The sequence below is a fragment of the Gordonia sputi NBRC 100414 genome, from assembly GCF_000248055.1.
Taxonomy (GTDB): domain Bacteria; phylum Actinomycetota; class Actinomycetes; order Mycobacteriales; family Mycobacteriaceae; genus Gordonia; species Gordonia sputi.
Genome location: NZ_BAFC01000062.1, coordinates 1 through 57671, shown reverse-complemented (window position 1 = coordinate 57671; position 57671 = coordinate 1). Strand labels below are relative to the sequence as shown.

Here is a 57671-nt window from a genome sequence, read left to right as displayed (position 1 = left end):
TATAGAGGTGAGGTTCCACCATCTCGTATTCGTATATTTCAAAAGCTAGTTCTTCGACGTCGATGCGTTTCGCCGGATCGGCCGGATCGTAAACAATACCTAAGGCTCGGCGTGCATCCCGCATTAGATTCGATCGGAAGACAATTAGGATAAGCCCTTGCTCAACCCAGCAAGCCAGCAACGAGATGTCGTCGAAGAATTTGGACCCTTTGTCGGACGCCATACGCGTCACATGTTCTGCCAACGCACGGGGTTCGACTGTCATCGTGGCATCCTTCTGTTTCACCCTTCCGCACCTAGCTCGGCCGTCAGCTTGATCACGGCGGACCCTGCTGCAGGATGCGGTCATTGCGCAATGCCGGCGTGGTGGTCTCGTAGATCAGCCATTCGCCATCGACTCTTTTCAGCGTGAACTCGATATCTTGACCTGTAAGTGTCCTCGGCGTGCCCGTCGGCGACCCGTCACTACGTGTTTCGACGTAATCCGTGGTCAGCGTGGCGGTATCGCCAGTGATCGTGAGATCCCTTCTGTTGGTGTACTTCTCGCTGTACTGTGCCGCGTCGAGTTGCTTCCGCCGTTCGGCGAACGCCTCGTCCGATCCTCTAAGGAGTTCACGCTCGGGAGAGTCCGCGGTGAGCGTGGCCAAGATATCGCGCCGCGAGCCATGCGAGTTCGCGTGCTCGTAGCGATCTACCGCCGCGTTTACGTGTGACTCTTCCGCGGACGTGGACGTAGGCATCGAAGTCTCCTCATGTGTGCCGCACGCTGCAATCAGAAGAAGCAGAGTCATTGTGGTGACGACAACGACAGTCCGCGCCCTCCTCAGAGAACTCGGCTGACATCGAATGTGCATCGTTCAGTGCTTTCCTCGCGCTGTGGCAATTGGACCCAGTGGCGCGATAGTACGTGGGATGCTCAGCGCTCTTGGCAGCGCGATAGTGCGCGCGACGCTACCCATCCCCAGCCCGACCTCCCTCCACAACCAACACGCCAACCCGACATACGCGACACCGCGCTGCACTAATCTCAACCCATGCCAGGGGGAACCAGCGACACACGCAGCGACGAGCACCTGCTCAGCGCCCACATCAACGGCGACCTCCACGCCTTCTCCACCCTCATCCGACGCCACCAAGAACGCCTCTGGGCCGTCGCCTACCGCACCCTCAACAACCCCGACGATGCCGCCGACGCACTCCAAGACGCACTCTTCAACGCACACAGAATGGCACACTCGTACCGGGCTGACGCGCGAGTTTCCACCTGGCTGCATCGCATCGTCGTCAATGCATGTCTCGATCGGATACGACGAGATAAGTTGCGCCCCACAGTTTCTCTTCCTGACTTCGAGATTCCAGCACTGGCGGCGCGTGAAGATCGGTACGCGGCGGTCGATCTGTCGATGAGCATCGGCGACGCTCTGGCGCAGCTCCCGGAGGAGCAGAGGGCCGTCGTCGTCGCGCTCGACGTCGAAGGTCTCAGCATCGCCGAAACGGCGCAGCGGTTGGGTGTCGCTGAGGGAACGGTGAAGAGTCGTTCGTCGCGAGCGCGTCTCCGCTTGGCAAAGCTGCTCGGTCACCTCAAGGAAGACTCATGAACACGAGATTCGAGGGAACCGATCGGCTCCGGTCAACGTCGTATGTGGCAGTGGACGAGCCAGGCCGCCATGATGGCCACAACAGTCGGGGGAGCAGGACAGCGCAACGATGAACACGCCGTATCCCGAACCGCCCTATTCGGAGGATCTGCTCGCCGACCTCCACGCCGGCGCGCTACCCGACGACACCGCCGCATACATGCGCGAGCGGATCGTCAACGACCCCGCAGCCCAGAGTGTGTTGGCCGCACTCGACCGCACCAGCGAGTCGCTACGTTCTCTCTCGGAGGAGCCGAAACCCGTTCCGCCAGAGGTCGACTCGCGGATCGCCGCCACACTGTCCGCCATTCACAACGACTCACTGGCCCGCGACGCTGCGCAGCAGTCTTCAGTGGCCCCTGTAGACCTCTCCGAACGTCGACGACGTTCGTCGACCCGCGCACCACGAGTTGCAGCTCTCCTCGTCGGTGCCGCGGCTGCGATCGCGGTGCTTGTGGGAGTCGTGACAGTCGTCGCCACCAGGACCACGGACGAACCGGGCGCCGGTGTGCAGGCGCAGCCGTCGACCTCGGCGAACACGACACAACTCGACGCACCGCAGCTCGACGGCGTCGAGAAGGCCTCGGCGTTGTCCGTGCTCGGAAAGACCGGCCACGCGCCGTTCGAATCCGAGGCAGCGCTACGTCGGTGCACCGCGGCCAACGGCGTACCGGCGTCGACTCCGGTCCTCGGTTCCGGCGAGATCACGGTGGGAGGGTCGGAGCGGGTGGCAATTCTGCTCGGGACGGGGATGGCCGGTCGGTTCGACGCACTCGTCGTCGAGCAGGGCTGCGATACCGACAACCCGGCGACGGTGTCGCGCACCAGACTGGGTGGGTGAGCGCCACGGGATCAGCAGCGGGAACATCTGCCCTTAGGCTTGTGTTGAACGAGCCGACAACGCGCACCGGAGAATCAGCGGTACCGCGCGTCGCCACAAGCACGGAGGACGGATGAGCCAGACAGACAACCAGCAGATCCACGACCTGATCATCATCGGGTCCGGACCGGCCGGATACACCGCTGCCGTATACGCAGCCCGCGCCGAATTGGCACCGGTCGTCTTCGAGGGAACGCAGTTCGGTGGTGCGCTCATGACCACCACCGAGGTCGAGAACTACCCCGGCTTCCAGAACGGCATCCAGGGCCCCGCGCTCATGGACGAGATGCGCGAGCAGGCCATCCGGTTCGGGGCCGATCTCCGCATGGAAGACGTCGAGGCAGTCCGCCTGACCGGCACGATCAAAGAGGTCGACGCCGGCGGCGAGACGCATCGCGCCTATGCGGTCATCCTCGCGATGGGTGCCGCTGCCCGCTACCTCGAGATCACCGGTGAGCAGGAACTGCTGGGCAGGGGAGTCTCGGCGTGTGCCACGTGCGACGGCTTCTTCTTCAAGGACCAAGACATCGCGGTCATCGGTGGCGGCGATTCGGCGATGGAGGAGGCCACCTTCCTCACCAAGTTCGCCCGCAGCGTGAAGCTGATCCACCGCCGCGACGAGTTCCGGGCGTCGAAGATCATGCTCGAGCGCGCTCGCGCCAACGACAAGATCGAATTCGTGACGAATTCCGCCGTCACAGGTGTGCTGGGCAGCAACTCGGTGACGGGCCTCGAACTGACCGACACGCGGAACGGCGACAAGAAGAACATCGACGTCACAGGCATGTTCGTCGCCATCGGGCACGACCCGCGCAGTCAACTCGTCCGCGGTCAGATCGACCTCGACGACAAGGGCTACGTGAAGGTCTCCGGCCGCACCACCTACACGTCGGTTCCCGGCGTGTTCGCCGCAGGCGACCTCGTCGACCACACCTACCGACAGGCCATCACCGCCGCAGGCAGCGGCTGTTCGGCAGCGATCGACGCCGAGCGGTGGCTCGCCGATCAAGGCGACATCGAGCCGATGCCGATCGAAGGCGATGTGGTCGCAACGGTCGCACCCACCGTCTGACCTGCGGATTCACCTCTATTCACCACCCTGCACCACGTCCAGAGGAGGACACATCATGGGAGCAAACACCGTGGCCGTCACTGACGCCACTTTCAAAGATCAGGTACTCGAGTCCAGCGGACCGGTGCTCGTCGACTTCTGGGCGACCTGGTGCGGCCCGTGCCGCATGATCGCACCGGTCCTCGAGGAGATCGCACGCGACTACGGCGACAAGCTGACCGTCGCCAAGGTCGACGTCGATGAGAATCCCGGAGTCGCTCGTGACTACAAGATCATGTCGATCCCGACCATGATCCTGTTCCAGGACGGCAAGCCGACCAAGACCATAGTCGGCGTCAAGGGCAAGGCCGCGCTCCTGCGCGACCTCGACTCCGTCGTCGGGTCCAACGCCTGACCGACACCTCAGCAGTGACGTCGCTCACGTCTCTACGTGAGCCGACCAGGCCACCGTCGAACAGCTCACCTGGCATTCGACGGTGGCCTGTACTGCTAGTTTGGCATCACGAACTATCTGCCACGTGTCGTCTGCGGCAACCGGTAGCCTCGGGGACGCGGCACAGCGTGGATCGGTTCAACTGTGTGCATGAGTTTTGCTCATATGCCACGACCTGAGATAATTCACTTTGGTTCAATGTCGTCCGTGTCCCCTCACGGCGACATGTCCAATTGAGGAGATGAGATGCCAACGTTCCGACTGGGAGATCGTGGGTCGGCCGTAGCCGAGATTCGATCGATCCTCTCCGGACAGGGACTGCTCAGCTCCACTCCGGGCCGTCACGCGGCACCCGAGAGCGGCAAAACACCTAGCGCCGCAACACCTGGCGACATCGCACCCAGCGACACGCACGACGCGGAAGCGCCGCAGACCGGTGCGGTTATCCACAGCACCGAGGACGCCCTCTTCGACATCGACGTCGACCACGCAGTGCGCGCGTTCCAGCAGCAACGCGGACTGATCGTCGACGGCATCGTCGGCCAGGCGACGTATCGATCGCTGCGCGAGGCGTCGTATCAACTCGGCGCGCGAGTACTCCTGTACCGACTGTCGGCTCCCATGGTCGGAGACGACGTCGCCACACTCCAGAGCCGACTGCAGAACCTCGGCTACTACACCGGACTCGTCGACGGCGTCTTCGGCGAGAGCACCCACAACGCGGTATGCCTCTACCAGAGCGAGTACGGACTCTCCGCCGACGGCATCTGCGGTCCGGCGACGCTGCGCGCACTCGACCGGCTCGGTACCCGTGTGACCGGTGGGTCGCCCTACGCGATCCGCCAAGAAGAGCATGTTCGACGCTCCGGCCCCCAACTGTCCGGCAAGCGGATCGTCATCGATCCGGGAACTGCTGGGATGCACGCACTTTCGACCGGAGCGGTCGCCGAGTTGGAATCCCGCGTGCTGTGGGATCTCGCCGCTCGCCTCGAGGGCAGGATGGCCGCTGCAGGAATGGAAACCTTCCTGTCGCACGACGGTCGCGGCCACGCATCCGACGACGAGCGTGCTCGGGTGGCCAATCTCGTCGATGCCGACATGATGATCTCGCTACGATGCGGACACCACGAGACACCCGCTGCGAACGGCGTCGCGTCGTTCTACTTCGGTAACAACCGCGGGTCGTATTCGACCATCGGGCGCAACCTCGCAGACTTCATCCAACGTGAGATCGCCGCTCGCACACCGCTGACCGATTGCCGCGTCCACGAACGCACCTGGGACATCCTTCGGCTCACCAGGATGCCAGTTGTCCTCATCGACGTCGGTTACATCACCAACCCCGACGACGCCAAGGTGCTCGACGACCCGCACTATCGCAACGTGATCACCGAGGCCATCCTCGTCGCGGTCAAGCGCCTGTACCTGCTAGGCGAGAACGACCGCCCGACAGGGACCTACACGTTCGCAGATCTCCTTGCGGCCGAACGTATTTCCGGTTTCTGACCGGTAGCGGATCCAGTTACTTCTCGCGATCTCTGTCGCGGCTGGTTTCTGCGTGTCCGCGTGGGGTTGTTCGCGCGCCACTACGACTACCGGCCGGAACAGTGAGCCGCTCTCTGCCGACCAGATCGATCGCGGCCATCACGACGAGCTTCTCCAAGGCGCTCTCGACTCCGACCTTCCAGCCGAGTCCTTCGTCGAGCTCCAGGCGAAAGCGGGGGAACCTCACATGCGACGCAACCACGTCGAAGGCTGAATCCTTCAGGAGTCCGGCGTCGATCATGCATTGCCCACACAGATCCTGACCCGGGCCGTCGAGGATCTCGCGCGCGATCTCGACGACGGCCTCCTCCGACCACGTACTCAGGTCGCCGAAATCCGTTGTGTCAGAGCTCTTTCTGTCATCTGATGATTCTTCGTCACCGAGATACGCTGCGGGAGAGTCATACTCGCGCTCGAGTGCGTCGCGCGATGATCCGTGACGAGAACTGCCGTAGCGGGATCCACCGTGTCGGACGAAACCGAACGCTTCGACGGCACGGACGCCTCGTCGAATCAGATCGGTGACCACGGCATCGATAAGGAGGTCGCCCGCTTCCTCGAAACCCGGCTCGGTGCGCACAGAAGTGAGTAGCACCGCGTCGGCGCTCACCGGCGACGTCGGAAAGCTACGTGAGCGGGGGACGCGTCCGGGCGGAGCGTAGAGCGCCGCGCCAACGACAACGCCGGTCGACGAATCGATCGCGATCTGGCCGCAGGTTCCCCATTCGAGGAGGACCGACGAGATCCACGCCTCCTTGTCGAACTCGCTCTCGAAGTTCGTGAGACTCGCCGGTCCCGCCGGTGTCTCGGAGGACGACGCGGAGCCGCGCAGGGGAGAGGGATCGTCATCGGAAGCGGTGGACGCCGCGTTGGTGAACGACGGATCGACTTCCCAGAACACGCAACGACGGGTGTGCGGGGGCAATGACTCGAATGCTTCGAGATCGAGACTGGAAATCGTGAAGTTCATTGTGAATCCTCGCCTCGACGCATCGGTCGAGCGCCCACGAACGTGAAATCTGATGTCCTGCAGGGTGTTTCACTGTTCATGTGCTCGGTGTGCTGCTCGACTGTCACTGTGACGAAACTTTCGGATGCGGTGGGTCACGAATTTTCGCGGGTATCGGCGCCTCGGATCGTTGTTATCTCACCGAGTCGTCGATCGTTGCTACGTCTTCGGTTGGATCAACCCCACAATACGTTCGAGGTCGTCGACCGAGCCGAACTCGACGACGATCTTGCCCTTGCGCTTGCCGAGGCTGACGGTCACGCGGGTGTCGAGGCCGTCGGAGAGCCGCTCGGCGAGATCTTGGAGACCCGGCATCTGCATCTGTCGACGCTTCGGCGATGGGGTGGGGGTCGACGGTCCGTCGCCACGGTTGGCGAGAGTCACCGCTTCTTCGGTGGCTCGGACCGACAGTCCTTCGGCGACGATCCGCGCGGCGAGCGCTTCCTGCTGATCGCTTCCGGTCTCCAGTGACAACAGCGCGCGAGCGTGGCCGGCCGAGAGGACGCCAGCAGCGACGCGACGTTGCACGGGAATCGGGAGCTTCAGCAGGCGGATCATATTGGTGATCACCGGCCGCGAGCGTCCGAGACGGGTGGCCAGTTCCTCGTGGGTGACGTCGAACTCCTCAAGAAGCTGCTGATACGCGGCCGCTTCTTCCAGAGGGTTGAGCTGTGCGCGATGGATGTTTTCGAGGAGAGCGTCGCGCAGCATGTCGCCGTCGGGCGTCTCGCGAACGATCGATGGGATCGCCTCGAGTCCGGCTTCCTGACTCGCTCGCCAGCGCCGCTCGCCCATGACGATCTGGTAGAGCACGCCGTCGGGTGTCGGGGTGGAGAGCTTACGCACGACGATCGGCTGCATGAGCCCGAACTCTTTGATCGAGTGCACGAGTTCGGCCATCGCCTCTTCGTCGAAGACGCTGCGTGGCTGGTGCGGGTTCGGCTGGATGAGTGTGGGGGTCAGCTCGCGATAGACGGCCCCGACTTCGTCGACGGTGCCGACGGCAGACGCGTTTCCGTCAGTGCTCGACTGTGTCGCATCGGTCGGCGTCGTCGTGGAGCCCTGCGGACTTCCGTTCGTGGGGGAGGAGGGGGCGCCGTTCCCGCCCGAACTACCACCGGAGTTGCCCTTGCCGATCACCACATCGGCGGCAGCAGCGCCGAGTCGGGGAGCGCTCGACTCGTTCTCGGATGGTCCGGTCGGGATGAGGGCTGCCAGACCGCGGCCGAGTCCTCCGCGTCGTTGGGCGTCTCGTTGACTCACTGCTGTCCTCTCGAGAGGTCCGTGGTGGAGGAGAATTCGTCTTTCGCACGCATGGCGAGTTCGCGCGCGGCATCGAGGTAGCTCATTGCTCCACGTGAACCCGGGTCGTACTCGATGATCGTCATGCCGTAGCCGGGCGCCTCGGACACCTTCACGCTGCGGGGGATCACGGTGCCGAGGACCTTATCGCTGAAGTGGCGTCGTACTTCGTCGGCGACCTGGTCGGCGAGCTTGGTGCGGCCGTCGTACATCGTCAGCAGGATCGTCGAGACGTGGAGATTCGGGTTGAGGTGCGCTTGGACCAGCTCGATGTTGCGGAGGAGCTGACCGACGCCCTCGAGTGCGTAGTACTCGCACTGGATGGGGATGAGCACCTCTCGAGCGGCGACCATCGCGTTGACGGTCAGGAGACCCAGTGACGGTGGGCAGTCGATGAAGATGTAGTCGAAGCCGAACTCCGCGACCGACGCATCATTGAGCGCATTCCGGAGTCGGTTCTCTCGGGCAACCAGCGAGACCAGTTCAATCTCGGCGCCGGCCAGGTCGAGGGTCGCGGGTACGCAGTAGAGGTTCTCGTGGCTCGGACTCTGCTTGACCGCCTCTTTGAGCGTGACCTCGCCGAGGAGCAGCTCGTAGACCGACGCGATGTCGGGTGCGCGATGGTCGATGCCCAGAGCTGTGCTCGCGTTGCCCTGCGGGTCGAGGTCGACGACCAGGACGCGCAGCCCGTGCAGCGCGAGCCCCGAAGCGAGGTTCACGGCCGTGGTCGTCTTCCCGACGCCGCCTTTCTGGTTCGCCACCGTCATCACGCGCGTGTGCGGGGGGCGGGGTAACTGGCCAGCACCGCCAGGGGTCAGGACTTGACTGGCTCGGGCTGCGGCGGCGGCGATGGGAGTGTCGTCGAACTGCTCGGGCGTCGACGTGGCCGGCGGAATCGTTTCACGTGAAACATCCGGCTGTTGGTCGGTCACGCTGTGGCTCCTCTGCGATATTTCGTAAGCATCGTCGGCGTCCAAGATTGTTCCGCCCCTCTATCGTGCAGCACGCACGATCCCTCGCCCACACTCCGATGTCCTGTCCATTTTGCTCCCTCGAGCCGTCGCAAACCAACTGCAGACGTCAGCACGTCAGACCGGCGCATCCTCACCTCGTTCGACGACGTTTCGGCACACCGCGCCTGTCTCCGATCACCAAGGTCGTCGGCTGGTCGACAACAGACTCCCCGACAAATTCGACGCGGAGCCCGGCGATTCCGTTCCGTTCCGCGGCCTTTCGATCCCGTTCGATCTCCTCTGGCGCCGACGATCCCTTGAGCGCAACGAGTCGACCTCCATCGCGAATCAGGGGAGCGGACCATCGGCTGAGTCGATCTAGGGGAGCCAGCGCCCGGGAGGTCACGACGTCCGCCGGCTCGATCTCGGCGAGGACCGACTTCTCCTCTGCGCGCCCGCGGACAACACGTACGGGGAGACCAAGGGCGTCGACCGTCCGCACGAGGAAATCACTTCGACGCAGCAACGGCTCGATCAGCGTGATCGTGAGGTCGGGCCGCGCGATCGCGAGCGGGATCCTGGGCAGCCCGGCGCCACTACCGATATCGATGATCGTCTGCCCGTTGTCGATGACTTCTTGGATCACCGCGCAGTTCAGTATGTGGCGGTCCCAGAGTCTGGGGACTTCCTTCGGTCCCATGAGCCCGTGGTCGATTCCGTCGGTGGCCAGGATTCTGCAGTACTCCTGAGCTAGCGGGAGACGATCGCCGAAGATCGATGCCGCTGCCGGGGGAGGGGAGTCCGCCACAGCGGCGCGTTCCGCGGCGTCGTCGACAGCGGATCCATCACCATGCTCGCCATCGGACTCATCGTGTTTCACGTGAAACAGTGCCTTTCCCTCAGCGCGCCGTCGGCGTCATGTTTCACGTGAAACACCCGAACTACACGCATGTGATTCCTACCGGTGAAACAACAAAGTCCCGGCCGTAACCGGGACTTCGTTGCTTGTGATCTCCAGGCGCATCGACGCGGAGACCTGTTCAGTTCTTGATGACAACCACGCGGCGCTTCGGCTCCGCGCCCTCACTCTCGCTCATCACTCCGTCGACAGCAGCGACAGCGTCGTGCACGATCTTCCGCTCGAACGGAGTCATCGGATCGAGCTGTTCCCGCTCTCCCGACTCCAGCACACGCTCGGCGACCTCGCGGCCGAGTCGTGCGAGCCGTTCGCGGCGATCCGCACGCCACCGTGCGATGTCGAGCATCAGCCGGCTGCGATCGCCCGTCGCCTGCTGCACGGCAAGCCGGGTCAGTTCCTGAAGCGCATCCAGAACCTCGCCCTTACGGCCGACGAGCTTCGTCAGGTCGTCGCCTCCGTCGATGCTGACAATCGCGCGGTCACCGTCGACATCCAGATCGATATCGCCATCAAAGTCCAGCACGTCCAGCAGCTGCTCGAGGTAGTCGCCAGCGATCTCGCCTTCTTCGACGAGACGCTCCTCTTCGTCTTCCTCGTCAGCGTCGTCATCCGCGTCTTCGCTGTCAACGTCGTCCGCGTCAGCGGCCGCATCGTCGCGGGCCGCATCGGTGGCCTCGTCGTCGTTGACGTCAGACGTCGACTCGACGGTTGCCGTGTCGACGGCATCCTGGCCCGAGCCGGCCTCGAGAGTCTCGTCGTGTTTGGTCGACTCGGCGTCTGCGTGTGTTGCAGTCTCGGCTGTCATATCAGTTGCACCTCGCTGTGTGTTCATCGGTGATGTCTGTGTTGGGGGAGGGGAGAGTCTTTCGAAGAGTCGTGCCGCAGCGGCTCCGGGCTGTGTTTCTGCGCGGGCGTCATGTAGCCTCGCAACACCGCTATCCGGATCGGCGGCCGATCATCGTCGACCCTTCTTCCCACCCCTCTTGTTGCGCTGGTTGGATGATCCCTGCTTCTTCGGACCCGACCCCGAGTTGCCAGAACTCTTCGACGACGACGCTCCCGCGGGTTTGGCACCGGGCTTCGGTTTGCTTCCGACGACGTGCTGCGTCGACGACGAGCCGTCGTCGGATCCGCTGTCGGCTGTGGCGTCGACGTCTAGATCCTCGGCCGACTCAGCCGACGAATCAGCGCCATCGGCGTCCGACTTAGTGAGCGACGGGGAAGGGGACCCCGAGTTCTTACCCTTCTTCGGCCGGTCCGGCCGCGCACCCGGCTTGGGGGCATTCGCCTTGAGCTTTTCCTGCTTCGCTTGGCGCGCCGCCTCTTCTTCCTTCTCGATACGACCGAACACGATGTGCTGCTGCCCGTACGTCCAGATGTTGTTACTCATCCAGTACAGGAGGATCGCGACGGGGAAGAACGGACCGGTGACGAGGATGCCGAGCGGGAAGACGTACAGCGCCAGCATGTTCATCATGCGGGTCTGCGGGTTCTCGAGTGCGGCCTCGGGCTGACGCGCGACCGATGCGCGCGAGTTCATGTGCGTGGCGATCGACGCGATGATCATCATCGGGATGACCACGATGGCGATGTTCAGACGCGTGAAGTCGATCGGCTGACCCGGCTGCACAAAGGCCTGGAACTCGGAGACTGGCTCCGTGATGTACGACGACAGCGGCACACCGAAGAGGCGGGCGTCGAGAAAGTTCTGGACCTGTTCGGGGTTGAAAGCGTAGTTCCCGGTGTTACGCGTCTGCTCTGCGGTCATGTGCAACTGACCCATGCCGGTCGCCATGCGGTTGAACGAACGCAGCACGTGGAACAGACCGATGAACACGGGGATCTGCAGCAACATGGGCAGGCAGCCGAGCAGGGGATTGAACCCGTGCTCCTTCTGCAGCTTCTGCATCTCCTCGGTCATCTTGACCCGATCCTTGGCGTACTTCTTACGGATCGCCTGAAGCTGCGGGTTGATCTCCTGCATCTTCTTCGTCGTGCGGATCTGCTTCACGAAGGGCTTGTAGAGGATCGCGCGCAGGGTGAAGACGAGGAAGATCACCGAGAGTGCCCAGGCGATGCCGTTGCCGCCCGGGGTGTTCGGTGTGATGTGGTCGAACACCCAGTGCCAGACCCACATGATCCAGGAGACCGGCCAATAGATGAAGTTCAGCACGGGACAGTTACCCCTCACTCTTCGCGGAGACACCCACGCTGATCGTGGTGTCCTCCGTGATTACACGTCCGCGCACCGCCGGCCCGCCATCAGCGGAGCCGTCGTGCGTCGATGGAAACTCTTGGTCTTGCTGGTCCTCGGAACCCTGATCTTCGAGACCCTGATCGTCGGAACCCTGATCCGGTCGCGACATCCACGGCCAACGGAACGATTCCTCGGGAACGGGGTCGTAGCCGGGCTTGTGCCACGGACCGCATTTGAGCAGTCGGATCACCGACTGTGCACCGCCGTAGAAGAAGCCGTGGCGTGTCAGCGCCTCAACCGCGTAGCCCGAGCAGGTCGGTTCGAAACGACAGGTCGGCAAACGCAGCGGCGACACCCAGGTGCGGTACAACTCGATCAAGAAGATCACCACTCGACGTGGCAGCAGATGGCAGAACCGGATGAATGCCTGGGTCGACGACGCTGACATCACAACGCCCCGTCAGCAGATTTGGTCGAGAACGAGCGCGGAGCGTCGAGCAGCTCGGCTGCGAGTCGTCGAACTTTGGCGTGACGCAATGCCTTGCGAAGTTGGGCGGCCAACTCGACGCTCGACACCTCCGCAGCACTGGGAAGAGCGCGCACGACGACAGAGGTGTCGGTGGTCGGACACTCGTCCATGACTTCCGCGAACGCTGCCCTGATTCGGCGCGCCACGAGATGGCGGGTCACGGCATTGCCGACCGACTTACTGACGATCAACCCGAGCCAGGGTCCGCCCGACGTCGCGACGTCGATTCGACGACCCGTCTCGTCGGGCCAGCGCGTCGGCACGATAGATACCGTCAGCAGCAGATCACGCGACGATACCCGCACGCCCTTCTTGAGCGTGCGGGAGAAGTCGGATCGTGTGGAGATCCGATGGATTGACGCCATCACCGACCCAATCGCCACCGGAGTGTTCCGACGACGGGCGATACCGCCGCCGGGACTCGCGGTGTTGTGCAGATCAGGCCGAGAGCTTTGCGCGGCCCTTGCTGCGACGGGTGTTGACGATCGAACGACCCGCGCGGGTACGCATACGCAACCGGAAACCATGCACGCGTGCACGACGACGGTTGTTCGGCTGGAAAGTCCGCTTGCCCTTGGCCACGGCTGGTACTCCTTGTGTTCGTACGTGAGCACGCCGATTACACGCGCACCCACGATCTCCTGAGTGGTCTGCTTATCCAGGCGGCGGTGCCGGACTCGTGCCGGTTGGGTGACCCCGTTTCCGCCGAACGAACCGCATGCGGTCGAGCCTTCGAAAAACAGGAACGCCACCACGCAAATCCGCATACCTGGATGACCAGTCGAGACTACTGGACCCGGTGTACTCAAATCAAACGAGCGGATCCTCACCAACGTCGTGACCAGCGGTGACGAGTGCCATACCGTGCCCACGGCCTGCGTATGCGCCACCCTCGACGCCGTCCGGGACGCACTATTTGTGATCTGCCCGCGTGAATTCAAGCCTTACGTTGTCGGCTTCGCGGTGGTTCTGTTAGCGTCGTTCCCCAGTGACGGCGACCGAAACGCCACTCACATCTCCACGACGCGATCGCGGCGTCGGACCCATCCCGACTTGGTTGTACACAGCTGTGGATAAGTGTGTGGACAAGTCGGCTCCCGAACCGGCATCGTGGGTCCCCGATGGCTGATGCTGGTAATTTTCTCGGGGTGGGAAGGCCTGACCGTGACTTCTGATCGCGACTCGTTCGGCGAGGTCTGGCAACAGGTCGTCGCAGAGCTCAACGACGATTCCGCCGGCGGAGACCACGAACCTCTCACCCGGCAGCAAAAAGCCTGGCTCTCGCTGGTGCAGCCACTCACCCTCGCCGAGGGATTCGCGCTGCTCACCGTTCCGACGCCGCTGGTCCAGGAACAGATCGAGCGCACGCTTCGCGACACCATCCGCAGCGCGCTCTCACGTCACCTCGGGCAACCCGTCGACCTCGGTGTGCGGATCGCGACGCCCCCGCCGAGCACAGACACCCCCGCCGAGCAGCCATCCCAGGTCGGGGCTCCCCGCTCGTCGGCACCTGCCGGGGGAATCGGCCAAGCACCTATCTCCACATCGGGCGTCAACGTAAGTGACCTCGGCAACGGCCAATTCCCACTCGGCCAGCCTGCCCCGACAGACCACGCAGCCCCCGACTCACTGGGCACCGACTCATTCGGCGCACAGCAGTCCCCTCAACTGTCGACGCCCGCTACCAACGGAGCAGCGTCGGATTCACGAGGTGCTCCGACCAACTGGCCGTCGTACTTCGCAGAACGGCCGACCGCGGCACCCACACCCTCTGGCGCCAACCTCAACCCCAAGTACACCTTCGACACCTTCGTGATCGGAGCGTCGAATCGCTTCGCGCACGCGTCGGCCGTCGCCGTCGCCGAAGCCCCGGCGCGCGCGTACAACCCGCTGTTCATCTGGGGCGAGTCGGGGCTCGGCAAGACGCACCTGCTCCACGCCGCCGGCCACTATGCCCAACGGCTCTTCCCGGGAATGCGCGTCAAGTACGTCTCCACCGAGGAATTCACCAACGACTTCATCAACTCGCTGCGTGATGACCGTCGAGTCGCGTTCAAGCGCCGCTACCGCGACGTCGACGTGCTGCTCGTCGACGACATCCAGTTCCTCATCGGCAAAGAAGGTATCCAGGAAGAGTTCTTCCACACCTTCAACACGCTGCACAATTCGAGCAAGCAGATCGTCATTTCCTCCGACCGACCGCCGAAACAGCTTGCGACACTTGAAGATCGGCTCCGCACACGATTCGAGTGGGGCCTGATCACCGACGTTCAGCCACCCGACCTCGAGACCCGCATCGCCATTCTGCGCAAGAAGGCGCAGATGGACAGCATCGCTGTTCCCGACGACGTCCTCGAACTGATCGCGTCGAAGATCGAGCGCAACATCCGCGAGCTGGAGGGTGCGCTGATCCGCGTCACCGCGTTCGCCTCCCTGAACAACACCGACCTCGACAAGTCGCTCGCCGAGGTGGTTCTTCAAGCGCTGCTACCGAATTCGGGCACGCTGGAGGTCAGCGCGGCGTCGATCCTCGCGATCACCGCGGAGTACTTCGACATCTCGGTCGACGAACTGCGGGGGCCCGGCAAGACCAGGGCCATCGCGCAGGCGCGTCAGATCTCCATGTACCTGTGCCGAGAGCTCACCGACCTCTCACTGCCGAAGATCGGCGAAACCTTCGACCGTGACCACACCACGGTCATGTACGCCGAACGCAAGATCCGCAAGGAGATGGCCGAGCGTCGCAAGGTCTACGACCACGTCCAGGAGCTCACCGCGCGCATCAAACAGCGCGCTGTCGGCTGACCGGATCCTTCTGAACTCCTCGAGTCCCTCCGCTCCAACACGGTTGCGGAGGGAGTTGTCATTTCCGGGGCCGAAACGACAAGTCTCAACCCCAACCCAAGGGTCTCCGACGATCAGATCGAGTGGATTTTCATGTCATCTCGACGTCGCCGTCGACCGTTCCAGTGTCTCAAAGAGGCTGTGGATCGACTGTGAGTAAGGGAGGTGTTGATGTGTACAGAACGTGGACGATGCTCGAACAGAATTCGTCATGTGCACAACTCGACCAACCCACCCAGGATCCGTACACGTTCGATCCACAACCCTGTCGGTGCTCTGACATGGGATCCGTCGTGTTGTCCACAGTTTGCACAGCGCCTATGACTGTTATGGATCCCTCTCTTAAAAGAACTTCTTTTAAGAAGCCGTTGTGCACACCTTGCTCGAGCGGCGTCGTCGAGTCATCTGGATCTGACTCGCACAAACGCCCGGCGCGGCGTGGCGACTTGACCCCAACGACTCCCCGTCACGCGATCGCGCTCTAGAGTGGGAACTCCTGGCGAATACCGAGAGAAGGGCAACCACCGAGCATGAAGTTCCGTGTCGCGCGTGACGAGTTCGCCGATGCCGTCGCCTGGGTAGCGCGCAGTTTGCCGTCTCGCCCGCCCGTTCCCGTGCTCGGTTGTGTGGTCCTCCTGGCCGACGACGCCGGGCTGACCGTCTCCGGCTTCGACTACGAGGTCTCGGCACAGCAGAAGATCGGCGCCGAAGTCGCAGAACCCGGGCAGGTGCTGGTGTCCGGCCGTCTGCTGGCCGACATCACCAAAGCTCTTCCGAACAAGCCGGTCGACGTCTCGCTCGACGGATCCCGCGTCGCCATCACCTGCGGCAGCGCGAAGTTCTCGCTGCCGACCATGCCCGTCGAGGACTACCCACAGCTTCCCGACGTCCCGGCCGTGACCGGACTGATCCCGGCGCAGGTGTTCGCCGAGGCCATCTCCCAGGTCGCCGTCGCCGCCGGCCGTGATGACACACTCCCGATGCTCACCGGCGTGCGCGTCGAGATCGACGGCAAGACCGTCGTCCTGGCGGCCACCGATCGCTTCCGCCTCGCGGTACGCGAATTGGAGTGGGAGCCAGCCGATTCCGGCGCTTCGGGTGCCGTTCTCGTGCCGGCGAAGACGTTGTCCGAGAGCGCGCGGACCGCGAGCTCCGACTCCGGCGACGTGAAGCTGGCATTCGGCAGCGGTTCAGCACTCGGTGGCGAGGGGATCCTGGGCATCGTCGGCGAGACCAAGCAGACGACGACCCGTCTCCTCGACGCCGAGTTCCCGAAGTTCCGCCAGCTGTTGCCCGCGAGCCACACCGCCATCGCCACCATTGAGAGTGCACCTCTGATCGAGGCCATCAAGCGTGTAGCGCTCGTCGCCGAGCGCGGCGCGCAGGTGCGCATGGAATTCCGCGACGGATCCGTTCTGCTCACGGCAGGCGGCGACGAAGCAGGCCGCGCCGAAGAAGAGCTGCCCGTGCAGTTCTACGGCGAGCCGCTGACCATCGCCTTCAATCCGACCTACCTGCAGGACGGACTCTCGGCGATCGGCGTCGCAACCGTCGACTTCGGATTCACGACGCCGAGCCGTCCCGCGGTGCTGCGCCCGTCGACCGGCGACGAACCCATCGCCGACGAATCCGGAGCGTTCGTCGCACCCGACAGCGTTTTCACCTACCTGCTGATGCCGGTTCGCCTGCCCGGATAGCGGCTCAGGCGCCGAGTCCGAGTAACGAAACATCAAGGCAGCACTGATCTTTCACGCACACGCGAAGGGGAAGCCATGCAGCTCGGACTGATCGGCCTCGGCAAGATGGGTGCCAACATGCGCACCCGTATCGAGCGCGGCGGCCACAAGGTCGTTGGGTACGACCCGCGCCCGGAGGTCTCCGACGTCGCGTCGATGGCCGATATGGTGGCAGCGCTCGACGCACCTCGCGCGGTGTGGATCATGGTGCCTTCCGGCGAACCCACTCAGCAGTGCGTCGCAGAACTCGCAGGCCTGCTGGAGCCGGGCGACGTCGTCGTCGATGGTGGTAACTCGCGGTACACCGACGATGAGCCCCACGCAAAAACCCTGGGCGACAAGGGAATCGGTTACCTGGACTGCGGAGTCTCCGGCGGCGTGTGGGGCTTGGAGAACGGATACGGCCTGATGGTCGGTGGATCCGACGCCGACGTCGAGCGGCTTATGCCGATCTTCGACGCACTGCGGCCGCCCGGTGAGCGAGCCGACGGATTCGTTCACGCCGGACCCGTCGGCGCCGGCCACTACGCCAAGATGGTGCACAACGGCATCGAGTACGGCCTGATGCATGCCTACGGCGAGGGTTACGCACTGCTCAACGCCGAGCCGCTCATCGTCGATGTCGAGGGCACGATGCAGGCCTGGACACAGGGCACGGTGATCCGGTCGTGGCTCCTCGACCTGTTGGTCCGAGCCCTGCAGGAAGATCCTGGCCTCACCGAAATCTCCGACTACACACAGGATTCCGGTGAAGGTCGATGGACCGTCGAGGAAGCGATTCGCCACGCCGTGCCCGCCAACGTCATCTCTGCGGCGTTGTTCGCACGCTTCGCGTCGCGGGAGAAGGGCGGTTCGCCCGCGCTCAAGGCAGTGTCGGCGCTGCGTAACCAGTTCGGCGGACACTCCATGCAGAACACCGCGGGCAAGAACGTCGGCGAGACGGGAACGCCGGTTCAGAATCCGTCGAATACCGCTCCGCCCAACTGATTTCGACGTCCCGTGTTTGTTCGTGAACTACACCTGCGCGACTACCGATCGTGGCCTTCGGCCGACCTCACCCTTCGCCCCGAACCGACGATCTTCACCGGCCGCAACGGTTTTGGCAAAACCAACCTGCTCGAAGCGCTCTTCTACATCGCGACACTTCGTTCGCACCGGGTGAGCTCCGACGCGCCGCTCGTCCGGTCAGGGGCGACGTCGGCGTCAGTCGGAGCGACCGTCGAGAACGCGGGTCGTGAGCTCGCGGTCAGCCTGCAGATTGCTGCCGAAGGGTCAAACAAGGCCTGGCTCAACGGATCTCCATGTCGACGCCCGCGCGAGATCCTCGGTGTGCTGCGCGCAGTGCTGTTCGCCCCGGAAGACTTACTCCTCATCCGCGGCGATCCGAGCGATCGTCGACGTTTCATCGACGAGCTCGTCGCCCAGCGCGGACCCCGTTGGGCCGCAGCACGTTCCGACTACGACAGGGTGTTGCGGCAGCGTTCCGCGCTGCTCAAGACCGCGGGCGCGGCGCTGCGTCGAGGAGGATCCGACGCCGATTCGGTGATCAGCACCCTCGACGTGTGGGACGCTCAGCTCGCCGATCTCGGTGGCCAGGTGACGGCTGCGCGAATCGAGGTACTGCGTGATCTCGAGCCGCACTTCGTCGCGTCGTACTCGTCGATCGCTCCGCATTCGCGTCCTGCCGCGTTGAGCTATCGCGCGTCGGCGGGGCCGGAGCTGGTGCCACCGCGCGACGTCGAACCAGATTCGGAAACCATCGCGACACAACTACTCGAGCGCCTTGGGCAGACGCGCACCAAGGAGATCGAGCGCGGCGTCAGTCTTGTCGGTCCGCACCGCGACGACATCGACATTGTTCTCGGGTCCGAGGTGGCCAAGGGTTTCGCCTCGCACGGAGAATCGTGGTCGCTCGCGTTGGCGTTGCGACTCGGGTCGGTCGAGCTCGTGCGCAGCGAGGGGATCGAACCGGTCATCATGCTCGACGACGTCTTCGCTGAACTCGACGCCGCGCGACGTCGCAAACTGGTGGAGTTCACCGCCGGTGCCGAACAGCTGCTGATCACCGCTGCTGTCGCCGAGGACATCCCCGAAGGTGTCGGCGGCAGACGTATCGGAGTCAACGTTGTCGACGAGGCCGACGGCACGCGGCATTCCGAACTGATGTCCGAGGCAACTGAGAGCATGGACTCATGAGCGACACCCCCGAAGAGCAGCCAGGCACCGAGTCGCCTGGTGGCGACGCGTCGAGCGGGTATGAGCGGGCACGCCGCGCCTTGGAGGAGGCACGGGCGTCGGCGCGTGCTGCGGGCAAGTCGGTGGGTCATGGCCGGGCGTCGCCGATTCGACGTCCGCGCGGGTCGTCGAGTCGTCGACGCTGGTCGGGCGCCGGCCCGGATTCGCGGGATCCGCAGCCCTTCTCCAGGCTCGTCGGCGGCCTGGCGCGCGACCGCGGGTGGGAGCCTCAGATCGCCGAGGGCACGTTGTTCGGGCAGTGGCTGCAAATCGTCGGACCGGACATCGCCGCGCATGCCAAGCCAGAAGCGTTGCAGGACAAGGTACTTCACGTACAGGCCGAGTCGACGGCGTGGGCGACGCAGCTGCGGTATGTGCAGCGCCAGATCCTGGCGAAGATCGCCGCGGCCATCGGCGACGACATAGTGACGTCGTTACGGATCACGGGCCCCAAGGCGCCGTCGTGGCAAAAGGGCAAACGCAACGTCCCCGGTCGGGGTCCTCGCGACACCTACGGCTGAGCCAGATGAAGCCGGTCGAGGCGCGACATACACGCCGACACCGACAAACCTCGTCCGACGCCGCTCTGAGCCGATTTTTATCCCCAGACCACCGCCGATCGCGCATCTTGTGCAGAAAATCGATCTGAGCGCGCGTTAGCGGCCCCGGATGGTGCTTCCTGAGCGAATGAGGCAGTACACTGGAGACAGTTGTCCCGGCAGGGGAGATAAGCAGCCGTGACCGGCGGTCACATACGCGAGCGGGCGAAGGCCCGGCACCTCGTCGTGTGCCCGTGGTCGGCGCTGGTCACGTCACCCTGCCCAGCATGACACGACTGGAGTCCAGCCGTGAACGAGGCAGCGCACACACACCAGCGCAGTCGAGAGCAGAAGAGGAGCGGACGCACCCCGTGGCCGACACGAATGACAAGAAGAGCCGTAAGAAGCCAGGTGAGTACGGTGCCGAGTCGATCAGCATCCTCGAAGGACTCGAAGCAGTCCGCAAAAGACCAGGTATGTACATCGGCTCGACCGGTGAGCGGGGCCTGCACCACCTGATCTGGGAGGTCGTCGACAACTCCGTCGACGAGGCCATGGCCGGTTACGCCAGCAAGGTCGACGTCACGTTGCTCGAGGACGGTGGCGTCGAGGTTGTCGACGACGGTCGCGGTATCCCGACCAGCATGCACGCGACCGGCGTACCCACCGTCGAGGTCGTCATGACGCAGCTGCACGCGGGCGGCAAGTTCGACTCCGACGCGTATGCCGTGTCCGGTGGTCTGCACGGTGTCGGTATCTCCGTGGTGAATGCGCTGTCGACCAAGGTCGAGTTGGAGATCAACTACGGCGGCTACCACTGGGAGCAGACGTACAACTACGCCAAGCCCGGACCGCTGGTCCAGGGTGCGGCGACGCGCAAGACGGGCACGACTGTCCGGTTCTGGGCCGATCCGGAGATCTTCGAAACCACCACCTACAGCGCCGAGACCGTTGCGCGTCGTCTGCAGGAGATGGCCTTCCTCAACAAGGGCCTCACCATCACACTGACCGACCGGCGACCGCAGACCGCTGCGGCCGACGCAGTCGTCGAAGGTGATGAAGACACCGCTGAGAAGCCCAAGACTGCCGAGGAAGAGGCGGTGGCTCCCACCGTCACGAAGCCGCGGACGCGGACGTATCACTACCCTGATGGCCTGATCGACTACATCAAGCACCTCAACCGCACCAAGACGCCGATCCACCAGTCGGTCATCGGTTTCACGGCCAAGGGCACCGGTCACGAGGTCGAGATCGCGATGCAGTGGAACTCGGGATACTCCGAGTCGGTGCACACCTTCGCGAACACGATCAACACCCACGAGGGCGGCACCCACGAAGAGGGCTTCCGCGCGGCTCTGACCTCGACGGTCAACAAGTACGCGCTCGACAAGAAGCTCCTCAAGGAGAAGGACGGCAAACTCAGCGGCGACGATATCCGCGAGGGTTTGGCAGCCGTCATCTCCGTCAAGGTCGCCGACCCGCAGTTCGAGGGTCAGACCAAGACCAAGCTCGGCAACACCGAGGTCAAGAGCTTTGTGCAGAAGACGTGCAACGAGCACCTCGGTCACTGGTTCGAGGCCAATCCTGCCGAAGCCAAGATCATCGTCAAGAAGGCCGTCGACTCCGCGCAGGCCCGCCTCGCGGCTCGCAAGGCGCGAGAGTTGGTGCGCCGCAAGACCGCAACGGATATCGGTGGCCTGCCCGGCAAGCTTGCCGACTGTCGCAGCAACGACCCCACCAAGTGTGAGGTCTACATCGTGGAGGGCGACTCCGCCGGTGGCTCGGCCAAATCCGGCCGCGACTCGATGTACCAGGCGATCCTGCCGATCCGCGGCAAGATCATCAACGTCGAGAAGGCCCGCATCGACCGCGTCCTCAAGAACACCGAGGTCCAGTCGATCATCACCGCGTTCGGCACCGGCATCCACGACGAGTTCGATCTCGCCAAATTGCGCTATCACAAGATCGTGCTGATGGCCGACGCAGACGTTGACGGCCAGCACATTTCGACGCTGCTGCTGACGTTGCTGTTCCGCTTCATGAAGCCGCTGATCGAGAACGGTCACGTCTACCTGGCACAGCCGCCGCTCTACAAGCTCAAGTGGCAGAAGCGCGAACCCGAATTCGCTTACTCCGACCGTGAACGCGACGGACTGCTCGAGGCCGGTCGGGCCGCGGGCTGGAAGATCAACACCGACGACGGCATCCAGCGCTACAAGGGCCTCGGCGAGATGAACGCGAAGGAACTCTGGGAAACCACAATGGATCCCGCCGTTCGCGTGCTGCGCCAGGTGACCCTCGACGACGCCGCCGCGGCTGACGAACTCTTCTCCGTGTTGATGGGCGAGGATGTGGCCGCGCGCCGCAGCTTCATCGCCCGCAACGCGAAAGACGTTCGCTTCCTTGACGTCTGATCTCTCACGAATCGAAAAGGATACTGATGACTGACACCACACTCCCGCCAAACGGGGGAGCGGGCGATCGCATCGAACCGGTCGATCTCGGCCAGGAGATGCAGAACAGCTACATCGACTACGCGATGAGCGTCATCGTCGGTCGCGCACTACCCGAGGTGCGCGACGGACTGAAGCCCGTGCACCGTCGACTTCTCTACGCGTCCTACGACGCCGGGTTCCGCCCAGACCGCGGTTACGTGAAATCCGCGAAACCCGTTGCAGAGACGATGGGTAACTACCATCCCCACGGCGACAGCGCGATCTACGACGCGCTGGTGCGCCTCGCGCAGCCGTGGTCGATGCGGTACCCGCTGATCGACGGTCAGGGCAACTTCGGTTCGCGCGGCAACGATGGCGCGGCCGCCATGCGTTACACCGAGGCACGCCTCACGCCCCTCGCGATGGAGATGTTGCGCGACATCGACGAGGAGACAGTCGATTTCACGCCCAACTACGACGGCAAGACCAACGAGCCGACGGTTCTGCCCGCACGTATCCCCAACCTGTTGATCAACGGGTCGGGCGGTATCGCGGTCGGTATGGCCACCAACATCCCGCCGCACAACCTCAATGAGGTTGCCGACGCGGTCTTTTGGGCTCTGGAGAATCCCGAGGCCGACGAGGAAACCATGCTCGCGGCGTGCATGGAAGCCATCAAGGGGCCCGACTTCCCCACGGCCGCACTGATTGTCGGCAGCCAGGGCATCCGCGATGCCTACACGACAGGCCGCGGCAGCATCCGTATGCGAAGCGTCGTCGACATCGAGGAGAACAAGGGCACCACCACCCTCGTCGTCACCGAGCTGCCGTACCAGGTCAACCCCGACAACCTGATCGCGTCGATCGCCGAACAGGTCAACGAGGGAAAACTCAAGGGCATCAGTCGAATCGAGGATCAGTCCTCCGATCGCGACGGCATGCGCATCGTCGTCACCCTGCGTCGCGACGCCGTCGCCAAGGTCGTGCTGAACAACCTCTACAAGCACAGCCAGTTGCAGACCAGTTTCGGCGCCAACATGCTGTCCATCGTCGACGGCGTGCCGCGCACCCTGCGTCTCGACCAGATGATCCGCTACTACGTCGCGCACCAGATCGACGTCATCGTGCGTCGTACGCGGTACAGGTTGCGCAAGGCAGAAGAACGCGCGCACATTTTGCGCGGTCTCGTGAAAGCCCTTGACGCACTTGACGAAGTGATCGCACTGATCCGTGCGTCGGCCAACACCGACGCGGCGCGACAGGGCCTCATCGGTCTCCTCGACATCGACGAGATCCAGGCCGACGCCATTCTGGCGATGCAGTTGCGTCGTCTGTCCGCACTCGAGCGCCAGAAGATCATCGATGAGTTGGCCGAGATCGAACTCGAGATCGCCGACCTCAAGGACATCCTCGCCAAGCCCGAGCGTCAGCGCGCCATCGTGCGTGACGAGCTCAAGGTGGTCGTCGAGAAGTTCGGCGATGAGCGTCGAACAAAGATCATCGCCGCAGACGGAGACGTCACCGACGAGGATCTCATCGCGCGCGAAGACGTCGTCGTCACCATCACCGAGACCGGATATGCCAAGCGCACGAAGACCGACCTGTACCGCAGTCAGCGACGTGGCGGCAAGGGTGTGCAGGGTGCAGGCCTCAAGCAGGACGACATCGTCAAGCACTTCTTCGTGAGCTCCACCCACGACTGGATCCTGTTCTTCACCACCAAGGGTCGCGTCTACCGCGCCAAGGCGTACGAGCTTCCTGAGGCCAACCGCACCGCGCGCGGCCAGCACGTCGCCAACCTGCTGGCCTTCCAGCCGGAGGAGCGGATCGCTCAGGTCATCCAGCTCAAGACGTATCAGGATGCGCCGTATCTGGTGCTCGCCACCCGCAATGGTCTGGTGAAGAAGTCCAAGCTCGAAGACTTCGACTCCAACCGCTCTGGCGGTATCGCGGCCATCAACCTCCGCGGTGAGGACGAACTTGTCGGAGCACAGCTCTGCAGCTCCGACGACGACCTGCTGCTCGTCTCCCAGAAGGGCCAGTCGATCCGGTTCCACGCCGACGACGAGACCCTGCGACCGATGGGACGCCAGACCTCCGGCGTTCAGGGCATGCGCTTCAACGGCGACGACGAGCTGCTCTCGCTCAACGTCGTGCGTGAGGGCACCTACCTCCTGGTCGCGACGTCGGGCGGCTACGCCAAGCGCACTCCGATGGACGACTACCCGGTGCAGGGCCGCGGCGGCAAGGGAGTGCTGACCATTCAGCACGACCGCAGACGCGGCGTACTGATCGGCGCGATCATCGTCGACGACGATTCGGAGCTCTACGCGATCACCTCGGGCGGCGGTGTCATCCGCACGGCCGCCAAGCAGGTGCGCAAGGCCGGACGTCAGACAAAGGGTGTCCGTCTGATGAACCTCGATGAGGGGACAACCCTGATCGCCATCGCACGGAACGCCGATGAGCCCGACGTCGAGGCTGCTGCCGAGTAGCCCTGGGGGTTCGGCGCGCCAGTGTCGACCCCACGGCGGTCGCTTCAGCCAGTGGGAGCGGTTCAACCGTTAGTGTGGTGTGCAACGCCGGCCCGCGTCGTTGTGGCTGGGATAGCACGCGTTATGGAGTGAGGGAACACGAGTGAGCACACCGAACGACCCGGACGACAAGAAGTCGACGACCGGCCGGCCTTCGGGCCCCACCGACTCCGGTAATCCCGGGGGTCCGGCTCGGTCGTCCGGTCCGGGTCCTTCGGGTGCTCAGAACTCCGGGTCAGACGCGGTGACCCATCCCTCGATGCCATCGAAGAACCAGAGCCCGGTCGGAGCTCCCAAGCAGGGTGGCCTGGTGCCGCCCTGGCAGCGCGGTGGAGTGCCGCCGCAGGCACCCAACGGCCAGAACGGCCCGCCACCAAATGGGGGCCTGCCGCCAAACGGAAAGGGCGGCCCGCCGCCGAGTGGAAAGGGCGGCCCGCCGCCGCGCGGCATGGTGACCTCCGAACCGGCCGGGGGACAGGCACCGGTCACCAAGCTCGACAATCCCGCCCGCACGGACGGACCGTCTCGCCCGGCTGCGTCGTCGACCTCTGTGGGGGGCGGCACGGGTGCACGTACCGGCTTTGTCGAGTCACCTACGCGGACGATCGTGCGCGACCCGTCCGAGGACGAGCAACTGCCCGACCTCGACCAGATTCATCACACCGCAGAGGTTCGCCAACCCGCTGAGGTAGCTGCTGCGGCGGCTCCGCGCCCGGCACCGGCTCAGGTCGGTCATGCGACGGCGCTGCGTGCCGCCGTGCAGATCCGCCGGATCGACCCGTGGGCCACATTCAAGATCTCCGCCGTGCTCGCTGTCGTCGGATTCTTCATCTGGATGATCGCCGTGGCCGTGCTGTACCTGATCCTCGACGGCATGGGCGTCTGGGACCAGATCAACAGTTCGTTCGGCACCCTTGTCACCGCCGACGGGTCGTCGAGCGAGGGCGACGTCATCGGTGCAGGCACGATCTTCGGCTACGCCGTGCTGCTCGGCGCGATCAACGCGATCCTGCTGACCGCCATCGCCACCATCGGCGCGTACATCTACAACCTGTGCGCCGACCTCGTCGGCGGCGCCGAGGTAACGCTGGGGGATCTGGACTAGCCGACCCCGCTGGTGGGGCTGACCGCCGCTGGTGGAGTTGGCTCGCGCTGGTCGAGCTGGCCCCGCTGGTCGGGCTGAGCCCCGCTGGTCGGGCTGACCCCCCGCTGGTCGAGCTGAGCCCCGTTGGTCGAGCTTGTCGAGACCACTCCGGCAGGCCGCACTCGGTGGTCGTGCCGACTCCCGCTGATCGTGCCGACTCCCGTTGGTCGAGCTTGTCGAGACCACTCCGGCAGGCCGCACCCGCTGGTCGTGCCGACCCCCGCTGGTCGAGCTTGTCGAGACCACCCTGACCAGCCGTTTTGGTTGTTGACGACCTCGTCGGGTAACCTCAATCCTCGGTTCACGGGCCTATAGCTCAGGCGGTTAGAGCGCTTCGCTGATAACGAAGAGGTCGGAGGTTCAAGTCCTCCTAGGCCCACTGCGAGTGGTTGTTCGTCAGCCCGTTTCGCAACCCGTCGGTCGTATTTTCGACGCCCGGCACGGGGCCTTAGCTCAGTTGGTAGAGCGCTGCCTTTGCAAGGCAGATGTCAGGAGTTCGAATCTCCTAGGCTCCACAAGCATGTACTTCTCGGCCCTGGGACGCGCACCGCGCGGCGTCTGATTCCAGTTCGTATCGCCCTCGGAGCCGTTTCAGGTGCCCGGCGTTGTCCCGCGGAGTTTCTCGGGGAAGAGTCCACCTCCCGCGCAGAAACTAGGGGAAAGAACCTTTCCGCGGGTCCTGTACCTTTCCTCGAGTTGTTGCTAGGGGAAGGGTACGAGACACGGGGAAAGTCCCGCGGAGGCGCTGAAACTGGGGGAAGAAGTCCGCCAGCCGCGCAGAAACTGAGGGAAGAGTACGCCTGCCGCGCAGTTTCTCGGGGAAGAGTCCACCCGGCGTGCAGTTTCTCGCGGAAGAGTCCGCCCGCCGCGCAGAAACTAGCGGAGAGAACCTTCCCCTAGTTTTGTACCTTCCGCGTTCGTACATTCCCGCGGACTGTCGTCGACGACCAGCTTGGGCCGTACGCCGCCGGGTGGCAGCGTCGAGCAGAGACCACCCAAACCCCCGCCGCCAGCCGCACCCAAACGAACCGCGGCAGGCACACTCGGGCCCCAACACGCCGACCAACACCTCGATCTCACAACGCGTGCCGTTGCACCGCCACAACGCGTGTCGTTGCACCGCCGCGACGGCGGACTGCTGCGTACTCTCTCCACATGCACATCGAGGAAGTCTTCTCCGGGGTCGCTGTGGCGTTCGAGGCGATCGGTGCGTTGACGATGGTCCTCGGGTTCATCATGTCGCTGATACTGGCCGGTCGAGCGCTCCGACGCGGTGAGGGCGGCCAAACCGCCTATTCGACGCTGCGCAACACCCTCGGCGCGGCGATCCTGCTTGGCCTCGAGGTGCTCGTGGCAGCAGACCTGATCCGCACGATCACATCCAAGCCGTCGATCGAGGACGCGTTGATCCTCGGAATCATCGTTCTGATCCGGACCGTGCTGTCGATGTCGATTCAGATCGAGATCGAGGGCGTCGTTCCATGGAGGCGTGCATTGCTGACCAGTGGTGCTTCCGTGGCCGGCAGAGAGATAGCGCGCGACGCGGCCGCACAGGCCGCCGCGTCGCGCACCGCCAACGACTGACTACAGCCGCAGCGACTACAGCCGCGCTGCCGCGTACTGCGCGGCCTGGACGTTCATGCCGTTCACGGCGTACAGCACGTGCAGCCCGTTCGGCTGGCCGACCGGAGCGCCGTCGCATACGACGTCGCCTGCGATGCAGTAGGTGACGGTCTTGGGCTTGTACCGCGGTCCGACGTTCATCTCAGGTGCACCGACGTCGCGGATCCACCGGTCCGACGGCGGAGCGAACAGGACGACGGCCTTCACATGCGGTTCCACCTCGGCCGGCATGGCCTTGGGAGCCTGCGACGCGTACTCGGCGTAGCGCGCGGGAACGGCAATCCCGCTGTTTGCTGCGTATGCCGCGACCGCGCCGCCCTGTGAGTAGCCGCCGAGGACGATTCCTGTCTTCGGGCACCGGGCCGCAGTTGCCCTGATGTGATCCTGCGCATCCGTGATGCCGTCGACCACATTGCGTACAAACGCCACACGGTTGTTGAAGTTGTTGCTGGCGGGGTAGTTGACGCCGTAGACAGCTACCGACTTGCCCGGCAGTTGCGACCTCAGCGCCTGCGCAAACGACAATCCCGTAAGCCCGACGGGCGGCGCGGTTTCAGCCGTTCCGCGAGCGAACACAACCTCGACATCGGGACACGACGCCGCAGCTGCATGTGGCGCTGCGGCGAGAACACCGCCGGCAGCGACGACGAGCGAACCCGTCAGGAGCGCTATCCGACGTACGGCACTGTTCAGGGGGGAGATGCGACGGTCACGCCCGGAACGCGAGCGTGGAAAAGAGAGCTTCGGCATGGAGATCCTTTGCGGAGTCGTGCGCCGGCAGACGTCGATCAGAGCCGACTGTGGACGAGAGTACTCACGGTATTCGTCCAATGTGGCGGCTCGGATGGGCCGGAGTGCACACCTATTCAACGATCGCTGAATCAATAGCAGCATCTGACCAGAAGACAACCGGTCAGGAGACGACCCCGTCAGAAGACGAAGATGAACAGATACACCAGAAGTGCGACGACGGCGACGGCAACCCACGTCCAGCCAAGACGGATCGCCACGGTCGCGAACGGCGCGCCGTACTGGCGTCGCGAGCGGATCTCATCGCGCGCGCGGTAGCCGAGGTAGATGCCGATCGGCGACGTGATGCCCAGTAGCGACAACACGAATGCCCAGATCGCCGTACGGTTCATCGTCTTTGTTGACGACGATGCCGGTGCTGCAGTCCGAGGCGGGGCCACGGGCTCCTCCTGGTCTTCGACGCGGGAACCGATGCCTTTGCGGTTCGACGGTTCATTCACGGCTGAGTATGCCTGCGTTGCTGATGCCTCGTCCGGGCCGACCGGTCGAGCGTCGCGCGAGGGAGTGCTCGCAGGGACGTCGCGCTGAGGCGGGACGAACACACGTTCTCCGGCTCGTGCGTACTCGCTTGTGCCGGAAGAACTTTCGGTCGGCGGCGGCGTCGTGCCAGCTCGTCCACTCGGATCACCGGCGCGTGGGGGAGGGCCGCCCGGCGCGCCGATCGCGGCTCTGCGTCCCGGGGGCGGTGGCACGGGCGCGCCCTGCCGCTGCGGTGGCGCGGACCCCTGTCCCGACGGTCTTCCCGCTGTCTGTCCGGTTCCTGGAGCGGGCTGCGCGCCGGGTGCGGGCGGGCGTTGCGGCGGGGCGCCGACCTGCCATCCCGGACGTGGACCGGTGTTCGGCGGAAGCGGCCGGCCGCCCTGTGAGGGTGCCGGGCCGGCCCCGGTTGCGGGGCGTGGGGGCGGCGGCCTGTTCCCGGTGAAGGTGGGATTGGCGACGCGCGGGCCGGGACCTGTGCCGGGTTGATCGCTGGGAGCGCTGCGCGGGACAGGACCACCGTCGCGGGGCGCGGGACTACCGTCGCGGGGCGCGGGACCACCGTCGCGGGGCGCGGGACCACCGTCGCGGGGCGCGGGACCACCGTCGCGGGGCGCGGGACTACCGTCGCGACGCGCTGGATCGACGCTCCGCGGTGCAAGTCCGCTGTCACGCGGGACGTAGCCGCTATCCCGCTGCGCAGGCCCGACGCTGCGCGAACCAGGCCCGACGTCGCGAGGCGCGGGCCCGACGTCCCGCGGCGCAAGCCCGCCGTCGCGCGGCGCAAGCCCGCCGTCGCGCGGAGCAGGGCCGCCGCTGCGTTCGTCGGTGCGGACAGACCAGCCCGACGACGGTCCGTTCGCGCGCTCCCACGGCGCGGGAGCAGGCGATACTGCGTCCCGGGCAGGCGTGGGACGCGACGTGGAGCCAGTCACCGGCTGCGATGGCCTGTCCGAGGCATCGTCGCTAGAGAGGGGAGCAGACCACCCCGATGCTCGGTTCACGCCCGCCTCGCTGTCGGCGTCGTCGGCTCGGGTGTCGTCGGAGTTCACGGGTCCAAATTACCTGCACCGGTGTCCCGAGACCGCATGGACCGTCGACTCGGCGACCTTGCGGTCGGGCTACTCGGCGTCGGAACCAGCGCTGATAGTGGGCGGCAGTTCGTCGATCCGAGGAACCGTTGCCGAGATCGGTGGGGGCTCCTGCCGACTCCGACGAAGTACGACGATGACGGCCGCCGCCACGGCCGATACCAGCGCGAGTCCCCCTGCGATGGCGAGCACCTGCTTCTTCTGCATGTGCACAGCGTGCCAGTTCGCTGCGGGCGGATGCCACTTCTGACACCTACCGGCGCTGAGGTGGTTGTATGGAGGGCGTGAGTATTGAAACGCAGACCGCGACCATCCACACCAACCGCGGTGACATCGTTGTCGACCTGTTCGGAAATCACGCACCCAAGACTGTTGCCAACTTCACCGGCCTCGCCGATGGCAGCAAGGAGTACAGCGAGCCCAACGCTTCCGGAGGCAACTCCGGACCGTTCTTCGACGGCTCGGTGTTCCACCGCGTCATCGAGGACTTCATGATCCAGGGCGGCGATCCGACGGGCACCGGCCGCGGTGGCCCCGGATACCGCTTCGAGGATGAGTTCCACCCGGAGCTCTCCTTCGACCGTCCGTACCTCCTTGCGATGGCAAACGCCGGACCGGGAACCAACGGATCGCAGTTCTTCATCACCGTCGGCCCGACGCCGCACCTCAACCGTCGCCACACCATCTTCGGTGAGGTGACCGATCCCGCATCGCAGCAGGTTGTCGACGCGATTGCGACGACGTCCACCGATCGCTCTGACCGTCCGCTCGACCCGGTCGTCATCGAGAAGATCGAGATCAACTGAACACACCGCAGCAACCGGCGCGCGCGTCGCAGGTCTGCTACCGGCACCCCGACCGCTCGACCCTGCTCTCCTGCAGCAGGTGCGGGCGGTCGGCGTGTCCGGAGTGCCTTACGCCTTCGGCCGTCGGGCAACACTGCGTCGAATGTCGCGGCGACGACGGATCGCGGCGCGCGGCATCGAGCGTCGGAACCGCACAAATGTCGACGCCGAGGGTCTCTCGCAACACCCCGATCGGCACCTATGCGCTGATCGCCGTCAACGTGGTGATCTTCGCGCTCTGCGTGATCCAGGCGAAGTCGTTCGACGCCGGGCTCGCGCCTCTCTTCCAGCACGGCGACCTCGTGAGAGCCGACGTCGCCAACGGCGAGTACTGGCGCCTGCTCACCGCAGGTTTTCTCCACTTCACCGTGATGCACATCGCGCTGAACATGATCTCGCTCTACATCCTCGGCCGCGACCTCGAGACCGCGCTCGGCCACAGTCGCTTTCTGATGGTCTACTTCATCGCGCTGTTCGGCGGCAGCGCCGCGGTGATGCTGTTCGAAGCGGGCAACGTTCGCAGCGCCGGGGCATCCGGAGCGATCTACGGATTGATGGGCGCGATGCTCGTCATCGTGGTCAAAGCGAGAATTTCCCCGACCGGAGTCATCACGATCATCGTGATCAACCTGGTCTTCTCGGTGACGATGCCCGGGATCTCGCTTGCCGCCCACGTTGGCGGCCTGGTGTTCGGCGCCGCGGCGACAGCCGCTGTCATTTACCTCCCGGCAACGCTTCTGCCCGACGAGTCGCGCACGCAGCGCAACGCCTCACGCGTGGGGTGGATAGCGCTGGTCGTGCTGCTCATCGTCGCCATCGCGCTCGGCGTTATCGCCGGCAGCTCGAGGTCAGGCCTGCTCTGAGGTCGGGTCTGCCTTGAAGTCGGGCCTGCTCTGAGCGAGTCTCGGCAACACCGGTAATCAACGAGTCAGCAAGTTGTCCACAGGAGTTACTCACAGTGGGGATGAATTACACACATGTAATTCGCACCCCCGCGAGGTAGCTCGAGGGGTGATCGTGATGGGTCAGCCGTCGACGTCGAAGCCGGCCTGCCGCAGCTGTTCGGCGACGTCAGCGGGTGTGGCGCCGAGATCCCAGCGGCCGAAGACGTAGAGCTTGGTGTCGAGTCGTAGGCCATCGGACTGGCCATCGGACTGGCCGGTGGGAGCGGCGTCGTCGGGGATCACGTCGATCTCGAGTTGCCCGCTGCGACGTCCGATGCGGCGGATGTTGAGCACCTTGATCTGATCGATCTGCGCGGGCGTGCAGTCGCGCGTGCCCGACAGCGTCCGGATGTGCAGGACCGGGCCCGGACTGACCGCGAGGCGGGGCCGGATCGTCCACGCGTACGTCCCGAATGCCAACAGCAAGAGGCCGGCAACGACCATCAGGACCATGCCTGCGGGATCCGACGCCGCGATTATCCCAAGGACGACGAGAAGCAGGCCGCCGACCAGCAGTGCTGCGGCAGCGGGTCGCGGCGTCGACCATTCGCCTGTGGACAAGTCGGAACGGTTATCCACAGCAGTTACTCACAGTGGGGATGAATTACACACATGTGATTAACGGCTGTGGATGATTGTCCGAACCTGTTAGTGCAGGTCAGCGCCATCTCATGGTCATCAGAAGGCCGACGACCATCAGGGCGAAGCCGATGAGGAAGTTCCACGATCCGAGGTTGGCCATCCAGTGGAGAACCTGGCCTTCGCCGCCGTAGGTGGTCGAGCTCGCAGCGAGGTAGTAGACGATCAGCCATGCGAGGCCGAGGAGCATCAGACCGAGCATGACGCCCACATAGATGCTGCTGGAGGGACCGGTCTTGACCTTGACCGGCGTGCGCGACGCCGGGTTGATCGTGTAATCGGTCTTCTTCCGGACTTTAGACTTCGGCATGACTTCCTCTGTTGGGTGCAGATCACTCGCCTTACACGGTATCTCACCTGGTCGCCGCGTCCGACCCCGCTCGCTGGTCGAGTCACTCCGCTGGTCGAGCTGCTCCTTCGTTGGTCGATCGTTTCCCGCTGGTCGAGCTTGTCGAGACCCCGCTGGTCGAGCGTTTCCCGTTGGTCGAGCTTGTCGAGACCCCGCTGGTGATTTCGACTCGGCTGCTCGCTGCGCTCGCGGCCGGCTCAATCAGCGGTGGGGCGCCCGCCGGCTGGTTGAGCTCACCCCGCTGGTCGAGCTGCACCCGCTGGTCGAGGTTGTCCAGACCACGCGGGTGATTTCGACTCGGCTGCTCGCTGCGCTCGCCGCCGGCTCAATCAGCGGGAAGGGTGCCAACCCCTGCTCGAGCTCCTTTCGCTGTTCGAGCGTTTCCCGCTGGTCGAGCTTGTCGAGACCACCCTGACGAGCGCCGAGTAACCTGAGCCTGTGAATACGCCCGCCGTAGACGGAACCGCGCAGCCCCTGGGCCGCGTGCTCGTCATCGACAACTACGACAGCTTCGTCTACAACCTGGTCCAGTACCTGGGTCAACTAGGCGGCTCAGCCGCGGACCAGCAAGGCGGCCTCGACGTCACGGTCTGGCGCAACGACGACCCGGTCCTCTCCGACGCCGACGGCGAGTTCACCACTGAATCATTGCGGCGAGCGGTCGACGGCTTCGACGCCGTGCTCCTCAGCCCCGGGCCCGGCACCCCACAGCGAGCGGGCGCGACGATCCCGCTGGTGAAACTCGCGGCGTCGGACGAAATCCCATTGCTCGGAGTCTGCCTCGGACATCAGGCGATCGGCGCAGCCTTCGGCGCGACGGTCGACCGCGCCCCGGAACTCCTGCACGGCAAGACGTCGCAGGTCATCCACGACGACGACGGCGTCCTTGCCGGACTACCGGATCCGTTCACCGCGACGCGCTATCACTCGCTCACCGTGCTCCCCGAGACCATCCCCGACGAACTCGTCGTGACCGGGCGCACCGACACCGGCATCGTCATGGCCATGCGCCACCGCGACCTGCCCATCCACGGCGTCCAGTTCCACCCGGAGAGCGTGCTCACCCAGGGCGGACACCGGATGCTGGCCAACTGGCTCGCCGTCGCGGGCATCAAGGTCGACGCCGGTCTGGTCGACGCACTCGAACAAGAGATGGCCGCCGCGCTGGGCTGACGCCCCTGCTCTCACGGCACCCAGTGGCTCACGACCAGCTGACCGCCTTGAAGAGCCCTAGTTCGGCAGCAGGCTGAGCTGTCCGACGGTCACCGTGACGGCGTCGTCACGGCTCATCTGTGAGCCCGCGGCAGGCTGCTGGTCGACGATCTTGCCGATGTCCGGGCTGCCCAGCGGCACGCCCTTTGTCGACTGTGTGAGGGTCGAAGCCGACCATCCGCGCGATTGCAGCGTCGAGCGCGCTTGATCGGGTGTCTGGCCGCGCAGGTCGGGCATCGTGAACTGGTTTCCGCGCGAGACCGTCACCTGGACGGTGGTGCCCTCGTCGACCGATGTTCCGGCGGGCGGAGACGAGCTGATGATCTCGCCTACAGGTCGATTCGAATCACCCTGCACGACGACCATCTTCAGATTCGACTGTTCCAGCAGCGTGCGGGCCTGGTCCTCACGCATACCGACGACGTCGCGCACGGTCACCTGCCGTGGACCGGACCCGACGTGCAGCACGACCGGTCCGTTGACCGCGGCATCGGTACCGGACGCGGGTGTCGTGTTCACGACCTTGCCGTCGAGCGCCGCCGTCGAATCGACCTCGTCGGTCCGGATGTTGGTGAATCCGAGCACCTTCAGCGCGTCGGTCGCCTCATCCGGTGTCTTGCCCTGCAACGACGGCATCTGATGTCGCGGAGGTCCCGACGACACGTACAGCGTCACCTCGGAGCCGTCCGGTGCCAGCACGTTCGCGCCCGGCGCCGACCTTGTCGCGGTCCCGGCCTTGACGTCGAGGCTCGGTTCCTGAAGCTGTTTGACCTTGAACCCCGCGCGCAGCAGGTTGTTCTCGGCGTCCTGCGACGAGAGGCCGCTCACCGACGGCACCGCAATCTGTCGCGCACTCTCCGACGCCCACGGAGCCCACCACAGCAGCAGTCCTGCGAGCAGCAGCACCACGAGCGCGACCGATCCGAGGACCAACCCGCGAGAGCGTCGTCGAATAGGGGTGTTGTCACTGGCGCGTCGAGGAGTGTTGCCGTCCGAACCGCCGGAGCCGTCGTCGCCTCCACCGCCGGTGCCGCCCCCGTCGGAGCCGCGAGCTGCGCGTCGAGGACCGGTGTCGAGGAACTCGGTGCGGTCCTCGTCGGTCAGCAGCAGTGGAGCCGACGGCCGACCGCCCGCGAGCACACGGATCAGATCGGCACGCAGCTCGGCGGCCGACTGGTACCGGTTCTCCTTGTTCTTGCTCATCGCCTTGAGCACCACGGAGTCGAGCTCGCGTGGGATCTCCGGTCGGATCGACGACGGCCAGGGCGGATCCTCGTGGACGTGCTGATGGGCGACGGCGACGGGCGAATCACCTGTGAACGGTGGCTCGCCGGTCATCAACTCGAACAGCACGCAGCCCATCGAGTAGATGTCGCTGCGCGGATCGACCTTGATGCCGCGCGCCTGCTCCGGCGACAGGTACTGGGCGGTGCCCATCACGGTCGACGTCTGCGTCATCGTTGACGTCGAGTCGCTGATGGCGCGGGCGATGCCGAAGTCCATCACCTTGACCGCGCCCGCCTTGTCGATCATGACGTTGGCGGGCTTCATGTCGCGGTGCACGATCCCGTTGCGGTGGCTGAAGTCCATCGCCGCCGCAACGTCGGCCATCCATGTCATCGCCTGCCGCGGAGACACCGGACCATTGGCGCGCAACACATCTCGCAGCGTCTCACCGTCGACGTACTCCATCACGATGAACGGCAGCGGCCCGTCCGGTGTCTCGGATTCGCCGGTGTCGAAGACCTGGACGATCGTCGGGTGATTGAGCTTCGCGGCGTTCTGCGCCTCGCGTCGGAAGCGAAGGTAGAACGACGGATCACGCGCGAGGTCGGCGCGCAGCACCTTGATCGCGACATCCCTGTTGAGCAGGAGATCGCGAGCGAAGTGCACCTCCGACATCCCGCCGAACCCGAGCGTCTCGCCCAGTTCGTAGCGGTCGGAGAGATGGTGCGGGGTCGCGGTCATCGGCTCGGCAGACAGAAGGGCGGACAGAATTGTCCGGTCACGGTCGGTGCACCGGAGTCGCCGTTGGTCGTGGTCGGCTCCTCGGTCTCCTGTTGGGTGGTCTGATCCTCGGTCGTCGGTTGCTCGGTGGTGGTCGTGCGACGCGTCGTCGTGGTCCGGTCGCGGGTCGTCGCCTCGGGTTCTTGCTGTTCGGCCGTGGTCGGGACAGCGGTTGTGGTCTGCGTGGCCGTCGTCGACGGCGTCGGCGTCTCCGACGATCCCGAATCAAGGTTCGCCAGCCAGAAACCGATCAGTCCGATGGCGCCGAGCAGCAGCACACCCGCGATGCCCGCGAGCACCTTCTGGCCGGTGGTCCACCCGTTGTTGTTGTTCGACGGCGGCGTCGACGAGGTCTGCGGGTAGGAGGTTTGGGGGTACGAGGTCTGCGGATACGACGTCTGGCCGTACGACGTCGGCGTGCGACTCGTTCCCTGCGTCGCGCTGCGTGCTGTCCCCGTCGGCGGCACTCCACCCGTCATCGCGCGGGTTGCGCCGGTTCCGCGGGCGAGCGCGGCACCACCCGCGGCTCCTGCCGCAGCGGCGCCCGCAGCACCGACGGCTCCGGCGCCGCCGGGGGCGGGTGGTCGACGACCCGCACGCACCGCGGCAACAGCGTCGGCGAACTCGCCACCGTTGGCATAGCGCTGCTTGGGGTCCTTCGACAACGTGATGTCGATCAGCTCACGCACCGACGCGGGCACGTTCGCGGGCAGCGGCGGCGGTGTCTCGCGGATGTGCTTCATCGCGACGGTGATCGCGCCGTCGCCGAGAAATGGTCGACGCCCCGTAAGCGCCTCGTATCCGACGACGCCGAGCGAATAGACGTCCGATGCCGCGGTCGCCTCGTCGCCGGTCGCCTGTTCGGGCGAGATGTACTGGGCCGTGCCCATGACCATGCCCGTCTGGGTGACCGGCGCGGCGTCGACCGCTTTCGCGATGCCGAAGTCGGTGATCTTCACCTGGCCCGCGGGTGTGATGAGGATGTTGCCGGGCTTCACGTCGCGGTGCACGAGCCCCGCGGTGTGCGCGGCCTGCAGCGCGCGACCCGTCTGCTCGAGCATGTCGAGCGTGTTGGTCAGCGACAGCCGTCCGAGCCGTGAGATGACCGAGTTCAGCGGCTCGCCGTCGACGAGCTCCATCACCAGATAGGCCAGTGGGCCGCCACCTGCGCGGTCGGGCGTCTCGCCGTAGTCGAAGACGTTCGCGATGCCCGGGTTGTTCAGCTTGGCCGTCGTCTGCGCCTCGGTGCGGAAGCGTGCGGTGAACTCGGGGTCGTCGGAGTACTCGGCCTTGAGCACCTTGACCGCGACACGACGGTTCAGTCGCGTGTCGACGGCCTCCCAGACCTGTCCCATGCCGCCGGTCGCGATGAGCCGGATCAGGCGATAACGGTCGGCGATGATCGTGCCGTTCTGCAGGCTCATCGTCCACCTCCCACCAGTGAGTTGATCACAGCTCGTCCTATCGGCGCGGCGACGGTTCCGCCGACCGAGTTCACACCGTAGTCGCCGTTCTCCACGATCACGGCGACGGCGATCTGCGGATTCGACGACGGTCCGAACGCGATGTACCAGGAGTACGGGGTCTCCGAGTCGCCACCAGCGCTCGTGTCGGAGTGCTCGGCGGTGCCGGTCTTCGACGCGATCGATACCGGGCCGCCCGCTCCCGCGGTTGCCCGTTCCGACTCGACCATCATGCTGGTAAGCGTGGCCGCCTGGTCGGAGGTGATCGGTTCGTTGATCGTTGTCGGCTGAGTTGTGCTCAGCGTGCGCAGATCTGCCGATTGCAGTTTATCCACCAGATAGGGCTGCATCCGCACCCCACCGTTGGCGACGGTCGCTGCGATCATCGCGTTCTCCAGCGGGGTCAGGCGCACGTCACGCTGTCCGATCGCCGACTGCGCCAGCGCGGCACGGTCGGGGATCTCTCCGACGGTCGATTGCGCGACCGGCATCGGGATCTCCGGTCCGGCTTCGTCGAGGCCGAAGCGTCGAGCGGTGTCTTTGAAATTCGACGTCGCGTTGGGCATCTTGTTCGTCACGAGGTCGGCGAAAGCGGTATTGCACGAGTACTTCAACGCCGTGACCATCGAGACGGTGCCGCCCGACGATCCGGGGCACGTTTCGCCGCCGTAGTTGGGCAGCGAGATCGTGGTGTCGGGCAGCGGGAACTGCGACGCTGCGGTGAGGCGCACATCCGGCGACACCCCTGCTCGCAGAGCCGACGCTGAGGTGACCACCTTGAACGTCGAACCGGGCGGGTAGAGCTGGTTGATTGCGCGATTGAGCATCGGCTCCGAGCCGTTCGGGTCATTCCACGACGACCAGGCCGTCTCGCGCACCGACTGGTCGTGGCTGGCCAGCTTGTTCGGGTCGTAGCTCGGCGTCGACACCATCGCGAGGATCTTGCCGGTGTTCGGCGCGATCGCGACAACCGCTCCGCGACAACCACCGTTGCAGCCGTTGCGCATCTGGTTGTAGGCGACGCGTTGCAGGCGGGGATTGATCGTCGTCACGACGTTGCCGCCGCGCGGATCCCGCCCGGAGAACATGTCGGTGAAGCGCTGCCCGAAGAGCCTGTCGTCGCTTCCGGAGAGGAATGAGTTCTCGTAGCGCTCGACCTCGGTGCTGCCGTACTGGTACGAGAAGTAGCCGGTCACGGGGGCGAACGCCTCGGCGCCCTCGGGTGGATAGCTTCGCAGGAACTTCAGTCTGCTGTCCGTGGGCACCGACACCGCGATGACCTCGCCACCCGCGGTGATTGCGCCGCGCTGGCGCGAGTACTCGTCGAGCAGCACCCGGTTGTTGCGCGGGTCGGATTTCAGGGCGTCGGCCTTGAAGACCTGGATGTAGGTGGCGTTGGCGAGCAACACGATGATCATCACGATGACCACCATCGAGACCCGGCGGATCGGAGTGTTCATGCCTGCCGCACCGCCTGTGTCGGCAGCGACTCAATGGGCTTCGGCGTAGGCCGACGCTTCGTCGGGTCGGGTTCGCGCGCGGCGTTGGAGACGCGGATCAGCAGCGCGAGCAGGATGTAGTTCGCCAGCAACGACGACCCGCCGTACGACACGAACGGCGTCGTGAGACCGGTCAGCGGGATGAGTTTGGTGACGCCGCCGACGACCACGAAGATCTGAACGGCCATCGTGAACGAGAGGCCGGTGGCGAGCAGTTTGCCGAAGCTGTCGCGGACGGCGACACCCGTGCGCAGACCGCGCATCACGAAGATCAGGTAGAGCATCATCACGGCCGTCAGCCCGACCAGGCCGAGCTCCTCACCGATGGTCGCGATGATGAAGTCGGTGTTGGCGAACGGAACGATGTTGGGGCGCCCGGAGCCGAGTCCGGTGCCGAACAATCCGCCGGTCGCGAGCCCGAAGAGGCTCTGTCCCACTTGATAACCGGTGGTGTCGAAGGTCGCGAAGGGGTCTTGCCACACCTGAACGCGCACCTGCAGATGCGGGAACAACTGGTACGCCAGTACCGCTCCCGCGACGAAAAGGGTGACACCGATCGCCACCCAGCCCGCTCGGCCGGTGGCGACGTAGAGCATCGCGAGGATCGTCGAGAAGATCAGCAGCGGCCCGCCGAGGTCGTTCTCGAGGGCGAAGATGCCGATGGTCACCAGCCACGCGATCAGCAGCGGTCCGAGGTCGCGGGCACGCGGCAGGTCCATCCCGAGGAAGTGCTTACCGGCCGTCGTGAACAGGTCGCGCTTGGAGACCAGCAACGCCGCGGTGAAGATGATGATCAGGATCTTGGAGAACTCGCCGGGCTGAATGTTGAAGATAGGCGTGCGAATCCAGTTCTTCGACCCGTTGATCTCCGACATCGACGCCGGCAGGATCGCCGGAATCGCCAAGAAGATCACGCCGCCGAGGCCAAGGGTGTACGCGTAGCGCGAGAGTGTCCGGTGATCGCGGATGAAGATCAGGATCACCGCGAACACGATGATGCCGAGCAACGCCCACAACAACTGCTGATCGGCGTTGTTGGTCTGCTCGGTCGGGCTGATCTCCTCGCCACGCGGACCCGACCCGAGGTCGAGGCGGTGGATCAGCACGAGCCCGATTCCGTTGAGCACGGCCACAATTGGCAACAGCACCGGATCGGCGTGGGGCGCATACCGTCGTACGACGAGATGCGCGATCGCGAACAGCGCCGTGTAGGCGGCCACGTACTTGAGCAGATCCCACGTCAGTGACTGGCTCTGTGCGGCCTGCACGATGATCAAGGCGATCGTCACCACACCGATCGCGAAGATCAGGAGGATCATCTCGACGGTGCGCCCGGTCTGGCGGGCCGGTTCACGCGGCGGCGCGTGCTGGGCTTGAGGATTCGACGGTTGCGACATCTACGGTTCCCGACACGGTCCGTCGTCGAATTGAGGCTGCGCAGGCGTCGAACCGGAAGGGGCGGGCGTCGTCGACGGGACAGAAGTTGTCGATGGGGCCGGACTCGACGGCTCGGCGACCGGCGGCAGCGTGAACCGCGCGGGCAGGGCGGTGTTCGGTGCCGGGCTCGCGGGAGGCGGTGTGCCGGGCGTGGGGGCTCCGGGTGTCGCGCCGGGCGCCGGCGCGGGCTCGGTGGTGGTCGGCGCGGGTCGGCACAGGGGTAGGAAGGTGAGTCGACGTACCCGGTTGCGGGCGTCGTCGAGGTCGACCTTGCTCACCCCGAAGGTGCGGACGGTGTTCACGCTGGCCGAGTCCAGGTCGGACAGGCTCAGCCGACGGCACTCGTCCTTGCTGTCGACCGACTGGAAACTCACGGTCGGGGCGTCGGTCGCGACGTTGGTGACGCAGACCCTCTCCGACGCCTTGCTCGACGAGAAGAACAGGATCTTGTCGGGCGAGCCCTGGAAGATGGTGACCTTGTTGTTGTCTTCGCCGACGTAATACGTGCTGCGCAACAGTCCGCGGGTCAGGAAGAAGCCTGCGATCAGCGCTGCGATGACCAGCGCCACGATGCCCGCAAAAACCCAACGGCCCCAACGACTTCGACGCTGCGGAGGCTCGTTCTCGTCGTCTGTGAGGATCGTCGGACGCTGGGGAGCTGCTGCCGGCGGACGCAGTGCTGCGGCCCTACCGGCCGCGGTCTTGGGATCGGGCGTGTAGTTCTGCTCGGCGTCGTCGCCCGCCGCACCGCCGACGATGGGTCGCGACTCGCCATACTGCGTGTCGACGACGTCGGCCAGTACGACGCTCACGTTGTCGGGGCCGCCGCCGCGCAGTGCGAGTTCGATGAGACGGTCGGCGCACTCCTTCTCGTCGTCGATGGAGCCGAGCGTCTCGGAGATGGTCTCCTCGCTCACGACGTCGGAGAGTCCGTCGCTGCACAGCAGGTACCGATCGCCGGCGCGTGCCTCGCGGATCGTGAGAGTCGGCTCGACCTCCGTACCGGTCAGCGCGCGCATGATGAGCGAGCGTTGCGGATGGGTGTGTGCCTGCTCGGCGGTGATACGACCTTCGTCGACCAGCGTCTGGACGAAAGTGTCGTCGCGCGTGATCTGTGTGAGCTCGCCGTCGCGGAAGAGGTAGCCGCGCGAGTCACCGATGTGGGCGAGCCCGATCCTGCTGCCCGCGAACAGGATCGCGGTCAGCGTCGTGCCCATGCCGTCGAGGTCGGGGGAGCGTTCGACCTGTGCGGCGATGGCCGCGTTGCCGCGGTGGGTTGCGCGGTCGAGGGCGGCGAGCAGATCGCCGCCGGGCTCGTCGTCGTCGAGTGTGCGTAGCGCCTGAATGACCAACTGGCTGGCCACCTCGCCCGCCGCATGTCCGCCCATGCCGTCGGCGAGTGCGAGTAGTCGGGGACCGGCGTAGAACGAGTCTTCGTTGTTCGCGCGGACCAACCCACGATCGCTCCGCGCGATGTAGCGCAACACCAGTGTCACGGGCGCAACTCGATCACGGTCTTGCCGATACGGATCGGCGTGCTCAACGGGACGCGCACGGCTGTGGTCACCTTCGAGCGGTCGAGGTAGGTGCCGTTCGTCGAACCGAGGTCTTCGACGTACCAGTCGTCGCCGCGGCGCGAGAGCCGTGCGTGGCGTTCCGACGCGTAGTCGTCGGTGAGGACGAGCGTCGAATCGTCGGCTCGGCCGATCAGGACCGGCTGCTGACCCAAGGTGATGCGCGTATTCGCCAGAGCGCCGTGCGTGACGACCAGATAGCGTGCCGACCCCTTGGCCGTCGCGGATTTTCGACGACGCCGGTCGGCGCCGGAGTAGCGGGAGAGGCGTGAGCCCGACGCCGTGGCGATGTCGGCGCGCAGGGTGCGGATGACCGCGTAGACGAACAACCAGAGGAGGACCAGAAACCCGATACGGGTCAACTGCAGAACCAAGCCCTGCATCTAAGTCCTCACCTCCCCGAGTATCCGTCACTACAAAGCAAGCATCCGTCACTACAAAGTACGTCCGCGTGCCGACGCTTCGCGTGCGACAACGGATCCCGACTGCATCTTATGGGCCAGAGTCCCGATCACCGTCATTCGAAAGTGACAGTTGTGTATCGACGCCGGGCGTCATCAGACGATGCCACGGGCGTCGATCCGGCTAACTGGCAGGTGCAGCGGCCTTACTGGAACCGGACGGTGATGTCCGAATGACCGATGCGGATGCGGTCGCCGTCGGCGAGCTCCCAGCTGTTGACCTGGACGTCGTTGACGGTCGTGCCGTTGGTGGAGTTGAGGTCGGTGAGCATGGCGGTGCTGCCGTCCCAGCGGATCTCGACGTGGCGACGCGAGACGCCGGTGTCGGGGAGGCGGAACTGCGCATCCTGGCCGCGACCGATGACGTTGGAGCCCTCACGCAACTGGAAGGTGCGGTTGCTGCCGTCTTCGAGGAGCAGCGTGATCGCTGCGGGTGCGTAGCCGCCGGGGTGTCCGTAGCCCTGGTCGTATCCGTAGCCGGGCTGCTGTGCGTAGCCCTGCTCATATCCCTGCTGGCCGTAGCCCTGGTCGTAACCCTGTTGCGGGTAGCCCTGGGCGTAGTCGTAGTCCTGCTGGCCGTATCCGGGCTGCTGTGCGTAGCCCTGGTCGTAGCCGGGCTGCTGAGCGTAACCCTGCTGCTCGTATCCCTGCTGCTCGTATCCGTATGCGGGCTGCTGGCCCTGCGCCGGGTAGTAGCCACCCTGCTGTCCGTAGCCGGGAGCCTGCTCGTAGCCCTGTCCGTAGCCGCCCTGCTGGTAGTCGTAGCCCTGCTGGGCGTACTCGTGTCCGTGTTCCTGCTGGCCCTGGCCGTAGCCCCGGGCGTCGTCGTAAGCGGGTTCTGCGCCTCGCCGCTGGTCGTAACCGGGGTTCTGCGTCATGGCTGGGACTCCTACTTGTTGTGGTGCGTGTGGTTGTGGGGGCGGACCGGCAGTCGGCGGCTGGGCTTGCGGCCCCGGGGGCCAACCACGTGCGGCCCGCGGTGGTTCTGAAGCATCGTTACCCGCGCCTGGAGCGGATCCGACCGGACGCGGGCTCGCATCCGGATCGACCCGACCACGGGCACGAAAGATACCGGTGTGCAACGACGGCGATTGGTCGAACTCTACGACGACCTTCCCATACGTCTGCCATCCGTTGTCGGCGATGAAGTTTTCCAGGTGCTTGGAGAACGTCTTGCGGTTCAACTCGTACTCAGTGGCGATGTGCTGGTGGTCGGTCGGGCTGAACAACAATGAGTAGCTGTTCGCCGCCAGCACCGTGCCGTCGCCGAGGCTCTCCAACGACTCCTCGGCCTCGCGCTGCAGGCCGTTCTCGATCTCCTGCGGAGCAACCTGACCACCGAAAACGCGCGCAAAGCCGTCGTCGACGGCCCCCTCGAGTTTGCGCTCGAATCGTTGCAGGATTCCCATCGTCGACCTCCCTTCGCAGCCCTGGTGGCGTGTCGTCGTGCAAGTGACCTTGATTGATGATACCGATACTTACGGCTAACACCGTCTCAGATCAACCGCCGCAGCTTCAACTATGGCTTCAGGGTCGAGCCCACACCCGCTGGTCGAGCTTGTCGAGACCACTCGCTGCCCGAGCCCGCCCTCGCCGGTCGAGCCTCGCTCCGCTGGTCGAGCTTGTCGAGACCACCTCGCACGCTGGTCGAGCCCCACCCACGCTGGTCGAGCCTGTCGAGACCCCCGCCCGCCCGAGTTTTACATCGGCGCCGCATTGTTGCTATCGTTCTCCAGTCGTCGAGCTACCCAGTTCGACGGCATGCCCGCCGAATTCGGCGGCCACGGGCGAGTGGCGGAATGGCAGACGCGCTGGCTTCAGGTGCCAGTGTCCTTCGGGACGTGGGGGTTCAAGTCCCCCTTCGCCCACCACGAGCAGTTCAGCTCAAATCGGTACATCAGGTCAGGTTGCGGAAATGCTGCCTGACCTTTTGTTTTCTTAGAATTTTGCGACGGTTTCTTCCGGATCGTTGATTGAGAGGGACCGAGCGTGACAGTATCCCGGTGAAGCCTTGTCAACCCATCCGGCCGCGGTCACTTTCAGTCTCGAACTGGCCCAAACAGCCCCCAGCGCATTCCGTGGGGTGCTCGACAGCGCCACCGTCGACAAGGCGGTGTGAGTACAGTAGGACTCTCCAGGGTGCTCGGCCCCACACCGGCGGGAGGACACACGCGGAGCGGCCGCCGGTCTTCGCAAAGGTGCAGGCCAACACCTCTAAATTGAGTACGCCTCCGCAGTGGGATCATCCGCGGCGCAGGCTGGGCGAGGACGTGGCTCAGATCGACGACCGGAGACCTACTCCTGGTCAGCCGGCTTCGCGATCACGTGTAGATGCGTAATCCCGCCCTGGTTGATGCAGTCCTCCGCGAGTTCGTACACGCGGCGGTGAAACTCCTGGTCGGAGGCTGCGGCGTTGATCGTCGAGGACACCCGCGTGAACTTCCCCAGCGGAGTGGAGACGCCGTCGTAGGTGTACCCGGTGCCGTCGACAGTGAGGATCACGAGCGAACGGGTGCCGGCCCACTCGATGCCGACGCTTACCTCGTACTCGTCGTGACCCGAGTGTGCCGCGACGGCACGGACTATGCCCGTGAAGTCGGCGATCGCGGACTCGATCGCTCGGGCTTCCACCTCGTGACCCTCGAACTGCGACGAAGGCCCTGAGAGATGGGCGCCGATGGCAGCCGCCAGCGTGACGGAGCCGTCGTGGTGGGCGCTGACCCACGCCTCCTTCCAGTACGAGCTCTTGTGCGTGGACGCGGGCGGGGCGGTCCAGCGTTTGAGACCGGGGCGAGGGTTCAGGCGGTCCACGTGCTCAAGCGGGTGCACGCCGTTGCGATCCGAGTAGCTCAGCGCGACGCGCACCGACTCCTCGAAGACGGCGCGCGCTTCGTCGCGGTCCGGCCGGGCGAGGACACCTGGCACGCGCGGGTGGGCGACCGCTATCAGCCAGGCTCGTTTGTCCGTGTCCCGGCCCGCCTGCATCTCGGCGTACAGCGCATCGATCGCTTCGCTGGACCGTCGCCGCTCGTCGAAGCGGGCGCCGTAGGCAGCCTCGATCTGCCGCTCCTTCATCCACTCGGTGTCGGCGTTGTTCCGGACGGGTGCGCCGAAGTACTCGCCGCGGTAGATCAGGTGTGGTCCGTCGACGCTGGCAGGGACGACGACTGCCACGGCGCGGGGATCACTGCCGAGACGGTAGACCTCGAGGCCGAAGACCGGTGGGGTGATGGCCGACACGGCAACCTTGCGGTAGGTGCGCTCGTGGTTCTCGGTGAACTCGCCCGTGTCCCTGCGGCCGGTCGCGGCCTTCTCGTCCTCCTCGACGCCGTACACGATCACGCCGCCTCCGCGGTTGGCCATCGCGGCGATGTCCTTGGGCACGTCAGTCGACGGCAGGTTGCTGGTCGGTGGCAGCTCCGACTTCCAATCGAGGTCGTCGGTCTCGGCCACACCAGCAGCGACGGCCTCGTCGAGCATCTCGTCGGTGATTGGGCCGGGCGGCAGGCCGAGGACGCGGTGGAGCGCAGTGAAGGTCACGGGACCAACGTAACCAGGCACGCTCCGAGCCGGGGGTGGCGAGGATCAAGCCCTCCGCTCTACTCAGGTTCAGTCGCAACCTTCAGCGCGGTCCACGAACCCGCGTGCTTGATGTGCGACTCGGTGGCGAACACGTAGTGCCAGTCGCCGAACTCGCCCTTGTCCCGGACGAAGCGCGCCCAGTTCTCGGCGGCCTCCCGTTTCCGGAGAACGTCGGCGTCGAGAGCATTCTTGTCGGATTTGCCTTCGATCAACCAGTAGACCCCCGCGGTGTCGAGCGCGATGAAGTCAGGGAAATAGCTCCCATCTCGACTCGTCGGAATGAAGGCAGGGCCGTTCGTGTACAGCCTCAGCCACCAGGCGATGTCGTCGTCACGGTCGAGCAAGTGGGCGATCTTCCACTCAGTCGACCCCGCGTCGAAGGTTGCTACGGGCATGATGTTGCGCTGCCAGCCACTGAATTGGACGTGCTTTACGAACGTGTCGCTGTAGGCATCGCGCGCCGCGTCGATGATCACCGGCTCGATCGGCAGCGTGACGGGTTCAAGGTCGTAGACCATCTGGCGAGGGCGCTTAATGTAGGCATCCTTGATGAGGCGGGTCATGCCTCCGATCGCCTGCTGACGGCGGTTCTCACCCCATTCGGCCGTCTCGTTCCCTGTAACGACACCAGCGCCCTTCAGGAAGGCATTGGTGATCCGTCGCGCCGCGCGCTTCTCCGAGGCCGACTGCTCCACCTGGCGGAAGATCGCTGCGGTCAAGTCTTCACGAATCGTGTCGATCCCGAGGTACATCTGCTGGGCCTCGACGTTCTTCTGCGGCGCAACCTTGATGGTGATGTCGTCGTGTTCGTCGCGGGTCGCGATCAATGCGTCTTTGGCAAGGAAGGTCGGGATCTCGGTGATGAACCGAGCACCAGCAGCCTGCGCATCCCCATCCGGAACGTCTGAGAGGCTGAACGACGCCACTGTCAGTCGGGCGACGCGTCTCGGGAACGGAATCTGTGGCGCGTTCCCGACCCGTCCCGTCGGCTGGGGTACGGGCTCGGCGATCCGGTCATCGGTCTCTTGAGTGAAAAGATTCGGCTCGGAGTCTTCTCCGCTGTCCGTATCGGTGAACGTGAAAGGCTGAGCGCCGGTGCCCGAACCCTGGTGCGATTCTAGGACGTCCTCATCGGGATCCGCGTGGCCTTCGAGCCCCGTCCCGCCCAGGTTCGTCGGGCTGGTTGGTAGCTCTGGGTCAGGCACTGCAAGGTCGCCAGCAGTCGTCGCCGCGCCTTGCTCATCGACGTCGACCTGGGACGGTGCGATCTCGATGCGCTCACGAAGCGCATCCTTCTGCGCCAACAGCTGCTGGTACGAGTCGTGCGCTACCAGGTCAACCTGATCGACCATGGCTACCTGCGTGAGAACGCCGAACGGCAACCTGAGTCCTCGGCCGAGAATCTGCTCAGTCAGTCCTTGCGACGCCAACCGCCGCAGCGCGACGATCACTGCGATGTTGCGGACGTCCCACCCTTCGCGGAGCATGTTGACGCTGACGATCGCCCGGACGGGTGACTCCGGCGCCTCACAAGCGGCGAGAGCGGCGAGAGCCTCGTCGGAGGACTGGGACGTGATCTCCAAGACCGCAGCGGGATCCCCGATGAATCCGTCCTGGGCGAGTGTCTGTCCGACCTCCGTCGCGTGGTCAATCGAGGAGCACACGACGAAGAGCACTGGCTTGATCTGGGGTAGCTCTGGCCGGGTAAGGAGAAACTGCCGGTAAGCGGTCTCCTTCTTCCGGAGCAGGTGGCATGCATCAGCCAGCTGAGTGCGCTCGTCCTTAGTCCCATCTTTTCGGTACACGATCACGGGGGTCTTCACGTGACCGTCCGCGATCGCCTCCCCGAGGGTGTACTGAAAAATCACCTTGCCCAGATCCGACTTGGAAGGTGTCGCGGTCAGACCGATCAGCGCCAGCGGGTTCAACTCTCGAATCGCCGCCGAGAACACCGTGGCCTTCTCGTGGTAGATGTGGTGCTCATCAGCGATCACTAGCAGGTCGCCGGCTTGCTCCAGATAGGAGTACAGGTCATCGCCGAGGTTCTCGTCGGTGTCGCGGACCTTGCGGGAGACCTTGTCCGAGGGACGGATCAACTGCTGGACGTTGAACACGAACACCTTCAAGGCGTCCGGGTCGCGTAATGCCGCGCCAACAGCGCCCGCCCTGAAATTGTCGGGGGTGATAACGATGGGCTCGTGGTCGGCACCGGCCACGTACTTCGCCGACGCGGCGTCAAAATTGTCCAGAGTCTTGTTCTGGATGACGCTTCCCGGCGTCACCACAAGCACGTGCCGAACTCCCTGCGCCGCGGCGTAGTCGACCAGAGAAGACATCAGGTAGGTCTTGCCAACACCGGTGGCGAGGTCGGTTACCAGCTCCGGGAAGCCCTCCTCAGGGGTGGCAACACCGACAGCCTTAATTACTGCCTCCAGCGCCCGTCTGTTGGGATCTCGCAGATCAAACCGAGCGGCGATCTCGTTGATCAGGAGTTCATCGAAGACGATGTCGACAGACATAGTCACTTCACCGTCCTTTTCGGGAACAGATCCCGCGGCGCCTTCCTCAGGCGTGACCCAGGGGACAGCTCCGTCAGCAGCGTCTGCGCTTCTGGGAGCACCACTTTCGCTACCACCACTGCTCTTTCCTTGACTCCGAGCTGCTCGACCACCGTGCGTACAACGATCTCGTCCGCGACGCCGTCCACGACGACAAGCCTCTGACGACCTCGGACACCGCAGAACACCGGGTGGTCGGGCGTGAATGTGAACTTCAACTGTGCCGCTACCGACCGCGACCACACTCCGTTGACTGCTTCCGGGGACAGATAAACATCACCGTCTTCGTCGTCCACCTCGTACATCGACGGAGCCACCTCGAGGTGGGTGAACCCGCCACCGCCGTGCCACTTGACTGTGACCGCGTCTCGCGTGCGAGTCCTCCTGTTCAGCTCGGTCTTGACCGATTTGGTGATGTCGACCTCCGACAACGCCCCGTCGTTGCCGACCTGCCGCAGAAGAGTAAGCAGGGTGGCGATGTCGTCAGCGCCGAGACTGAGTTCGCCTCGCTTCTGTGCATCCCGAACAGCACCGGCCAACACCTTCGCGGGGTTCAGCGTCAGCGGCGGCGCTTCAAGATCATCGCCTTCTGCGGGAGGGTTGCCGAGTACGCGCCCGAGGGTTGTCTGGAATTGCTGCGCAGCTTTGGGGTCTACATCCAGCGGGAGTGAAACACCGTTCGCTGCTACGCGCACGGATGAGGTCGTCACGCCTCCAGGGTCGTCGCCCTTGAGCACCCGAATCAGCCGGGCCTTGGTGAACGCCTCGACGGTGTCGGCGATCAACTCACTAGTGACCCAGCGGCGCCCCATCTTGTGGGCTACCGCGGCTGTAGTCCCGGAGCCGGCGAAGCAATCCAACACGATGTCGCCCGGATCGCTCCCGATCTGAATGACGCGTTCCAAGAGTCGTTCAGGCTTCGGGGTGGCGAAGGCGTTCAGATTCGGAAAGATCGCCTTGACTTCGGCCTTGGCCTCGCGGTTGTGGCCGACTAGGTCGTTGGTCCACCAGGTGGAGGCGACAAGGCCCTTGTTCGGCACGTAGGCCTTACGGCCCAATCCGCCTTCACCGCCGGACCGGAGCAGGATCTGCGGCCACGCCCCCTGGTCGTACCGTTCGCGCGCGCAGACGCGAGCTTCTGCGAGTGGAACGGACAGCGCTACCGCCATTACGTTCTGCCGAACGTCGTCGGGCTTGACGCCACACAGTTCAGCGCGCTTGTGAACGTCGCCCAAGTCGCGAAGTTCATACGGCGCGTACTCGTTCATGATCTCGAGGATCTGAGACTGTTGAGTCCACCAACAACGACCACGAGCGGGATAGACAAGCTCGCCCGTCATCGGGTGCTCGATGGCGTAGACCATGCCTTGGTGGGTCTTGGCCCCTGGGGCAGTGGGGTTGTCGTCGAACCACGGCCGCGGGTCTCGGTCTGGCGAGGAGAATCGCGCGTCGGACTCAGCGGTTCTCGGAAGGCGGTTGGGGCTCCACTCGGGAGACGCCCGATAGACGAGCAGCGTGTCGTGGTCCACCGACAGCGTCTTTGCATCGTTCCGAGTCGAGTCAGCTTTCTGCCACGCCACTTCTGCAGCAAAGTTATCCGAACCGAGAATCTCGTCCATCACGGACCGGCAGCGGTGCACCTCAACATGGTCGAGATGCACCCACACCGACCCGTCCTTCGAAAGCAGAGGCTTGATCTGCCGTAGCCGGTCTCGGAGCATGGTGAGCCAGATCGAATGCTCGATGTTGTCCTCGTACTGAGTAAACGCCTGACCGGTGTTGAAGGGCGGGTCGATGTAGACGAGCTTGACCTTGCCCCGATACTTCGCCGCCCACTCAGGTGTCTTCGCTAGCGCATCGAGAGCATGCATGGCATCGCCCGTGATCAAGAGGTTATCCACGGTTGGCTCGGGAAGGTCATTGGGTCGATCCGCCGGAGTGGGGGCTTCGATCCGATCGACCTCGCGTAGGAGTCGCACTTCGCGGACGCGGGGGTCGTCATGGTCAGTGAAGGTGTAGTCGTACTTGCCATCACCGGTCGAAAGGAGCGCCCGGTCCTTGTCCGTCCACGTAAGTTCGAGCCGACCTGTGTGCCTCGCCATGCCCTCGCCCTCAATGACCTTCTGTGACTGCTGCGGGAACTACCTTACGGCGGGGACGAGGAGGGCCCTAGCAACGCATCCGTCGGTGCCGCAGTGGATTCACCAGCACCGGGAGATCCCTCGCGATGCATGCCGGTTCCGTCCTACGATCCGCCGCACGGAACCGGACCAGTTGCTCACGATCCTGGACACCATCCAGGCGCCGCGCATGTCGAGAACCCCATTCCCTCCGGGCTAATGCGCGAGGGCGTCATCACCCTGATCCAGCTCGGGCACCGCACCTTGAGCATGGCGCGAGATCCAGTCGCTGAGCAGTTTCCGCCGCATCCTTGAACGCGAGGCAGCAATCAGTTCCGCGGGCGGCGGTCATCGCGTTCGACGCGCTCGACCCGGCTCAACACCGAACTGCTGATTCTGCTCGCGCCCGCGGTCTGGTTGAGCTCTAGCCGGGTGCGCACGCGATCCTCGCCGTAGCACTGCGCTGACGTCGAAGTGTGCCGCCGTTGCCCCGATTCGGTGGCGATTGCTGCTCCGCGTCACCCGCGCGGAGCATGCTCCAAGCCGAGGTGGCCTCGCGGTCAATCGCGCGCCCGGGAGGTCGACCAATCGGCGGCGATGCGCTCCTTCGGGCGCGAATGGGCGACCCAGATCGGGAGGGAGCACGGCTGCTCCACCGGAGCCGCAACTAACTGATCGCTCGAACTATCGGCGCACTTCGAGATTCTTGGGACGGAACCGTGTCGCAAAGCGCAGCGTGGAGCGGCTACCGACGGCTCGCTGCGCGTCGGATGTCCCTGAGTATCGGCTGACTACTCATACTCTGCCACTCAGAGTGTCTTGACACGGCTGTAGAGATCCCGCAACGCAGCGTCAGACATATCAATTATGGGCTCGTACATGAATGAATTGACATGAATGTTCTCGGGCGTCATCAGGACAACACTGTCCAGCGTTTCCATTGACTGTTGGGTGCCGAGACCGCGGCGCCTATAAGCTTGATAAATTGCCTGCGTCTGATTCTTCGGGATCGCATCTGTGAAGTTAGGATCATTCAGTTCGGCGACCATGTGCTTTTCGGCAAGCATTCGGGTTGCGATCGAAAGAACGATCTTGTTCTCGAAATTTATGCCTTCCGCAGCCGCGAGCGCCTGGTCAGCTTGACCGAACAGCAGATCGACCACGGTGGTGTCCGGCAACTGCCACGCGCGGCTCTCCTGACCGACAAAGGTGCTGCTGAAGATCCGATCGAGGTCCGCATTGGTTATCGTGGGAGTCTCGTTCTTCCAGTGGAGCAGCGACGTCAGCGTCAGGTAGTCGGCATCATCGTCTCCTCTCGTGTATTCCAGGATGTTCCTCACAAACGGAATCGAGGCGATCCGCTGCATGCCAACGGTAAAGAAGTTCTTCTTGAAACCGCGGATGAAGGGATTATTGACATGCTCGGCCTGATTCAATACGACCTTCCCCTCGCCCTTCTGAGCCATAAAGCATCGCTTGTAACCCACGACGCCCCGACTGACCAAGGTCCGGAAGAAGTCGAAGTTGTGGGTCAGGAGAACGAGCTTGAAACTCGCCTGGTCAGCCATCTCCTTCAAATACTGCACGATGGCGTACTTATTCTTGTAGTCGAACGAGTCAGCGAGGTCGTCAATCACAAAGACGGTCTCGCGCCCTGCAGCCTTCCTTGCCTCCATCTCGAACAGAACATTGAGGATGTAGAGGGCCTTCTTTTCGCCATTACTAAGAATCGACAGTAGGTCGGCTCGTTCAACGCCCGCAGACTCCCCGCCTTCTTCGAACTCGAAGACCAACTTAAGCATCGTTTCTTGGCCGAGCGCCACTCGATGCTTGTTCTCCGCGCTCAGGCGGAAGGGCACGAAGAACCGCTCGTTGAAGATCTCAATGACCCTCTCCCATTGGGTCCTCTCCACCGCTGCCTGCCGCTCAATCTCCCTGCGGCGGCTCTCAGTGGTCTTGTAGCACGTCACTGCGCGTTGGAACAGGGCCTCGTGCGCCTTGAGATATGAGATCCAGACGTCTTGCTGAAATTTGTCGACATTCTCGAACTCCGGGAGCAACTCCTCGTGAGTCGCAATGAAATCCAGGAACTTTCGGGTATCGGCGTTCTTTTGGACAGCCTTCTCGACGGCTTCAAACTTCTTGCGAAGCGCAGGGTCGTCAGTGATCTGACGTTTTTCGTCCTCGATCAATTCCTGTAGGTCGGCCTCACTCGTTACGGTGCGAGACGCTCCGTCGCCCCTCAGAGTAAGCGAGTGGTTCGCTGCGAAGAAGTGATTGTCTCCGAGACTCTTGGTAACATTCGCTGCGTTATAGAACGTGAATGATCCTTTGCTGAAAAACTCCGACTGATCGAGAAGCTCGTTCAGCCGCCCCACGTAATTGGCCAACTCCGCCTGTACGCCCGCCGTGCGAAGTATAGGATCGAGCTTTTCGTTGAATAGCACATCGTATGGAATGCCAGCGAACTCCGCGCTATGCATTTGCATAACCTCGTACTCGATGCGCACCAACGAATCAAAAAATTTGTCATCTTGCTGGGTGAACACCCGTGACAGCGCGGTGATCACGTCTCGCTTGGTTCCGGACTCCGCCTTTAGTGCTGCTACGAGTTCGTCGCGAGCACCCATGAGTTCAGCCTGGAGGTGCTCATACTCCTTCCTCAGCTCCGGATTCACCAGGAGGGTCGACGTCGACTCCGTGGGACCGAGATCCTCGTCGTAGGACAGAACAACGACTACATCCTTCGGATCCAGGTCGGTGCCGTTTTCATCGGTGATGCTGCGATCTGTGCGGCGGTCCGGGAAAACGTGATCGGATGAGTCGTGGCCGGCGGCGAGGTCCTTAAAAGTCCTCGCGAAAGATGTCTTCATTGTGCCGTTGGGCGCGTAGATCGCCACGGCATTGCCTTCCCGAAAGTCGAAGGCCGCATCGACCTCCCGGATGCCGTGACAGTTCTTCAGTGCAACGTTCAGGTTCTCCATGGTGCTCAACTTTATGGCTTGTGGCCGACAGAATCCGCAGGGACAGTCTGAAACCGTCCGTTTGGTCTCCGAACGCAAAAACGCGTGCCGTGGCTTTGGGTTGCCGCGTCCGTAAGCCGGTCGCCCACCCGGCACGATCGCCGGTCGGCTGGCGACGGCGTGTAGGTACCTATCGGGGATTTGGCAACGTGCGGTCCTGTAGTGTGTTTTTGAGGTCGGTACGTGCGTCCTTTGTCAGTTTGCATAGATGTTGGAGTCCGATGTCTTCCTTGCGAAGCGTATGCGTGCGCTCGTCGACCTGCGTTGGATCGCCGTGCACTCGACACTCGCGTTCGCGGGCGACAAGGTCGATCACGGTAGCGAGCTTGCCTTTATCGCCGTCCCAGTTCATCCACCGCCACGCCCCGTCGTACTGCTGTCTCAGCATAGGTCGAGGTAGCGACCATCGGCGCTCAAACTTGGTTCCTCGTTTCCGAGTTCGACGGCACTGACGGAACGCCTCGATCACCTAATGGATCGACCCGACTATTCGTGCGGCCTCCGGTGCTCGACTTCTCACGGAAGTGAGACTGTCCCGCCGAGCAGTTCGTTGGGATCAGAGAACTCTCGAGCAATCGCACGTCACGGAGATTCGGGGATGCGTGAGCATCAGTGCTCCAAGCTTGCCGGTGCGGGATGAATCGCACGATTGAAGGACCCTAATCGGCACCGACGGATGTCGTTGGACGAAGCTATACCGAGTCCGCCTCAGCGTTTATCGATCCGTCGTAGTAGTCCGAAGTGCAGCTCACCCGGTTTCACGTGCGAACTCGGGAAGCAACAGATGTTGCCGCCGTGCTCATTACGGCGAATTGGGGACGCTCCCTATTGACGCCAGGGTCACGGCAAAGTCGGTATAGGAACAGCCTGACCAGCTGTTACGTGTGAGTTTGGTGTGACCGGTGTGTCGTGTGGGGCGAGCATGACCAGGTGTTCGAGGATGGAAGTTCTCACACAATCACCTGTCGAAAGCCGGTCATGCTCGCCCGTTCAGTGTCCCCTATCCATGTCATCGATGACAGCGACCCCCTGCTCGGCGAGTTGGCCGAGGTGCCCGCTGCACCCCGGGAGATCGTCGACGCGTTGGCGACCATTCCCGATCCGCGCAAACGGCGCGGCGTCCGACACCCTCTCCTGGAAATTCTGGTCGTCGCCGCCACCGCGGTACTCAGCGGCGCCCGGTCGTTTTCTGCGATCGGCGATTAGGCCGCCGATGCCGGCGTCGAGGTCTTGGCCGCGCTCGACTCCAGTGCCGGTGTGCCCTCGGAATCAACAATCCGCCGCACCCTCGAACGCGTCGACGGCGACACCTTCGACAAGATCGCCAACTCGTGGATGGGATTGCAGTTCAGCAGTATTGACGGTCGACGGATCGTTGCAGTCGACGGCAAGACGTTGCGCGGTAGCGTCGATGACGCTGGGGATCGACCGCATCTGCTCGCCGCGATGGATCACGAGTCGGGAGCGGTGATCGGTCAGGTCGCGGTCGGCGCGAAGACCAACGAGATCCCCAAACTGATCGATCTGCTCGACCCGATCGACATCACCGACATGGTCGTCACCGTCGACGCGCTCCATACCCAACGCGCGACAGCCGACTACATCGTTGATCGCGGCGGGCACTTCGTGATGTGTGTCAAGCGCAATCAACCCACCCTCTACGATCAGTTGAAATCGTTGCGGTGGAACAAGATCGGCAGCTACACGACCACCGATACCTCTCGTGGCCGACGCGTCACCCACACCATCAAAGCTGTGGAAGTGCCCGCCCAGATGGTCGGATTCGACCACGTCGGCCAAGTCATCCAGATCCGCCGCACCCGCACCATCAAAGGCAAACGAACCGTCGAAATCGTCTACCTCATCAGCGATCTCGACATGCTCGCCGCCCAACCGCACCTGATCGCCGACTGGGTACAGGGCCACTGGGGTATCGAGAACCGTCTGCACTACGTGCGCGACGTGACGTTCGGCGAGGACGCCTCCCGTATCCGAACAGGCGCCGGACCCCGGGTGATGGCCACGCTGCGCAACCTGGCCATCGCCATCCTGCGCAACGCCGGACATACCAACATCGCTGCGGCCCTACGTCACACCGCCAGAGCACCCGAACGAGCCATAAAACTACTCCTCACCAGAACTGAAAGGACTTTGCCGTGACCCTGCTATTGACGCTGAGTACCAATCCCGAAAAAGTGTTGCGGCTGAATCAGCTAAATCGGGCAATCCGGCGGAGTCGACTGGCTGCGACTTCGGGCCGAGCGACCAGTCGAAGTAACCCTGCGCGATCCACGGTGTTTCAGGTAGGAACTTGGCAACGAGCCCCAACTTGTTCTTCCCAACCCCGCTCTGGCCATTCTTACAGGGACTCGTTCGAATCTTGTAGCGACCAGTATCGTCGCCAATCACTTGGTCGCGCAGCACCTGGAGATGGTGCACCCACCCAGGCGCAGTGTCCGTGTCTTGGGTAACTGGGAAGTCGGCCAGCGAATCTCGCGTCTCAACTCCGACGTGAAACTCGAACCGCAGGTCGTCTTCGGACGCCGGCATCGCGCGCCCAGAGACCTGAATCTGTCCTCGTAATTGCCGATGGTCGGCCAGTTTAGGGCTCCAGACGGTGATAGCCGACATACCGCTACCTCCTCGCCCAACGCGAACGTCCCAGCCCGGCCCGAGTTCCTCGCGAAGTGAAGGTGTGAGCTTGCGGAAGACGCGCTCAACCGCGACCTTTTGAGGCGGGAGTGATTCGATGTCCGCTATCCAGATCCGAGATTCCCGAAACGAGGAAATTATCTCTGTCCAGGTCACAACTCCGGACACTTGATTGACATAGTCTTCGGCGTCGATCGGATCGAGTACCAGCAGAAAAAGATCATCCACCGCGGCCTTCAGCTTCTCGACCTGGATACCTGGCAGTTCGTGGTCGAGTTTTGCCTCGATTCCGATCGTTGCTCCACCGGTTAGCCTGACTAGAATGTCAACCTTCGCGACGCTTTCACATTCAACGTGATCGACTCTCGCACTAAACAATTCAACTCTGTTGCTGCGTTTCGCCAACAGCGCGAGGAACTCTTCTGGCTGCTGTCTGATCTCGGCGGCAAGTGCTCGTGTCAGCATCGGCTCACTGGTGAAAATATTGTCCCCCACCGATCAACCTCCCAGTCGATTCACTTACATTCGGAATCATAAACAACGTGAGCAGTGTAGCCCGTTCTAAGTCCTCAGTCCTTGGGTGAGGTAATCGATTGCGTGCACGCCGCCATCGAGGACCTCGTTGCCGTGGACAACTACGAGCTCGATAGAGGAAGATCGCGATCAATTGTGAGTGTCCAGTAAGGATTAGACGTCAACTCGCCGATCTTCTCCACCTGTTGGCTCGACTCCAGCCTACATCTGCGGACTGGCCTCATTCGGCGTGAACGACACGACTACCTGCACCATGTCGTCAAGGTTTGCTGGCTCTTCCTGATTCAGAGTGCGTGTAGGTGTTCTGCCAGGCCGCCGGAGTGGATGAGTGACCGCAAGATGTAGTGGTTGAGGTTGCGGAAGCCGAGCGCGATCCCGCGTAGGTGTTCCAGGCGGCCGTTGATCGCTTCGACGGGCCCGTTGGAGGCGCCGGTGTCGAAGTAGGCCAGGATCTCGGTCCGTCGAGCCCACAGCGAGCGGCCGAGTTGGGCGAGTTCGGCGAGTTCTTTTGGCACGCCGGTGTGGATGCGTTTGAGCAGCTTGTACATCGCGATCTTCCCGTCTCGCTTGTGCGGCTGGTCGTAGGCGTCGATCAGGTCCTGATAGACGGCGTAGGTGACCGCGACCGCCAGATGTTCCTCACGCGCTTGGAGGCCGTTGGTGATGCGGGTCTTCTGCTTGTCGGTCAACAAGCCGATTCGAGTGAGCAGAGGGCGGCGGATTCCGTAGAGCGGGTCCCCGCTACGGCCGCGGTGTCCGCACGTATCCTGTTGCACGCGTTGTGCGACACACCGTGAGCTTGTCGGCGGCCAAGTGCACCACATGAAA

General features: G+C 64.1%; 46 protein-coding genes, 3 tRNA genes and 2 pseudogenes (1 of these 51 running past the window's edge). 22 read left to right on the top strand and 29 right to left on the bottom strand.

Features of this window, described 5'->3' with window-relative positions:
• A protein-coding gene (locus GOSPT_RS10655; RefSeq protein ID WP_168431316.1) for a PA domain-containing protein crosses the window boundary here: on the bottom strand, nucleotides 1-286 show its start. It extends 674 nt beyond the left edge of the window; only the first 286 of its 960 coding nucleotides appear in the window; the start codon lies at nucleotides 284-286; the stop codon falls past the left edge of the window.
• A gap of 31 nt (nucleotides 287-317) precedes the next feature.
• The gene (locus GOSPT_RS10650) at nucleotides 318-854 is read right to left on the bottom strand and encodes an Rv0361 family membrane protein (RefSeq protein WP_442902985.1); all 537 of its coding nucleotides are present in this window, start codon (nucleotides 852-854) and stop codon (nucleotides 318-320) included.
• Nucleotides 855-1034: 180 nt separating this feature from the next.
• Here GOSPT_RS10650 and sigM point away from each other — a divergent pair, with 180 nt between their 5' ends.
• The 5 genes from sigM to GOSPT_RS10625 all read left to right on the top strand — a co-directional run bounded on the left by sigM (nucleotide 1035) and on the right by GOSPT_RS10625 (nucleotide 5528).
• A complete protein-coding gene (gene sigM, locus GOSPT_RS10645) occupies nucleotides 1035-1598 on the top strand; it encodes an RNA polymerase sigma factor SigM (RefSeq protein ID WP_005205930.1) in 564 nt (187 codons plus the stop codon).
• Between the two features lie 109 nt (nucleotides 1599-1707).
• Nucleotides 1708-2478 (top strand): anti-sigma factor family protein, encoded by a 771-nt coding sequence (locus GOSPT_RS10640; RefSeq protein WP_005205928.1) that lies wholly within the window; start codon nucleotides 1708-1710, stop codon nucleotides 2476-2478.
• 112 nt (nucleotides 2479-2590) lie between these two features.
• A complete protein-coding gene (gene trxB, locus GOSPT_RS10635) occupies nucleotides 2591-3589 on the top strand; it encodes a thioredoxin-disulfide reductase (protein WP_005205926.1) in 999 nt (332 codons plus the stop codon).
• 55 nt (nucleotides 3590-3644) lie between these two features.
• Entirely contained in the window at nucleotides 3645-3983 is a 339-nt protein-coding gene (gene trxA, locus GOSPT_RS10630) for a thioredoxin (RefSeq protein ID WP_005205925.1), read from the top strand.
• Between the two features lie 285 nt (nucleotides 3984-4268).
• Entirely contained in the window at nucleotides 4269-5528 is a 1260-nt protein-coding gene (locus GOSPT_RS10625) for an N-acetylmuramoyl-L-alanine amidase (RefSeq protein ID WP_005205924.1), read from the top strand.
• Between the two features lie 16 nt (nucleotides 5529-5544).
• On the opposite strand, the gene GOSPT_RS10620 is transcribed toward GOSPT_RS10625, so the two are convergent.
• The 9 genes from GOSPT_RS10620 to rpmH all read right to left on the bottom strand — a co-directional run bounded on the left by GOSPT_RS10620 (nucleotide 5545) and on the right by rpmH (nucleotide 13058).
• Nucleotides 5545-6537 carry a hypothetical protein gene (locus GOSPT_RS10620; protein WP_005205923.1) on the bottom strand — a complete coding sequence of 331 codons (993 nt, stop codon included), beginning with the start codon at nucleotides 6535-6537 and terminating at the stop codon, nucleotides 5545-5547.
• Nucleotides 6538-6735: 198 nt separating this feature from the next.
• On the bottom strand, nucleotides 6736-7839 hold the full coding sequence (locus GOSPT_RS10615) for a ParB/RepB/Spo0J family partition protein (protein ID WP_005205922.1): 1104 nt from the start codon (nucleotides 7837-7839) through the stop codon (nucleotides 6736-6738).
• Nucleotides 7836-8810 (bottom strand): ParA family protein, encoded by a 975-nt coding sequence (locus tag GOSPT_RS10610; protein ID WP_005205920.1) that lies wholly within the window; start codon nucleotides 8808-8810, stop codon nucleotides 7836-7838. The genes GOSPT_RS10615 and GOSPT_RS10610 overlap by 4 nt, the downstream gene beginning before the upstream one ends.
• Before the next feature lie 172 nt (nucleotides 8811-8982).
• Nucleotides 8983-9711, bottom strand: coding sequence for a 16S rRNA (guanine(527)-N(7))-methyltransferase RsmG (gene rsmG, locus GOSPT_RS10605; RefSeq protein ID WP_005205913.1), 729 nt, complete (start codon nucleotides 9709-9711; stop codon nucleotides 8983-8985).
• A 160-nt stretch (nucleotides 9712-9871) separates the two neighbouring features.
• Entirely contained in the window at nucleotides 9872-10555 is a 684-nt protein-coding gene (locus GOSPT_RS10600) for a Jag family protein (protein WP_005205911.1), read from the bottom strand.
• Between the two features lie 150 nt (nucleotides 10556-10705).
• A complete protein-coding gene (yidC, locus tag GOSPT_RS10595) occupies nucleotides 10706-11923 on the bottom strand; it encodes a membrane protein insertase YidC (protein ID WP_005205909.1) in 1218 nt (405 codons plus the stop codon).
• Between the two features lie 7 nt (nucleotides 11924-11930).
• A complete protein-coding gene (gene yidD, locus GOSPT_RS10590; protein WP_005205907.1) occupies nucleotides 11931-12395 on the bottom strand; it encodes a membrane protein insertion efficiency factor YidD in 465 nt (154 codons plus the stop codon).
• Nucleotides 12395-12841, bottom strand: a complete 447-nt coding sequence (gene rnpA / locus GOSPT_RS10585) for a ribonuclease P protein component (protein ID WP_005205905.1) — start codon at nucleotides 12839-12841, stop codon at nucleotides 12395-12397. Before rnpA ends, yidD begins: the two co-directional genes overlap by 1 nt.
• 73 nt (nucleotides 12842-12914) lie before the next feature.
• Nucleotides 12915-13058, bottom strand: coding sequence for a 50S ribosomal protein L34 (rpmH, locus tag GOSPT_RS10580; protein ID WP_005205903.1), 144 nt, complete (start codon nucleotides 13056-13058; stop codon nucleotides 12915-12917).
• 582 nt (nucleotides 13059-13640) lie between these two features.
• On the opposite strand from rpmH, the gene dnaA reads away from it, so the two are divergent.
• The 11 genes and pseudogenes from dnaA to GOSPT_RS10525 all read left to right on the top strand — a co-directional run bounded on the left by dnaA (nucleotide 13641) and on the right by GOSPT_RS10525 (nucleotide 27527).
• Entirely contained in the window at nucleotides 13641-15281 is a 1641-nt protein-coding gene (gene dnaA, locus GOSPT_RS10575; RefSeq protein ID WP_005205900.1) for a chromosomal replication initiator protein DnaA, read from the top strand.
• 569 nt (nucleotides 15282-15850) lie between these two features.
• Nucleotides 15851-17017, top strand: a complete 1167-nt coding sequence (dnaN, locus tag GOSPT_RS10570) for a DNA polymerase III subunit beta (protein ID WP_005205899.1) — start codon at nucleotides 15851-15853, stop codon at nucleotides 17015-17017.
• A gap of 51 nt (nucleotides 17018-17068) precedes the next feature.
• A pseudogene (gene gnd, locus GOSPT_RS10565) lies at nucleotides 17069-18043 on the top strand (phosphogluconate dehydrogenase (NAD(+)-dependent, decarboxylating)); the annotation flags it as partial.
• Nucleotides 18044-18055: 12 nt separating this feature from the next.
• Entirely contained in the window at nucleotides 18056-19252 is a 1197-nt protein-coding gene (gene recF, locus GOSPT_RS10560; protein WP_005205891.1) for a DNA replication/repair protein RecF, read from the top strand.
• Nucleotides 19249-19812 carry a DUF721 family protein gene (locus GOSPT_RS10555; RefSeq protein ID WP_005205889.1) on the top strand — a complete coding sequence of 188 codons (564 nt, stop codon included), beginning with the start codon at nucleotides 19249-19251 and terminating at the stop codon, nucleotides 19810-19812. The genes recF and GOSPT_RS10555 overlap by 4 nt, the downstream gene beginning before the upstream one ends.
• A 389-nt stretch (nucleotides 19813-20201) precedes the next feature.
• Entirely contained in the window at nucleotides 20202-22244 is a 2043-nt protein-coding gene (gene gyrB / locus GOSPT_RS10550; RefSeq protein ID WP_005205887.1) for a DNA topoisomerase (ATP-hydrolyzing) subunit B, read from the top strand.
• Nucleotides 22245-22270: 26 nt separating this feature from the next.
• The gene (gyrA, locus tag GOSPT_RS10545) at nucleotides 22271-24760 is read left to right on the top strand and encodes a DNA gyrase subunit A (RefSeq protein WP_005205885.1); all 2490 of its coding nucleotides are present in this window, start codon (nucleotides 22271-22273) and stop codon (nucleotides 24758-24760) included.
• 142 nt (nucleotides 24761-24902) lie between these two features.
• Nucleotides 24903-25904, top strand: coding sequence for a DUF3566 domain-containing protein (locus tag GOSPT_RS10540; RefSeq protein WP_005205883.1), 1002 nt, complete (start codon nucleotides 24903-24905; stop codon nucleotides 25902-25904).
• A gap of 344 nt (nucleotides 25905-26248) precedes the next feature.
• Nucleotides 26249-26322: transfer RNA gene (locus GOSPT_RS10535), tRNA-Ile, on the top strand.
• Nucleotides 26323-26385: 63 nt separating this feature from the next.
• Nucleotides 26386-26458 (top strand) — tRNA-Ala (locus tag GOSPT_RS10530).
• 640 nt (nucleotides 26459-27098) lie between these two features.
• On the top strand, nucleotides 27099-27527 hold the full coding sequence (locus GOSPT_RS10525; protein ID WP_005205881.1) for a DUF1622 domain-containing protein: 429 nt from the start codon (nucleotides 27099-27101) through the stop codon (nucleotides 27525-27527).
• A 15-nt stretch (nucleotides 27528-27542) separates the two neighbouring features.
• Here GOSPT_RS10525 and GOSPT_RS10520 read toward each other — a convergent pair whose 3' ends face one another.
• From GOSPT_RS10520 to GOSPT_RS10510, 3 genes are all read right to left on the bottom strand, one after another.
• Nucleotides 27543-28316 (bottom strand): cutinase family protein, encoded by a 774-nt coding sequence (locus GOSPT_RS10520; protein WP_005205879.1) that lies wholly within the window; start codon nucleotides 28314-28316, stop codon nucleotides 27543-27545.
• Nucleotides 28317-28495: 179 nt separating this feature from the next.
• A complete protein-coding gene (locus GOSPT_RS10515; protein WP_245548703.1) occupies nucleotides 28496-28816 on the bottom strand; it encodes a DUF4190 domain-containing protein in 321 nt (106 codons plus the stop codon).
• Between the two features lie 1158 nt (nucleotides 28817-29974).
• A complete protein-coding gene (locus GOSPT_RS10510) occupies nucleotides 29975-30151 on the bottom strand; it encodes a hypothetical protein (protein ID WP_210734711.1) in 177 nt (58 codons plus the stop codon).
• A 68-nt stretch (nucleotides 30152-30219) separates the two neighbouring features.
• Here GOSPT_RS10510 and GOSPT_RS10505 point away from each other — a divergent pair, with 68 nt between their 5' ends.
• Nucleotides 30220-30750, top strand: a complete 531-nt coding sequence (locus GOSPT_RS10505; protein ID WP_005205876.1) for a peptidylprolyl isomerase — start codon at nucleotides 30220-30222, stop codon at nucleotides 30748-30750.
• 197 nt (nucleotides 30751-30947) lie between these two features.
• Nucleotides 30948-31652 carry a rhomboid family intramembrane serine protease gene (locus GOSPT_RS10500; RefSeq protein WP_005205874.1) on the top strand — a complete coding sequence of 235 codons (705 nt, stop codon included), beginning with the start codon at nucleotides 30948-30950 and terminating at the stop codon, nucleotides 31650-31652.
• A gap of 162 nt (nucleotides 31653-31814) precedes the next feature.
• Here the strand turns inward: GOSPT_RS10500 and GOSPT_RS10495 are convergent, their stop codons facing one another.
• Both GOSPT_RS10495 and crgA read right to left on the bottom strand, forming a co-directional pair.
• Nucleotides 31815-32312 carry a hypothetical protein gene (locus GOSPT_RS10495; RefSeq protein ID WP_005205872.1) on the bottom strand — a complete coding sequence of 166 codons (498 nt, stop codon included), beginning with the start codon at nucleotides 32310-32312 and terminating at the stop codon, nucleotides 31815-31817.
• 79 nt (nucleotides 32313-32391) lie between these two features.
• The gene (gene crgA, locus GOSPT_RS10490; protein WP_005205869.1) at nucleotides 32392-32682 is read right to left on the bottom strand and encodes a cell division protein CrgA; all 291 of its coding nucleotides are present in this window, start codon (nucleotides 32680-32682) and stop codon (nucleotides 32392-32394) included.
• A 513-nt stretch (nucleotides 32683-33195) separates the two neighbouring features.
• Between crgA and GOSPT_RS10480 the strand changes: the two genes are divergently transcribed.
• Complete coding sequence (locus GOSPT_RS10480; RefSeq protein WP_039855590.1) at nucleotides 33196-33894, top strand: aminodeoxychorismate/anthranilate synthase component II; 699 nt, start codon at nucleotides 33196-33198, stop codon at nucleotides 33892-33894.
• Nucleotides 33895-33951: 57 nt separating this feature from the next.
• Here the strand turns inward: GOSPT_RS10480 and pknB are convergent, their stop codons facing one another.
• From pknB to GOSPT_RS10445, 7 genes are all read right to left on the bottom strand, one after another.
• Nucleotides 33952-35901 carry a Stk1 family PASTA domain-containing Ser/Thr kinase gene (gene pknB, locus GOSPT_RS10475; protein WP_005205867.1) on the bottom strand — a complete coding sequence of 650 codons (1950 nt, stop codon included), beginning with the start codon at nucleotides 35899-35901 and terminating at the stop codon, nucleotides 33952-33954.
• Nucleotides 35898-37364 carry a serine/threonine-protein kinase gene (locus GOSPT_RS10470; RefSeq protein WP_005205866.1) on the bottom strand — a complete coding sequence of 489 codons (1467 nt, stop codon included), beginning with the start codon at nucleotides 37362-37364 and terminating at the stop codon, nucleotides 35898-35900. The genes pknB and GOSPT_RS10470 overlap by 4 nt, the downstream gene beginning before the upstream one ends.
• Nucleotides 37361-38863 carry a peptidoglycan D,D-transpeptidase FtsI family protein gene (locus tag GOSPT_RS10465; protein WP_005205865.1) on the bottom strand — a complete coding sequence of 501 codons (1503 nt, stop codon included), beginning with the start codon at nucleotides 38861-38863 and terminating at the stop codon, nucleotides 37361-37363. Before GOSPT_RS10465 ends, GOSPT_RS10470 begins: the two co-directional genes overlap by 4 nt.
• The gene (locus tag GOSPT_RS10460; protein WP_005205864.1) at nucleotides 38860-40299 is read right to left on the bottom strand and encodes an FtsW/RodA/SpoVE family cell cycle protein; all 1440 of its coding nucleotides are present in this window, start codon (nucleotides 40297-40299) and stop codon (nucleotides 38860-38862) included. The genes GOSPT_RS10465 and GOSPT_RS10460 overlap by 4 nt, the downstream gene beginning before the upstream one ends.
• Nucleotides 40300-41835: a PP2C family protein-serine/threonine phosphatase gene (locus GOSPT_RS10455; RefSeq protein WP_005205863.1), complete on the bottom strand. Its 1536-nt coding sequence runs from the start codon at nucleotides 41833-41835 to the stop codon at nucleotides 40300-40302.
• The gene (locus GOSPT_RS10450) at nucleotides 41832-42296 is read right to left on the bottom strand and encodes an FHA domain-containing protein FhaB/FipA (protein ID WP_005205861.1); all 465 of its coding nucleotides are present in this window, start codon (nucleotides 42294-42296) and stop codon (nucleotides 41832-41834) included. The genes GOSPT_RS10455 and GOSPT_RS10450 overlap by 4 nt, the downstream gene beginning before the upstream one ends.
• Before the next feature lie 224 nt (nucleotides 42297-42520).
• The gene (locus GOSPT_RS10445; protein WP_005205860.1) at nucleotides 42521-43783 is read right to left on the bottom strand and encodes an FHA domain-containing protein; all 1263 of its coding nucleotides are present in this window, start codon (nucleotides 43781-43783) and stop codon (nucleotides 42521-42523) included.
• 376 nt (nucleotides 43784-44159) lie between these two features.
• Here GOSPT_RS10445 and GOSPT_RS10440 point away from each other — a divergent pair.
• Nucleotides 44160-44245, top strand: a tRNA-Leu gene (locus GOSPT_RS10440).
• Between the two features lie 424 nt (nucleotides 44246-44669).
• On the opposite strand, the gene GOSPT_RS10435 is transcribed toward GOSPT_RS10440, so the two are convergent.
• From GOSPT_RS10435 to GOSPT_RS10415, 4 genes are all read right to left on the bottom strand, one after another.
• On the bottom strand, nucleotides 44670-45914 hold the full coding sequence (locus tag GOSPT_RS10435) for an AlbA family DNA-binding domain-containing protein (protein WP_005205859.1): 1245 nt from the start codon (nucleotides 45912-45914) through the stop codon (nucleotides 44670-44672).
• 59 nt (nucleotides 45915-45973) lie between these two features.
• On the bottom strand, nucleotides 45974-48475 hold the full coding sequence (locus tag GOSPT_RS10430; protein ID WP_005205858.1) for a DEAD/DEAH box helicase: 2502 nt from the start codon (nucleotides 48473-48475) through the stop codon (nucleotides 45974-45976).
• Nucleotides 48476-48477: 2 nt separating this feature from the next.
• The gene (locus GOSPT_RS10425; protein WP_005205857.1) at nucleotides 48478-50616 is read right to left on the bottom strand and encodes a site-specific DNA-methyltransferase; all 2139 of its coding nucleotides are present in this window, start codon (nucleotides 50614-50616) and stop codon (nucleotides 48478-48480) included.
• Nucleotides 50617-51443: 827 nt separating this feature from the next.
• Nucleotides 51444-53618: an AAA family ATPase gene (locus tag GOSPT_RS10415; RefSeq protein ID WP_005205854.1), complete on the bottom strand. Its 2175-nt coding sequence runs from the start codon at nucleotides 53616-53618 to the stop codon at nucleotides 51444-51446.
• 1032 nt (nucleotides 53619-54650) lie between these two features.
• Between GOSPT_RS10415 and GOSPT_RS24115 the strand changes: the two genes are divergently transcribed.
• Nucleotides 54651-54863, top strand: a complete 213-nt coding sequence (locus GOSPT_RS24115; protein WP_197502341.1) for a transposase family protein — start codon at nucleotides 54651-54653, stop codon at nucleotides 54861-54863.
• Between the two features lie 24 nt (nucleotides 54864-54887).
• The gene (locus tag GOSPT_RS10405; RefSeq protein WP_005205850.1) at nucleotides 54888-55817 is read left to right on the top strand and encodes an ISAs1 family transposase; all 930 of its coding nucleotides are present in this window, start codon (nucleotides 54888-54890) and stop codon (nucleotides 55815-55817) included.
• Here GOSPT_RS10405 and GOSPT_RS10400 read toward each other — a convergent pair.
• Together GOSPT_RS10400 and GOSPT_RS10395 are read right to left on the bottom strand one after the other, a co-directional pair.
• Nucleotides 55782-56804, bottom strand: a complete 1023-nt coding sequence (locus tag GOSPT_RS10400; protein WP_005205849.1) for a hypothetical protein — start codon at nucleotides 56802-56804, stop codon at nucleotides 55782-55784. The genes GOSPT_RS10405 and GOSPT_RS10400 overlap by 36 nt on opposite strands.
• Before the next feature lie 323 nt (nucleotides 56805-57127).
• Nucleotides 57128-57671, bottom strand: a pseudogene (locus GOSPT_RS10395) (ISL3 family transposase); the annotation flags it as partial.

Bases quoted from the DNA above. Each gene is read 5' to 3' on its own strand.
- GOSPT_RS10650 (WP_442902985.1), bottom strand. From the start codon at position 854: ATGCACATTCGATGTCAGCCGAGTTCTCTGAGGAGGGCGCGGACTGTC.
- sigM (WP_005205930.1), top strand. From the start codon at position 1,035: ATGCCAGGGGGAACCAGCGACACACGCAGCGACGAGCACCTGCTCAGC.
- GOSPT_RS10640 (WP_005205928.1), top strand. From the start codon at position 1,708: ATGAACACGCCGTATCCCGAACCGCCCTATTCGGAGGATCTGCTCGCC.
- trxB (WP_005205926.1), top strand. From the start codon at position 2,591: ATGAGCCAGACAGACAACCAGCAGATCCACGACCTGATCATCATCGGG.
- trxA (WP_005205925.1), top strand. From the start codon at position 3,645: ATGGGAGCAAACACCGTGGCCGTCACTGACGCCACTTTCAAAGATCAG.
- GOSPT_RS10625 (WP_005205924.1), top strand. From the start codon at position 4,269: ATGCCAACGTTCCGACTGGGAGATCGTGGGTCGGCCGTAGCCGAGATT.
- GOSPT_RS10620 (WP_005205923.1), bottom strand. From the start codon at position 6,537: ATGAACTTCACGATTTCCAGTCTCGATCTCGAAGCATTCGAGTCATTG.
- GOSPT_RS10600 (WP_005205911.1), bottom strand. From the start codon at position 10,555: ATGACAGCCGAGACTGCAACACACGCAGACGCCGAGTCGACCAAACAC.
- yidD (WP_005205907.1), bottom strand. From the start codon at position 12,395: ATGTCAGCGTCGTCGACCCAGGCATTCATCCGGTTCTGCCATCTGCTG.
- rnpA (WP_005205905.1), bottom strand. From the start codon at position 12,841: ATGGCGTCAATCCATCGGATCTCCACACGATCCGACTTCTCCCGCACG.
- dnaN (WP_005205899.1), top strand. From the start codon at position 15,851: ATGAAGTTCCGTGTCGCGCGTGACGAGTTCGCCGATGCCGTCGCCTGG.
- GOSPT_RS10555 (WP_005205889.1), top strand. From the start codon at position 19,249: ATGAGCGACACCCCCGAAGAGCAGCCAGGCACCGAGTCGCCTGGTGGC.
- gyrA (WP_005205885.1), top strand. From the start codon at position 22,271: ATGACTGACACCACACTCCCGCCAAACGGGGGAGCGGGCGATCGCATC.
- GOSPT_RS10525 (WP_005205881.1), top strand. From the start codon at position 27,099: ATGCACATCGAGGAAGTCTTCTCCGGGGTCGCTGTGGCGTTCGAGGCG.
- GOSPT_RS10520 (WP_005205879.1), bottom strand. From the start codon at position 28,316: ATGCCGAAGCTCTCTTTTCCACGCTCGCGTTCCGGGCGTGACCGTCGC.
- GOSPT_RS10510 (WP_210734711.1), bottom strand. From the start codon at position 30,151: ATGCAGAAGAAGCAGGTGCTCGCCATCGCAGGGGGACTCGCGCTGGTA.
- GOSPT_RS10505 (WP_005205876.1), top strand. From the start codon at position 30,220: ATGGAGGGCGTGAGTATTGAAACGCAGACCGCGACCATCCACACCAAC.
- GOSPT_RS10500 (WP_005205874.1), top strand. From the start codon at position 30,948: ATGTCGACGCCGAGGGTCTCTCGCAACACCCCGATCGGCACCTATGCG.
- crgA (WP_005205869.1), bottom strand. From the start codon at position 32,682: ATGCCGAAGTCTAAAGTCCGGAAGAAGACCGATTACACGATCAACCCG.
- pknB (WP_005205867.1), bottom strand. From the start codon at position 35,901: ATGACCGCGACCCCGCACCATCTCTCCGACCGCTACGAACTGGGCGAG.
- GOSPT_RS10470 (WP_005205866.1), bottom strand. From the start codon at position 37,364: ATGAGCCTGCAGAACGGCACGATCATCGCCGACCGTTATCGCCTGATC.
- GOSPT_RS10465 (WP_005205865.1), bottom strand. From the start codon at position 38,863: ATGAACACTCCGATCCGCCGGGTCTCGATGGTGGTCATCGTGATGATC.
- GOSPT_RS10460 (WP_005205864.1), bottom strand. From the start codon at position 40,299: ATGTCGCAACCGTCGAATCCTCAAGCCCAGCACGCGCCGCCGCGTGAA.
- GOSPT_RS10450 (WP_005205861.1), bottom strand. From the start codon at position 42,296: ATGCAGGGCTTGGTTCTGCAGTTGACCCGTATCGGGTTTCTGGTCCTC.
- GOSPT_RS10445 (WP_005205860.1), bottom strand. From the start codon at position 43,783: ATGGGAATCCTGCAACGATTCGAGCGCAAACTCGAGGGGGCCGTCGAC.
- GOSPT_RS10430 (WP_005205858.1), bottom strand. From the start codon at position 48,475: ATGTCTGTCGACATCGTCTTCGATGAACTCCTGATCAACGAGATCGCC.
- GOSPT_RS10425 (WP_005205857.1), bottom strand. From the start codon at position 50,616: ATGGCGAGGCACACAGGTCGGCTCGAACTTACGTGGACGGACAAGGAC.
- GOSPT_RS10415 (WP_005205854.1), bottom strand. From the start codon at position 53,618: ATGGAGAACCTGAACGTTGCACTGAAGAACTGTCACGGCATCCGGGAG.